Origin of the sequence: Streptomyces sp. NPDC002032, assembly GCF_042890765.1 — a bacterium.
GTDB lineage: Bacteria > Actinomycetota > Actinomycetes > Streptomycetales > Streptomycetaceae > Streptomyces.
In genome coordinates, this window is record NZ_JBIASM010000026.1 from 1 (window position 1) to 57,170 (window position 57,170).

Consider the following 57,170-nt stretch of genomic DNA (forward strand, 5'->3'; position numbering starts at 1 on the left):
ACGCTCCGGCGCGGGGTGAGCGTGATGACGTTGACGTCCATCACCGCCGCCACCGCGTCACGCGTCCCGATGGTCTCCTCGAAGTGGTAACCCGTGTCCAGGAACACCACGTCGACACCCGGGAAGGCGCGGGAGGCGAGGTGGGCGACCACCGCGTCCTCCATCGAAGAGGTCACACAGAACTTCTTGCCGAAGGTCTCGGCCGCCCAGGTGAGGATCTCCAGTGCGGAGGCGTCCTCCAGGTCGCGGCCCGCCCGCTCGGCCAGGTCCTTCAGCTCGCTGGTTGCCTGATCGGTGGTCATATCCGTTCCCCTCCGGCGCTGTCGGACTGAACTCCCCGGGACAGCAGCCCCAGGTACTTCAGCTGGAAGGCCCGGTTGCAGGCACGGCATTCCCAGGCGCCGTGACCGGTTTCGTTGGGGAACAGGTCCTCGTCGCCGCAATAGGGGCAGTAGAAGGGTGCGGCGCGCTCGCTCATGACAGGTCCTCGTCCTTCGCCCGGGTGACCCAGGCGGCGAACCGCTCGCCGTCCTCGCGCTGCTCCTCGAAGCGCGTGACGACCCGCTCGACGTAGTCCGGCAGACCGGCCGAGGTGACCTTGAGGCCGCGGACCTTGCGGCCGAAGCCGGCCTCCAGGCCGAGGGCGCCGCCCAGGTGGACCTGGTAGCCCTCCACCTGGTTGCCCTCGTCGTCCAGGACCAGCTGGCCCTTGAGACCGATGTCCGCCACCTGGATGCGGGCGCAGGCGTTGGGGCAGCCGTTGATGTTGATGGTCAGCGGCTCGGAGAACTCCGGCAGGCGGCGCTCCAGCTCGTCGATCAGCGCGGCGCCGCGCGCCTTGGTCTCGACGATGGCCAGCTTGCAGAACTCGATGCCGGTGCAGGCCATCGTGCCGCGGCGGAACGGGGACGGCTGGACGCGCAGGTCCAGTGCCTCCAGGGCCGCGACGACCGAGTCGACCTGGTCGGCCTCGATGTCGAGGACGACCATCTTCTGCTCGGCGGTCGTGCGCAGGCGGCCGGAGCCGTGCTGCTCGGCGACGTCGGCGATCTTGGTGAGGGTGGCGCCGTCGACGCGGCCGACGCGGGGCGCGAAGCCGACGTAGAACTTGCCGTCCCGCTGCCGGTGCACGCCGACGTGGTCGCGCCACTGGCCGGTGGGCTGCGCGGGCGCGGGGCCGTCGGTCAGCTTGCGCTGGAGGTACTCGTCCTCCAGGACCTGGCGGAACTTGGCCGGGCCCCAGTCGGCGACGAGGAACTTCAGGCGGGCGCGGTTGCGCAGGCGCCGGTAGCCGTAGTCGCGGAAGATCGAGATGACGCCCTCGTAGACGTCCGGGACCTCGTCCAGGGAGACCCAGGTGCCCAGGCGGACGCCGAGCTTGGGGTTGGTGGAGAGGCCGCCGCCGACCCAGACGTCGAAGCCGGGGCCGTGCTCGGGGTGCTCCACGCCGACGAAGGCGATGTCGTTGATCTCGTGCGCCACGTCGAGCAGCGGAGAGCCGGAGACCGCGGACTTGAACTTGCGGGGCAGGTTCGAGAAGTCCTTGTTGCCGACGATCCGGCGGTAGATCTCCTCGATGGCGGGCGTGCCGTCGATGATCTCGTCCTCGGCGATGCCGGCGACGGGCGAACCGAGGATCACGCGGGGGGTGTCACCGCAGGCCTCGGTGGTGGAGAGGCCGACGGCCTCCAGCCGGCGCCAGATCTCGGGGACGTCCTCGATGCGGATCCAGTGGTACTGCACGTTCTGGCGGTCCGTGAGGTCCGCGGTGCCGCGTGCGAACTCCTGGGAGACCTCGCCGATGACGCGGAGCTGCTCGGTGGTCAGCCGGCCGCCGTCGATGCGGACGCGCAGCATGAAGTACTTGTCGTCCAGCTCCTCCGGCTCCAGGATCGCGGTCTTGCCGCCGTCGATCCCGGGCTTGCGCTGGGTGTAGAGGCCCCACCAGCGCATCCGGCCGCGCAGGTCGTTGGGGTCGATCGAGTCGAAGCCCGCCTTGGAGTAGATCGTCTCGATGCGTGTCCGCACGTTGAGACCGTCGTCGTCCTTCTTGAACTGCTCGTTGCCGTTGAGGGGCGTGTGGTGTCCGACGGCCCACTGGCCCTCGCCGCGGTGACGGCCGGTCTTGCGGCGCGCGGCGGCTGCGGGTGCGGCTGCGGGCGTTTCGGGGGTGGCGGCCATGACGGGTACGTCCTTCTTCAACGGCTCAAGGCAGGGGCAGGGGGAGTGGCGGCGTGACCCCTGGCATGCTGGCGACTCTGAGCAGGTGTGGCTGATTGCCGCCCTTTGACCGGGTTTGCCGGTGCCTGGGGGCGGTTTCGGCCTTCAGGGGACTGCGGGGTGACCACCGCGTCCGCGGCTGCGGGGACGACGGCGGTGTGCGGCGGTGGCTGGTTCCGTCAGCGCGCCGGACAGATGGCGCTGGACAGGCGGCCGAGGTCGACGTGCCGCCGACTCACCAAGGCAATTCCAGCTCCATTCATGGCGGAAGCGTGTCATGTGCCGATTGGAGGAGTCCACTACTGTCCACGATGCGGACGAAGTCGTCCCGAATCTTGGGATCGCGTGACGCGGGTCACCCGGAACGCGGCTTTCGCGCAGGTGGGAGCCCGGTCCGGCAGGGCCGGCCGGAAGCCCCGAGAGGGGCGGATTCCGGCCGGTCGGGGACTGCGCGCCGGACCAGGGGCTGGGCGGGGGCGTTGGGGCAGGGGCAGGGGGTGGAGCTGGGGGTTATGCGCCGGGCCAGGGGCCGGGGGTGGGGGTGTCCTGCTTCTCTTCCGTCTCCGTCTTGAAGACCTCGAAGCCGCGTCGCAGGTAGTTGTCCATCGCCGTCGGCCCGTCCTGGCTGCACGTGTGGACCCAGACCCGGCGGGTCGGCTCGCGGTCCGGCCAGCGGTCCGCGAGGTCCCAGGCGCGCTCGGTGCCGACCGTCAGCAGGTGCCCGCCGATCCGGCGGCCCCGGAAGTCCGGCAGCAGGCCGAAGTACATGATCTCCACCACTCCGTCGGGCTGCGGGTCCAGCTCGATGTACCCGGCCGGAGTGCCCCGGTCGTACGCCACCCAGGTCTCCACGCCCGGCCGCCCCAGCTGCTCCACCCACTGGGCGCGGGTCAGCGACAGCCGGTCCGTCCAGTGGATGTCCCCGCCCACCGAGGCGTACAGGAACCGGCTGAACTCCGGTGAGGGGACCTCGGCGCGCTCCACGCGGATGCCGGGGCCGGGGACGGCCGCCGGGACGAGGTCCTTCGGGGAGGTCATTTCGAGGGACCAGGTGGTGAGGGTGATGGTGCTCATGCGGTTCAGGGAATCACACGCCCCGCACGCCCCCGCCGGCCAGGCGGGCCCGGACCACCGCCGGGGCGGTCGAGTGCGGGAGCAGCAGGGCCGGGTCCTCGGGGCGGATCAGCTCCACCTCCACGTCCTCCGCGAACCGGTACGGCCGGTGGGTCAGCACTCCGGCGAGGTGCCGGCGGACCCGGGACATCTCGGCGCGGACCGTCACGGTACGGGTCGGGTCCCCGAAGAGATCCGCGGCCAGCTCGGCGGCGCTGCGCCCGCTCCGGGTCTGCGCCAGCAGGAACAGCAGCTCCGCGTGGCGCGGGCTGAGCTCCTGGGACCAGCTGCCCGCGGCCCCGTAGACGCTCGCCGACCAGGACCGGGGCCGGCTCAGGTCCAGCACGACCCGGCTGACCGCGGGCGGGGCCGAGGCGGAGGCGTCCACCAGCCGCAGCAGCCAGCCGCCGGGCAGCGGCTCCGCCACGCAGTCCCCGAGCTGCGGGACCCACAGCCGCCCGGGACCGAGCCCCTTCGGCAGCGGCATCCGGTCGGCGGGGGCCAGCCCCGTGACGGCCGCCGTCCAGCCGTGCGGGTCCACCGCCACGGCCCGCCCGGGCAGCCGGGCCAGCAGCGGGGCCGCGACCGCCCGCAGCCGCTCCAGGGACTCCAGGTGGCGCACCCGCAGCTCGCGTTCGGCGAGGCGGGCCACCGAGGTGACCCAGGCCAGGGTCGCCGGGTGCATCGTGGCCAGCGGCCCGCTTACGTCGACCACGCCCAGCAGCTGCCCGTCCCGCGGATCGCGCACCGGCGCCCCCGCACAGGTCCAGTCGTGGTGGCTGGAGACGAAGTGCTCGGCCGAGAACACCTGCACCGGCCGCCGCGTCACCAGCGCCGTGCCCACCCCGTTGGTGCCGACCACCGCCTCGTCCCAGTCGGCCCCCACCGCGAAACCCAGCCGGTCCGCCTTCCGCAGGATCGAGCTGTGCCCCTCCCGCCACAGCAGCCGCCCGTCGGCATCGGCGACGACCATGATGTGCAGGGCCTCGTCCAGGGCGGGCAGCAGCCCCTCGCGCAGGACGGGCAGCACCTCCCGCAGCGGGGACACCTGCCGGCGCTCCTCGGTCTCCGCCGCGGACAGCAGCCGGGAGCGGGCGTCCCGGTCGGGGTGCACCCCGCCGGCCAGCATCCGCCGCCAGGACTCGGCGATCTCCGGGCGCGGGGCGGCCGGGGGCCGGTCTCCGGCCAGGGCCGCCGCCCGCACCCCCTTGAGCAGACGCGCCGCCTCCCGCGCGTCCATGGCCGAGATGCGCGCCACGTCGACCGCGCTGCCTGCGGTGTTGGCCACCGGAACCTCCCCGTGCTGAACAGGACGTACTGCCCAGGCCCCCCGCGCCGGCACCCGTGCACCTTCCCCGGGCACGTGCGGCGGGTACCTGCCCGACCGAAGGGTCGCAGGGTTGCAACGGTATGCAACCCTCGCCAACCCCCGGTCACCCGACCGAAACTATCGGCACGCCGCCGAGCGGCGTGACAGCTCCTTCCTCGGGGCTTCTCGGATCGCGGGGTGGCGCCGAGTCGGCGCGGCGCCACCCCCCGGTCCCACCTTCACGGGCCCGGATCCCGGCGCCGGGCGGTTCGGGACGCGGTGGTTTGGGGACCACGGCGGCCCAGGGGGACCGCTCTAGCCCGCGATCCGCGCCCGTGCCACCACCGATGCCAGATCCAGGCTGTGCGGCAGCGTGCCGAAGGCCGCGCCCCAGTCCCCGCCGAGCCGCGACGCGCAGAACGCGTCGGCCACCTCCGGCGGCGCCCACCGCACGAGCAGCGAGCCCTGGAGCACCAGCGCCATCCGCTCCACGACCCGCCGGGCCCGGGCCTGGATCCCTTCGAGGTCGGCCAGGTCGGTCAGCAGGTCCTTGATCGCCGCGTCCAGCCGGTGGTCGGCGCCCCGGGCCAGCCCGACCTCCTGGAGGAACGCATTCAGGGCCTGCGGCTCCCGCTGGAGGGCGCGCAGCACGTCCAGGGCCTGTACGTTGCCCGAGCCCTCCCAGATGGAGTTGACCGGGGACTCGCGCAGCAGGCGGGGCAGCCCGGACTCCTCGACGTAGCCGTTGCCGCCCAGGCACTCCAGGGCCTCGGCGACCATCGGCGTACAGCGCTTGGTCACCCAGTACTTGGCGGTGGGCACCGCGAGGCGCAGGAAGGCCCGCTCCCGCTCCGAGGCGGGCCCTTCAGAGCGGTCGGCGGCGTCCTGGGCGGCCGCGAGGCGCAGGGTCAGGGCGGTCGCCGCCTCCGACTCCAGGGCGAGGTCGGCGAGCACGTTGCGCATCAGCGGCTGGTCGATGAGCGGTGCTCCGAAAGCAGAGCGGTGCTCCGTGTGGTGGAGGGCCTGCGTGAGCGCCTGGCGCATCAGCGAGGCCGAACCGATCACGCAGTCCATCCGGGTCGCCGCGACCATCTCGATGATGGTCCGCACCCCGCGGCCCTCCTCGCCCACCCGCCGGGCCCACGTCGTCCCGTCGAACTCGATCTCGGCCGACGCGTTCGACTTGTTGCCCAGCTTGTCCTTCAGCCGCTGGATCGCGAACGCGTTGCGCGCCCCGTCCTCCAGCACCCGCGGCACCAGGAAGCAGGTCAGCCCGCCGGGCGCCTGCGCCAGCACGAGGAAGGCGTCCGACATGGGCGCCGAGCAGAACCACTTGTGCCCCGTCAGCGCGTACTCGCCGTCGGCGGCCAGCGGCGCCGCCACCGTGGTGTTCGCCCGGACGTCGCTGCCGCCCTGCTTCTCCGTCATCCCCATCCCGAAGAGCACCCCGCCCTTGCGCCCCGGCGGCCGCAGCCCCTCCTCGTACACGTGCGAGGTCAGCAGGGGCTCCCAGTGCGCGGCCAGCTCCGGATCGGTCCGCAGCGCCGGTACGGCGGCGTGCGTCATCGAGACCGGGCAGCCGTGCCCCGACTCGGCCTGCGACCACAGGAAGAATCCCGCCGCGCGCCGCAGGTGCCCCGCCGGGCGCCCCCAGGCGTCGGTGAGCCCGGAGGTCACCGCGTGCCCCAGCAGACGGTGCCACGCCGGATGGAACTCGACCTCGTCGATCCGGTTCCCGTACCGGTCGTGCGTGCGCAGGACCGGCGGGTTCTCGTTCGCCTGCCGGCCCCACTCCTGGGCCTGCGCGGAGCCCGCTGCCCGGCCCAGTGCGGTGAGCTCCTCCCTTATGCCGTCGCGGAGTTCGGGGGACGCGTCGGCGAGGTGGCGCTCGACGCCCTCCGTGAGGGCCCGGTCGCCGAGGTAGACCTCGTGACCCACGAGCGGCGGGGCCTGATTGCTTACTGTGTGGGTGGTGGCTGCCATGCGGATACCGTAAGGACGTGCAGCCAGCAAAAGAAACACCCGAGCGGATCCCAGGACGGCTCCACCGGGCCCGCGCCCTCTACCGCAACGTCTCCAAGCGCGAGATGGCCTGGCTGCTGCTCAAAGACACCGTCAACTCGTGCATCGAGTACCGCATCCTCGGGCTCGCGGCCGAGGCGGCCTTCTTCACCCTGCTCTCCCTGCCGCCGCTCTTCCTCGGCCTGCTGGGCCTCCTCGGCTACGTGGACGGCTGGACGGACACCCAGTCCGTGCAGAGCATCGAGGAGAACATCCTGCGCGCGGTCGGCACGGTCCTGTCCGACCGGGGCGTCAACGACATCGCCAAACCCATGCTCGACGACGTCACCAGCCGCGGCCGGCCCGACCTGATCTCCCTCGGCTTCGCCTTCGCCCTGTGGTCGGGCTCGCGCGCCGTCAACGTCTTCATCGACACCATCACCGTGATGTACGGCCTCGACGGACAGCGGGGCATCGTCAAGACCCGGCTGCTCGCCTTCCTCCTCTACGTGGTCGCCCTGCTGATCGGCGCGATCGTGCTGCCGCTGATGGTCGTCGGCCCCGACGCGGTGGTCCGGCTCGTGCCCTGGAGCACCGAGGTGATCGCGGTGATGTACTGGCCCACGGTCACCCTGCTCTCCATCGCCTTCCTGACCACCCTGTACCACGTGTCCGTCCCCGTCCGCTCGCCGTGGATCGAGGACGTGCCGGGTGCGCTGGTGGCCCTCGCGATGTGGGTCCTCGGCTCGTTCCTGCTGCGGATCTACCTCACCAACACCGTGGAGGGGCCGACGATCTACGGCTCCCTCGCCGCGCCCGTCGCGATCCTGCTGTGGATCGGCATCTCGGCCTTCGCCGTGCTCGTCGGCGCGGCCGTCAACGCCGCCATCGACCGGGTCTGGCCGTCGGTGGCCACGGCCGCGGCGCGCGAGGCGAACGAACGCGTCCGCGAGGCCGAGGCCGCCCGGCTGGTGGCCCGGGCCGCCGCCTGGCGGGCGCTGGCCGAGGGCGAGTCCGAGGACGACGAGGACGCCGGGATGCCGTCGGAGTTCCCCGAGCGCTGGTCGAAGTTCCTGCCCCCGGAGGACTACACGTCCCGGCTGCGCAAGCACTGAGCCCGCGGCCCGAAACGCACGGCGGAAAGCGGCCGGAACAAATCGGTGGCGGGGGCCCGGGACGGCCCGCTACGGTTCCCGAGTCGAGATCACAGAGGAATCAGGAGGTGAGGACATTGATGACTGTCACGGAGACGGGCACGGCCCGCATTCAGGAGCTCATCATCGTTGCCACCCCCGTGGCCTCCGGCTGACACCCACTTCCGCGCGCGCCGCCGTGCGCGCGCCGCCGGGGCCACCCTCCGAAGGGTCCCCCTTGTCTTTCTCCTCTCCCTCCTCCCCGCCGCACGCCCTGGCCTCCTTCGGCTGGGACGAAGCATGGGCCGCGGAGTTCGCCCCGTACGCCGACCGGGGACTCCTCCCGGGCCGCGTCGTCCGGGTGGACCGCGGGCAGTGCGACGTCATGACCGCGGACGGCCTGGTCCGCGCCGACACCGCCTTCGTCACCCCGCACGACCCCCTCCGCGTCATCTGCACCGGCGACTGGGCCGCCGTCGACGCCGGCGGAAACCCCCGCTACGCCAGGGCGTACCTGCCGCGCCGGACCGCCTTCGTACGGTCCACCTCCTCCCAGCGCTCGGAGGGGCAGATCCTGGCCGCCAACGTCGACCACGCGATCATCGCGGTCTCGCTCGCCGTCGAGCTCGACCTCGGCCGCATCGAGCGGTTCCTCGCGCTGGCCTGGGAGTCGGGGGCGCTGCCCCTCGTCGTCCTGACCAAGGCCGACCTGGTCGCGGACCCGGCCGTACTGGCCCACCTGGTCCAGGACGTGGAGACCACCGCGCCCGGCGTCCAGGTGCTCACCGTCTCCTCCCACACGGGGGAGGGCACCGACGTGCTCGCCGCGGTCGTCGGCGGCGGAACGAGCGTGCTGCTCGGAATCTCCGGCGCCGGAAAGTCCACGCTGGCGAACGCGCTGCTCGGGTCGGACGTCATGGACGTCCAGGAGACCCGCGACACCGACGGCAAGGGCCGTCACACCACCACCACCCGTAACCTCCTGGCCCTGCCCGGCGGGGGAGTCCTGATCGACACCCCCGGACTGCGCGGGGTCGGCCTCTTCGACGCGGAGGCGGGGGTCGGCCAGGTCTTCTCGGAGATCGAGGAGTACGCGGCCCGCTGCCGCTTCCACGACTGCGCGCACGAGGCGGAGCCGGGCTGCGCGGTGCTGGCGGCGGTCGAAGCGGGCACCCTCCCGGACCGCCGCCTGGAGAGCTACCGCAAGCTGCTGCGGGAGAACCAGCGGATCGTGGCCAAGACGGACGCGCGGCTGCGCGCGGAGATCCGCCGCGACTGGCGCGTCAAGTCGGCCCAGGGCCGGGCGAACTACGAGGCCAAACGAGGCGGCCGCCCCTAGCCCGGCCCCCACCACCCCGCGACCCGGCGGGGTGGTGGGGCACCGCGCCCCGGAACGACGGGGGCCGGGCCCACGGCGGGACGGAACAACACGACGCCGTGCCCGCGCCCACGGCGGGACGGAACAACACGACGGCGGGGCCGGGCCCACGGCGGGACGGAACAGCACACTGGCGGGGTCGGGGACGGGGTGGGGTGTCGTCCGGGATGTAAAACGTGATTTGTTGGCGCGCGGTGCCGGCTGCCAGGACCGACCCGGACAGGGCGCCATAAATCATGCCTATCCCGGACGGCACCCCACCCCGTCCCCGACCCCGCCCCCCGACCCCGCCCCCCGACGCCGTCCCGTCCCCGTCCCCTACGGCCCCGACAGCACGACCCCCAGCCACGCCGCCGCCACCGTCAGGCAGGCGAGGAGTTCGACCAGGACGCTCGTGCCCACGGCCCGCATCACCGTGCGGACCGAGGACCACGCCTCGCCGTGCGTGCCCAGCCGGCGGCGTTCGCACAGGTAGACGCCGCCCACGAACCCCGGCACCGCCCCGAGGACCGGCAGCAGCACGAAGCCCAGCACCGCGCCCCCGCCCGCGTACACCGCCATCCGCCGGCCCGCCCCGATCCCGCGCAGCCGCCGCGGCGGCAACAGCCACTTCACCACCTGCACCACCAGCAGCAGCCCTGTCGCCGCGACCAGCAGCACCCACGCCGGGCCCGACCGCTGGTGCAGCGCCCACCACAGCACCCCCGCCCAGACCAGCCACGTCCCCGGCACGCCCGGAACCAGCACCCCGACCACCCCGAGCAGCAGCACCAGCCCCACCAGGAGCAGCTGAGGCAGATCCATCTGCCCAGCGTGACCGACCGGGGACTATCGGGCCACCCAGCCCCGCTCGTACGCGTGCCAGCCGAGCTGGAGCCGGGTCGTCACCCCGGACAGTTCCATCAGCCCCTTCACCCGCCGCTGCACCGTCCGCAGCCCCAGCTCCAGGTGCTTGGCCACGCTCGCGTCCGTCATCCCCGCCAGCAGCAGGGAGAGGATCTCCAGGTCGATGGTGTCCGGGCCGCCGTCCCCCTCCTCGGCGTAGCCCGTCGAGCCCAGCCGCAGCGGCAGGGACTCCCGCCACACCGCCTCGAACAGGCCGCGCAGCGACTCCAGCAGGCCCGAGGCGTGCACGACGAGCGCCGCCGGTTCCGCCCCGCGGGCCGTGAGGGGGACCATCGCCAGGGACCGGTCGGCGATCACCAGCTTGGTGGGGACCTCGGCCGTCACCCGGACGCCTTCCCCCCGCGCCAGCGCCGTCGAGGCCTCCCGGATCCCGCTCGGCCGGGTGAGGACCTCCCGTTCGATCACCACCCGGTAGGCGACCCCGCGCACCGCCGCCCGTTCCTCGGCCTCGTTCTCCATCCCGGTGACCACCTGCGGCCGGCCGGTGACCAGCGCGCAGACCTCCTCCGTGGCGCCGAGCTGGAGCTGGTGGAAGCGGTGCGCGACCGCGCTGGCCCCCGTCACCACCTCCACCAGGTCGTGCACGGCCGGCTCGGCGGCCTCCGCCCGGTACTCCTGCGCCAGCAGCGCCGCCGCCAGCTCCGCCTGCTCCAGCTCGTGCCGCTGCTGGGTGAGCAGGGCCCCCAGCGCGACCCCGGGCGGGGCGGCGACCCAGCGCCCGGGCCGGGCCGAGGACTGCGCCGCGAGCCCGTGCCGCTCCAGGTGCCGCAGGGCCCGTTCCGTCTGCGGCACCGGCAGCGTGAGCCGGTGCGCGAGGTCCGGTACCTCCGCCGCCCCCAAAGCCACCAGCGCGCGGTACGCCGACTCCTGACCCTCGTCCAGGCCTATCGCACCCAGCAACCCGTCCACCCCATTCTCGACGCCGTTCCTGGCGGGAAGCGGCCACGGCGCAAACCCGCCTCGGACATCATCTCCGCACCCCCCGCCGCTCTGCCAAGGTGACGCCACCGCAGCACCAACATCCGCCGGTCATGGACCAGTTGCGGGGCCGTCATGCCCTGTAAACGGACCATTGGCCGGAATTCACCTGGGGAGAGCGATGCGCCCGATATCGCGCACGGCACTCGGGGCGGCCACAGCGGCCGCCCTCGCCGTCACGGCCGTCGGCCCGTCCGCGGCACAGCCGGCCGACGGAGCACCGGGCAAGAGACCACTGGTCGGCAGCGCGGAGGCCGGCCGGCAGCCGGCCGCGCCCGTCACCGTCACCCTCGTCACCGGCGACCGGATCCTGGTCTCCACCGACGCCTCCGGCCGCACCACCGCCACCGCGATGCCCCGAGGGAACGGCGCGCAGCCCGTCGTACAGACCCGCCAGAGCGGCCAGGACCTCTACGTCTATCCCGAGAGCGCGGCCGGGGCGCTCGCCGCCGGCACCGTGGACCCGCAGCTCTTCAACGTCACCGGCCTCATCCGCCAGGGCTACGACGACGCCCACGCCGGGAAGCTCCCGCTCATCGCGGTCTACGACGGCTCGGTGAACGTCGCCCGCAGCACCCCGCCCGCCCCGCGCGGCGCCGAACGCTCCCTCGTCCTCGGCTCCATCGGCGCCGTCGCCCTGACCGCCGACAAGGAGAAGGCCGCCGACTTCTGGGCCGACGCCTTCGCGGGCAGCCGCTCGCGGGCCGCGGGCGGGCTGAAGAAGCTGTGGCTCGACGGCAAGGTCCGGGCCAACCTGGAACGCTCCACCAAGCAGGTGAACGCCCCCGCCGCCTGGGCCGCCGGCTTCGACGGCGCCGGCACCAAGGTCGCCGTCCTCGACACCGGCACCGACCTCGACCACCCCGACCTCAAGGGCCGCGTCGACGCCTCGAAGAACTTCACCGACTCCGACACCGACGCCGACCGCCAGGGCCACGGCACCCACACCATCTCCACCGTCGGGGGCTCGGGCGCCGCGAGCGGCGGCGCCAAGAAGGGCGTCGCCCCCGGCACCAGGCTGCTCAGCGGCAAGGTCCTCAACGACCAGGGCTACGGCCTCGACTCGTGGATCATCGCCGGTATGGAATGGGCCGTCGAGTCCAAGGCCGACGTCGTGTCCATGAGCCTCGGGGACCCCTCCCGGACCGCCTGTGACGACCCGCTGGCCGCCGCCGCCGAACGACTCTCCCAGCAGGGACCGCTGTTCGTCGTCGCCGCCGGCAACTCCGGGCCGGGCAACAACACCGTCTCCTCGCCCGGCTGCGCGCCCAGCGTGCTGACCGTCGGCGCCGTCGACCGCGACGACACCACCGCCGTCTTCTCCAGCCGCGGCCCCGCCGGACCCCAGCACACCCTCAAGCCCGAGATCGCCGCCCCCGGCGTCGGCATCTCCGCCGCGAACATGGGCGGCCGCGGGGTGTACGCGTACCAGTCCATGTCCGGCACCTCGATGGCCACCCCGCACGTCGCCGGGGCCGCCGCCGTCGTCAAGCAGCGCCACCCCGACTGGACCGGGCAGCAGGTCAAGGCCGCCCTCGTCGGCTCCGCGAACAGCGCCGTCCCCGGCGACGTACGGGAGACCGGCGCGGGCCGCCTCGACGTCAAGGCCGCCGTCGACACCACCGTCACCGGGGCCCCGGCCGTCCAGGGCGGCGCGTACCACTGGCCGCAGGACCGCAGCGACCGCACCCGCGCCGAAGTCCCGTACACCAACACCGGGTCCGGGCCCGTCACGCTGAAGCTGTCCCTCGGCAAGGTCACCGGCAACGACGGCTCCGCCGTGCGCGGCCGGACCGCCCGCCTGGAGCGCGACACGGTCACCGTCCCCGCCGGGGCCACCGTCAAGGTGCCCCTCGCCCTCGATCCGGCCGCGAAGCTGGAACGGGCGCAGTACGGGGACGTCACGGGCCGGGTCATCGCCACCGCCGACGGCGTGCGCGTCTCCACGCCGTTCTCGCTGTACGTCGAGCCCGAGACCGTCACCCTGCGCGTCAAGCTGATCGACCGCGCGGGCAAGCCCGCCGCCGGACCCTCCTCCCTCGACGTCATCGGCACCGACGACGCCTCCGGGGAACGCCGCTTCAACGACGGCTCCGTCGACCAGGTCTACCGGGTGCGCCCCGGCGCGTACTTCCTCTCCGCCTTCGTCGGCACCCCCGACGCCGGTGAGGGCGCGACGATGACGGACTCCCTGACCTACCTCGGCCGCCCGCAGACCGAGGTGAAGAAGGACACCACCGTCGTCCTCGACGCCCGCGCGGCCGGACGCCTGACCATCGCCGCCGACCAGCCGGTCGAGGCCCGCAGCACCACCCTCGCCTTCGCCCGCAGCTGGGGCGGCGTCTGGCTGCACGCCGGCACGGCCATGGGCGGCCGCACCATCCGCGGCTACTACGCCGACGTGGCGGGCCGGGCCGAGGACGGCTCGTTCGAGTTCGGCAGCTACTGGCGGGCGGGCGCGCCCGTGCTCTCCGAGCTGAAGACGAAGGGCGGCCCCGCGCTGCACCCCGTCACCGCCTCCACCGGCAGCGACAACCTCGACGGCCACGGCAGTGCCCCGCTCGTCGACGCGGGCACCGGCACCCCGCGGGAACTGGCCGCGGCCGGGGCCAAGGGGGCGGTCGTCCTGGTCAGGACCGAGGACGGCGGCCTGAACACCGTCGCCGAGGACGCCAAAGCGGCCGGCGCCACCGCCGTGCTCGGCTACCGCGAGGCCCCCGGCCGCTGGGTGCCCTCCACCGGCTTCGCGGGCGGCGCGCTGCCCGTCCTGGGCGTGGAGTCCGCCGAGGGCAAGGCCCTGCTGGGCCGCCTCGCCGCCGGGAAGGTCACCCTGGAATGGAAGGGCGCCGCGAAGAGCCCGTACGCGTACTCCCTCGCCTTCCCCGAGCAGGGGCAGGTCCGGGGCGGCCACGCGTACCGGGTGCGCGACCGCGACCTCGGGCAGGTCGAAGCCTCGTACCACTCCATGGGCGTGGCCGCCGACTTCGTCGACCTGGCCGGCGCCTACCGGCCCATCGGCAGCGCCGTCTCCTTCGGGTCGATCGAGACGGTCGCCGTGCCGGGCAGGCGGACCGAGTACTACACGGCGGGGGACACCGCCTGGGACCAGACGCTCTCCAGCAGCTTCCCCTGGGGCGAGTTCATGACGGGCGCGCAGCGGACCTACGCCAAGGGCGCCCGGACCACGGCCGTCTGGTACGACGGGGTGACCGGACCGGTGGCCCCGCGCGACGCCGCGGGCAAGGAGACGCTGGCGGCCGAACGCCAGGGCAACCTGATGGGCTTCGCCCCCGCGATGTGGGGGGACGGTTCGCACTCCGCGCAGCCGGGGTCCTTCGGTGACATCGGCGGGCTCCAGCTCAAGCGGGACGGCGAGGTCATCGGCGAGAGCGGGTACCCGTCCGGGGTGTTCGAGGTCCCGGCGGGGGAGGGCCGCTACGAGCTGGTCCAGAGCATCGCGAAGATCGGGGCCCCGGCCCGCACCTGGCAGCGGTCCAGCGCGGTGCGGACGCAGTGGGGCTTCACCTCGAAGCTCGACGCCTCGGCGTACTCGCAGGGCCTGCCCCTCCTCTTTCCCCGCTACGAGGCCCCGTTGGACGGCCTGAAGACGGTGGCGGCGGCGGACGGGCAGCGGATCGGGCTGAGCGCCACCGGGCACGCCGGGTACGCGCCGGGCGCGCTCACGGCCGCGAAGCTGTCGTACTCGTACGACGGGGAGCACTGGACGCAGGCCGCGGTGAACCGCGCCGGCGGCCGGTGGACCGCCGTCGTCAACCACGCCGGAGCCTCCGGCAAGCCGGTTTCGCTGAAGGTCGAACTGACCGACGCGAACGGCGCCACGGTCACCCAGACGGTCGAGCGGGCGTACGAAGTCCGCTAGTCCGTACGGGTTATGCGGAAGGGGTCCACCGGGCGGCGGCCCGGTGGGCCCTTTTCGCGCGTTCCGGGTTTTCCGGGGCCCGGTGGGGCCGACAATGTGGGCATGAGTCAGCAGGGCGCGCAGGACTGGTGGCAGAAGCTCTACGAGGACCCGGACGCGGTCCCCGAACCTGACCCGGGAGACACCCTGGACCAACGCTTCCGCTCGGCCTCCCTCCTGACCACCACCCCGGGCGCCCCGGCCCCGCCGCAGCCGGCTCCGCGGGCCCCCGAGGGTTCCGGTTCGGCTCCGCCGGAGCCGGAGCCGGAGCCGGCTCCGGCGCCGAGGGGCGTGGGCGGCTCCGGGGCGCCGGGGGCTGCCCCACCCGGCTTCGTCCCGCACGCCCGCGTGGCCCCTGAGGGGCCTCCGCCGCCTCCCGGCGGAGCCGGTACGCCCCCGGCCTCCGGCTCCGCAGCGGATGAGGGCCGGTACCCCGCCCCACCGCCCGGGCCGCCCGCCGACCCGCGCTCGGGGGCCCGGCCGTCCCACCCCGGGCGCGCCGAGCCCGGGCCGCCCGCCGTGGCGGGGGCCGACGGGGTGGGTCCGGGGGCTTCCGGATCCGTCCCGCCCGCCCCCGGTGTGCCGACGGGCGCCGGCCGGCCTCCCACCCCGGGGGCGGAACCCGCCCCACCCGCGCGGAACACCCCTGTCCCTCCGCCCCAGCCGCCCCCGCACATCCCCCCGGCACCACCGGGCGCGGCTGTGCCCCCGACTCCTCCGGCCCCGCCCGGTGCGGCCGTTCCCCCGGCTCCTTCCGTCCCGCCCGGCGTGGGTGTTCCTCCGGGGCCGACCGGGGTGTCCGAGGGGGCCGTTCCGCCGGTTCCGTCCGGGCCGCCGGGCGCCGGGGGCGGGGCCGTGGATCCGCGGCTGGCCGGGGTGACCGGGTACGCGCGGGGTGACGTGGCCGTGCCGCCGGTCGAGGAGGCCCGGTGGGGGACTGCCCCGCCCGACGGCCCCCCGGCCCCGCACGACCCGCGGCCCGCGGTCCGCCACCTCGGCGACCGGGCCCCCACCTACGCCCCCGAGCCCACCGCGCTGCCCCCCGCCGATCCGGCCGCGCTGGACTTCCTGACCCCCGACACCGTCCTGGAGGGCGCCCGCTACGGCGGCTACACCCTGCGCGCCGCCTCCCTGCGCGGGGACTCCGCCCGGTTCCGGGGCGAGGCCCGCCGGGACTTCCTGCTCACCGCCCGCTTCGGCGGCGCCGACGACGGCCTGCTCCTCGTGGTGCTGGCCGGCGGCGACCGGTCCGCCCCCGGCGCCCGGGAAGCCGCCGCAGAGCTGGGCCATTCCGTCGCCGCGGCCGTCGGCCGCAGCCGGGAGCGGCTGGCCGACGACATCCGGACGGGCCGCCGCGAGGCCCTGCTCTCCGGGCTCCAGCGTCTCACCGACCGGGGCTACGGCCGCCTGCGGGCCCGCGCCACCGAGCTCGGGCTCGCCGAGGAGGCGTACACCGCCGGGCTGCGCGGACTGCTGCTGCCCCTGGACCCCGCCTGCGCCAACCGGGTGTGCTTCGGGGCGGGCGCGGGCGGCCTCTTCCGGCTGCGCGCGGGCCGCTGGCAGGACCTGGAGCCCGACGAGGCCGGCGTCGGCGGGTTCCGCTTCCGGGCCTCCGTCGCCCGGCCGGGCGATACCCTGCTGCTCTGTTCCGGCGGCCTCGCCGAGCCGATGCGCGAGGAGGCCCTGCTCCCGGACGAGCTGGCCGCCCGCTGGTCGCAGGGCGGCCCGCCGGGCCTCGCCGCTTTCCTCGCGGACACCCAGCTCCGCCTCAAGGGCTACGCCGACGACCGCACGGCGGCCGCGGTCTGGGAGGCGTAACGGCACGGTACGTGCGTGGATGGTGTCCGGGGACGGAGCACCGAGCAGCGGAAGGGGCGACCCCCCATGGCCAAGCAGAACGTCGCGGAGCAGTTCGTCGACATCCTCGTGCGCGCCGGAGTGCGGCGCATGTACGGGGTCGTGGGCGACAGCCTGAACCCGGTCGTCGACGCGATCCGCCGTACCGACGGCATCGACTGGATCCAGGTCCGCCACGAGGAGACGGCCGCCTTCGCGGCGGGCGCCGAGGCCCAGATCACCGGGCGCCTCGCCGCCTGCGCGGGTTCCTGCGGCCCCGGCAACCTGCACCTGATCAACGGCCTGTACGACGCCCAGCGCTCGATGGCCCCCGTCCTCGCGCTCGCCTCCCACATCCCCTCCAGCGAGATCGGCCTGGCCTACTTCCAGGAGACGCACCCCGACTCGCTGTTCCGCGAGTGCAGCCACTACAGCGAGCTCATCTCCAACCCGAAGCAGATGCCCCGGCTGCTGCAGAGCGCCGTCCAGCACGCCATCGGCCGCAGCGGGGTCAGCGTCGTCGCCCTGCCCGGGGACATCGCCTCGCTGCCCGCCCCGGAGAAGGCGGTGGAGCACGCCCTGGTCACCTCCCGGCCCACCGTGCGGCCCGGCGACGGGGAGATCGACAAACTGGTCCGGCTCGTCGACGAGGCCGAGCGGGTCACCCTCTTCTGCGGCAGCGGCACCGCCGGCGCGCACGCGGAGGTGATGGAGTTCGCGGGCCGCGTCAAGGCGCCCGTCGGGCACGCCCTGCGCGGCAAGGAGTGGATCCAGTACGACAATCCGTACGACGTCGGGATGAGCGGGCTGCTCGGCTACGGAGCGGCCTACGAGGCCACCCACGAGTGCGACCTGCTGATCCTGCTCGGCACCGATTTCCCCTACAACGCCTTCCTGCCCGACGACGTGAAGATCGTCCAGGTGGACATCCGCCCCGAACACCTCGGCCGCCGCTCCCAGTTGGACCTCGCGGTCTGGGGCGACGTGCGCGAGACCCTGCGCGCCCTCAACACGCGGGTGCGGGCGAAGACGGACCGCCGCTTCCTGGACCGGATGCTGAAGAAGCACGCCGACGCCCTGGAGGGGGTGGTGAAGGCGTACACCCGCAAGGTGGAGAAGCACACGCCGATCCACCCCGAATACGTGGCGTCCGTGCTGGACGAACTCGCCGACGAAGACGCAATCTTCACCATCGATACGGGCATGTGCAACGTCTGGGCCGCGCGCTATCTTTCCCCGAACGGCAAGCGGCGCATCATCGGCTCCTTCAGCCACGGCTCCATGGCCAACGCCCTCCCGCAGGCCATCGGTGCGCAGTTCACCGACCGGAGCCGTCAAGTGGTGTCGATGTCGGGTGACGGCGGCTTCTCCATGCTGATGGGAGATTTCCTCACCCTGGTGCAGTACGACCTGCCCGTCAAAGTGGTCCTCTTCAACAACTCATCGCTCGGAATGGTCGAGTTGGAAATGCTGGTTTCCGGCCTTCCGTCGTACGGAACGACGAACCGGAACCCGGACTTCGCCGCCATTGCCCGCGCGGCGGGCGCCTACGGGGTCCGGGTCGAGAAGCCCAAGCAGCTCACAGCGGCTTTGAAGGACGCTTTCCGGCATGACGGACCCGCTCTGGTGGACGTGGTGACCGACCCCAACGCCCTGTCCATTCCGCCGAAGATCAGTGCCGACATGGTGACCGGTTTCGCACTATCCGCCAGCAAGATCGTGCTGGACGGCGGGGTGGGCCGGATGATCCAGATGGCTCGATCCAACCTCCGCAACGTGCCCCGCCCCTGAGCGCGCAGGAGTGCGGACTTCCCCGGGGGGCATGCATCCCGTAGGCCTGTTCGAGCACGAGGGAACGCGGGAGGGGCATCGCCGTGCGGGTGGGGGCGAATACCGGGAAGCCGTGGAGAAGAGGGAATCCGGTGCAGCGCGAGCCGTCCGCCGGGGACGGGACCGTGAGGGCGGGCGCGTCGGAGATCAGGCGGAGCGTGCGCCGGACCGACCTGAAGGCGGTGGGCGAGGTCCGCCGGGCACTGCGCGAGCTGCTGCGCCACCGCTGCCGGGCCGATGCCGCCGACGTGGCCGAGCTGTTGGTCACCGAGCTGGTCACCAACGCCCTGGTCCATACCGACCAGGGCGCGGAAGTGTCCGTGCGGCTGGCCGCCACCCGCTTACGGGTGGAAGTCCGCGACTACCACGCCCGCCGCCCCACCCCGTACGTAACGTCCGCCGACGACGGTACGCACGGCCGGGGGCTGGTCCTGGTGCAGGCACTGGCCGACGCCTGGGGCGTGGACCCGCTGGCGCTCGGCCGGGGCAAGGTGGTCTGGTTCGAACTGGAGGCGGCGGGACCGGCCTGAATCCGGACGTGCGACAGCGGGGCGCCCGGCGCCCCGCTGCGGCAGGTGTGCGGTCCGGTCTCAGCCGAACTGCTGTTCGAGGTCCTTCAGTTTGCGCTCCAGTGAGTCGAGGCGGGGGATGGTCTGGGTGTCGTCCTCGGCGGTGAGGTCCACCGTCCTGGGGCCGGCCGGGTCAGGTGATTCGCTTCCGTTCGTGTTCACGGCTTGCAGGGAGGGCCTTCGGCGCAGGGGCAGCTGTTCCGCTTCCGGTATGGCCGGCTCCGCGCCGACCGGCGCGGAGCCCGGGCCGGGGGCCAGCCCCGGTGCGTCGACCTGACGCGCCCGGGGCCGCCCGAACGCCCTGTTCTGCCGGCCCAGCGCCTTGATGTGCGCGCGGTCCAGGCGGTGTTGCTCCCGCCTGCGGTGCCGGTCGTTCTCCTTCTCCTTCTTGTCCTCGCGCACCTCGTCCACGGCCTCGTCGAGGGTGCGTACGCCCTCCAGCAGCATCAGCGACCAGGCGCCGAAGGTCTCCCGGGGGGCCCGCAGCCAGCGGACCATCCGGATCTGCGGCAACGGCCGCGGGATCAGGCCCTGTTCGCGCAGCGCCGCCCGGCGGGTCTGCTTGAGGGCGCGGTCGAAGAGCACGGCCGCCGAGAGCGACATCCCGGAGAAGAACTGCGGGGCCCCGTCGTGCCCGATGCCACGCGGGGCGTGCACCCAGTTGAACCAGGCCGCCGCGCCCGCGAACAGCCAGACGAGCATGCGCGAGCCGAGCGCCGCGTCGCCGTGACTGGCCTCGCGGACGGCGAGCACCGAGCAGAACATGGCCGCGCCGTCGAGGCCGAACGGGACCAGGTACTCCCAGCCTCCGGAGAGGTTCAGGTTCTGCCGGCCGAAGCCGACCAGGCCGTGGAAGGAGAGCGCGGCGGCCACCGCCGCGCAGCAGAAGAGCAGGACGTACGAAGCGGTTCCGTAGACGGCCTCCTTGCGCCGCCTGCGTTCCTCGCTGCGTTCCCAGCTGTCGTCGGCCGCGGCCTTCTCGCTCTCCCGCTTGCCACGGGCCAGCACCGCCACTGCCGCAAGTACGCCCAGGATCAGCAGGCTGCCGGGCAGCAGCCAGTCCAGCGATATGTCGGTCAGTCTCATGCGGTGTCCCTTGCCTCGCGTATGCGGCTTTCCGGGCGCCATAGTGGCGCAGCCGGTCAGGTGTGCACGCGGGTTTCCGGGCAAGTGGACGCCATCGGGGGGCGCGGCCCGTCGGATAGGGTGTTGTCGCTCGAACTGGCGCCCGTATCAACGGGGTTGAGTTCGAATCGACTTCACCCCTGCGGGTGGGTTCAGGCTGCGGCGGCCGCCGCCGTGAGCCGGGCGACCCGGTCCGTGTCGCAGGTGCGTGGGCAGGTCGTGCAGGTGTCCTGCGGCCGGATCGTGTAGAAGAAGCAGCAGCCGGCCCGGTCACGGGTCGTCAGCTCCGCAGTGGCGGGCCCGTCGAGGGTGCGGAATCCCGCACCGCCGGTGTACGGGGCGGTCGTGCCCGGCAGTAGCAGGTCCAGCTCGCGCACGGCCCGCCGCTCCTCGCCGAGCAGGCTCCCGAGGTACCAGAGGCCCTCGACGACCTCGTCGGTGGCCAGGGCCCACCGGGCCCGCGGGCCGCGCCGCAGCCGCGGGCCGAAACCTTCCAGCAGCGGTCCGAGGTGCTGGGCCACCGCAGCCCGCACCTCCTCGCGCAGCGCCTCCTCGCCGGGGACGACCCGCGCCCCGGGGAGGGAGGCCGCCGGGTCGTCCGGCAGGCAGGCGAACTCGGTGACGCGTACGGCCATCCGGCCCGAGGTCCGCTGGAAGGACACCGCGTCCACCGGCAGGCGGGGCACCCGGCGCGCCAGGAACCAGGGGACGGTGATCAGCAGGCAGGCGGGCCAGGCGTACCGGTGCAGGCCGAAGCCGGCCAGCACGTCGGGCCGCGCCGCACGGCCGTAGTCGCGCAGCACCTGCGCCTCGTCCCAGGCGAGGTGGGCGTCCAGGGCCGCGCCGCCCGCCGCGAGCTCGTCCGCGCCGACCCAGCCCGCACCGCGGGGGCGGGGGTCGTCCGCGCGGAGCTCTTCGATCCGCAGTCCGGGGTAGGCGGCCGTCAGGCGCCCGTACGCCGCCGCCACCGGAGAGCCGGCCGGGGCGGGTGCGCGCGGGGGCGGGACGGCGAGAGTGTCGAGAGCCGGGCCGGTCATGGCGGACCACCGCATCCGTAGATCAATGAAAGGTAAGCCTTACCTTATCCAGATCATCGCCGTTCCGTCACCCTCACCCCCTCACCCCCTCGTCTCCACGGGACCGTCCGGAGCGTCACCTATCCTCGGTACCGGTCGAGACCTGGAGGAGGACCGAGTGTACGAAGCGGCCCACACCCCGGTGTCCGAGCAGCCGCAGGCCGAAACGGCCCCGGCGAAGCCGCTGATACCGGCACAGAAGGTGCTGCGCCATTCGGTGCGCGGACAGGTGCTGGACGCGCTGCGCGCCGCCCTCGTCGACGGGGACCTGGTTCCCGGGGAGATCTACTCCGGTCCGGCCCTGGGCGAGCGGTTCGGGGTCTCCGCGACCCCCGTGCGCGAGGCCATGCAGCAGCTCGCGCTGGAAGGCGCGGTGGAGTGCCTGCCCAACCGGGGCTTCCGGGTGCTCTCCCGCACCCCCCGGGCGCTGGCCGAGCTGGCCGAGGTACGGGCGCTGATCGAGGTGCCGGTGATGCTCCGGCTGGCCCGCACCGTCCCCGCCGCCACCTGGGAGGCCCTGCGGCCGGCGGCCCGGGCCACCGCCGAAGCGGCCGCCGCCGGGGATCTGCCCCGCTACGCGGACGCCGACCGGGCCTTCCACCGCGAGGTGCTCCGCCTGGCCGGCAACGGCCAGCTGGTGCGGACCGCGGAGGAGCTCCACCGGCGCGCCCAGTGGCCCCTGCCGGGCGCCCCCCGCGCGCGCCGCGCCGACCTCGTCGCCGACGCGGCCGAGCACGCGGCCCTCCTGGAGGCCCTGATCGCCCGGGACCTCCCGGTGGTGGAATCCCTCGTACGCGCACACTTCGCGGGCGCCTGAGCCCGCGGCCCCGCCCCGGCGGCGTTACGCGGGAGCCGGGGCGAGCTGGTCGGCCAGCCAGGTGGGGATGCCGCCCAGCAGGTGGAACAGGCGCCGGGCCTCCGCCCGCAGCCGGGTGGCCTCCGGCTCGGGCTCGGCCTCCGCCAGCGCCGCCAGCGCGGGCGCCGTGCCCACCAGGAAGCCCAGGTCCTCCCGGATGCGCAGCGACTCCGCGAAGCCCTTGCGGGCCTCCGCCACCTCGCCGTCGCGCAGGGCCAGGGCGGCCAGGTGCCGCCAGGTGAACGACAGCAGCAGGACGTCCCCGTGCGCCTCCGCCCCGGCGTGGGCCCGGTGGTACGCCGGGCGGGCCGCCTGCGGGGCGTCCGCCAGGTGCTCGGCGACCAGGCCCCGGCGGAAGTCCAGCAGCGGCCGGGCCCGCGATCCGGGCGCCAGCAGGGCGGCCGCCCTGCCGAGCGCCGAGCGGGCCTCGTCGGCGCGGTCCCGTACGCCCAGCACGGTGGAGGCGTAGGCCAGCTGGCCGCGCTCGCAGGCGGCCGCGCCCCGCTCGTCGTCGTCGCGGGCCACGGCCTCGGCCACCCGCAAGGCGTCCTCCGCCTCGGCCCAGCCCTGGCCGGTGAACAGACACCGTTCCACCAGCAGCGCGGTGCGCTGCACCGCCGCGGCGGCGGTGTGCGCGTGGGGTGTCAGCAGGGCCGCCGCGTCGGTCCAACAGCCGCGCGAGCGCAGTCGCCATATCGCCCGCTGGAGGGGGTCGTCGCCCCCTGTAGATCCCGCACCGGACATGGCGGTATCCGCCACATTGCCCTCCCCGAAGCAACCAAGCAGCACGTCGTTGAGCCCTGGGGCGAAATGAGAGCACGGATCGGGCGCATCGGCCAAGGGGTCGGGTGAACTCTTTCACAAAGTCCGGACGGCTCGTCAGCCGTCCCCGGCCGGCCCCTCGCGGGGGCCGTGCCTGGTGGGAGGGCCGGGGTCAGCTCATGCGCAGGGCCAGGAAGAAATCGAGCTTGTCCTCCAGCCGGGACAGGTCGCGTCCCGTCAACTGCTCGATTCGCCCGACCCGGTAGCGCAGCGTGTTGACGTGGAGGTGCAGCCGGGTCGCGCAGCGGGTCCAGGAGCCGTCGCAGTCGAGGAACGCCTCCAGGGTCGGGATGAGCTCCGCGCGGTGGCGGCGGTCGTAGTCCCGCAGCGGGTCCAGCAGCCGGGCGGTGAAGGCGCGGCGCACGTCGTCCGGGACGAACGGCAGCAGCAGCACGTGCGAGGCGAGCTCGTGGTGGCCCGCGGCGCAGACCCGGCCCGGCCGGGCCGCGGCGACCCGGCGGGCGTGCCGGGCCTCCTCCAGCGCCCCGCGCAGCCCCTCGGCCGAATGCACGGCCGCGCTGACGCCGAGGGTCAGCCGGCCGTCGTCGGCCAGGCCGGCCGCCAGGGGCTCGCGTACGGCCGCCAGGAGGGCGTCGGCGTGCAGGGCGGCGTCGGGGCCCTTCTCCTCCCCGGGGTCGCCCGGGAGGGCGGGCAGCGGCACGAGGGCGATGGCCTCGTCCCCCGCGTGGGCGACCGCGATCCGGTCGGACGGCTCGGGCCCGCTCATCGAGGGGTCGACCAGGATCTCCTCCAGCAGCGACTGGGCCACCGGGCCGCCGGGGATGTCCCCGCCGTCCCAGTCCACCCGGGCCACCACGACCTGCCAGTGCGGAGCCGTGCCCAGCCCGGGGAGCAGCACCGGCGCGGCCACCCGCAGGCGGGCGGCGATCTCGGCCGGCGGGGCACCCGTCTGGACCAGTTCGAGGACCTCCTGGGCGAGCCGGCGGCGCACCGTGCGGGCGGCGTCGCGGCGCTCCCGTTCGACGGCGATCAGCTGGGTGACGCCCTGGAGCAGGTCCAGCCGCTCGGCGGGCCAGTCGCCCGCGTCGGCCTCGACGGCCAGCAGCCAGTCCGACAGCACGCTCTCGCGCACGTCCCGCACGGCGGGGCCCGGCCCGCGGCCGTGTCCTCTGACCGGGAACAGGGAGTAGGTAATACCCTGGATGGACATCCGGTGCGGGCCCCTGCGGCCGGTCCGGACCGCCGCGAGGTGTTCGCTCGCCAGCGCCGCGCACACGCCCGGAGCCAGCGGTTCCCCCGCTCCGGCGATCTGCCGCCCGGTGGGGGAGAGCACCCAGGCCCGCAGATCGAGGTCCGTGGTGAGCAGATCGAGCACCACATCGGGTCCGCCCCCCGCGGGACCGGATGTCATCAGGCGCCGGTGCCGGTCGACGACGGCCGCGAGATCGCCCGCCCGCTCCCCGGAAACCTGCCGCACCACGTACTCCGTGATGGTGGCGAATGCAACGTCCTCGTTCACCGCGAACAGCGGGAGGCGGTTGCGCACGCAGGCCGATACCAGATCGTCGGGGATGTCGCCGAGCTCGGCCTCGCCCGCCGCCAGGCCCGCGACGCCCGCGCTCGCGAGGATTCGTACGAACGGCTCGGAGTCGGCTGAATTTCTTCGCCAGGCAAGGCCGGTGAGGACGAGTTCGCCCCCGGAGAGGTATCGGCTGGGATCGCGCAGGTCGGTCGTCATGACCCCGCGGACCGTCCGGTCGAGTTCGTCCTCCCCGCCCAGCAGCCGCAGCCCCAGTGCCTCGGTTTCCAGCAGTGCGCGCAGCCGCATGATGTCGCCGCCGATCTGTCTCGAATGTTGCCGTTGGAAATCGGGCAGGTCGTCGCATCCTGCCTTTCATACGAATCTACAAGACGAGGGAGGCCCTCAGCCAACTCCTTCATGGTTTCGGTGACTGCACCCGGGGGACGCGTGGCTTGTGTACTGGCTCCACACCGCGTTAACAGCACGTGAACGACCAGTCGAGGGCCATTGGGCCTCCTGGCTTGAAGTGAACGGCCCGATTAAGAAGAAGAGAGCCGCACATGGACTTCCTTCGCCCCGCCAGCTGGGAGGAGGCGCTCGCCGCTAAGGCCGAGTTCCCCACAGCTGTGCCGATTGCGGGTGGCACCGACGTGATGGTCGAGATCAACTTCGACCACCGTCGGCCGGAGTACCTCCTGGACCTGAACCGCATCGGTCTGCTGCGGGAGTGGGAGGTCGGCGAGGACGTCGTCCGCCTGGGCGCCTCCGTGCCGTACACGCAGATCATGGAGAACCTCCGCTCGGAGCTTCCGGGACTCGCGCTCGCCTCGCACACGGTCGCGTCCCCGCAGATCCGCAACCGCGGCGGCGTCGGCGGCAACCTCGGTTGCGCCTCGCCGGCCGGTGACTCCCACCCCGCCCTGCTCGCCGCCGGCGCCGAGGTCGAGGTGGAGTCCGTACGCGGCTCCCGCCTGATCCCGATCGACGAGTTCTACACCGGCGTCAAGCGCAACGCGCTGGCCGCCGACGAGCTCATCAAGACCGTCCACGTCAAGAAGGCGGACGGCCCCCAGCAGTACTCCAAGGTCGGCTCCCGCAACGCGATGGTCATCGCGGTGTGCGCCTTCGGCCTGGCACTGCACCCGCAGACCCGCACGGTCCGCACCGGCATCGGCTCGGCCGCGCCGACCCCGATCCGCGCCAAGGCCGCCGAGGAGTTCCTGAACGCCGCGCTCGAAGAGGGCGGTTTCTGGGAGTCCGGCAAGGTCATCACCCCGTCGATCGCCAAGCAGTTCGGTGACCTCGCCTCCGGCGCGGCCAACCCGATCGACGACGTCCGCGGCACGGCGAAGTACCGCCGTCACGCGGTCGGCATCATGGCTCGCCGCCAGCTCGTCTGGACCTGGGAGCAGTACCGCGGTACCGGCAACGGCCGCTCGCTTGAAGGGGCTGCGTAATCATGCGCGTCAATTTCACTGTCAACGGCCGCCAGCAGGAAGCGGACGACGTCTGGGAGGGCGAGTCCCTCCTCTACGTCCTGCGCGAGCGCCTGGGCCTGCCGGGTTCGAAGAACGCCTGTGAGCAGGGCGAGTGCGGTTCCTGCACCGTCCGTCTCGACGGGGTGCCGGTCTGTTCCTGCCTGGTCGCGGCCGGTCAGGTCGAGGGCCGCGACGTCGTGACCGTCGAGGGCCTGGCCGAATTCTCCAAGCAGCGCGAGGAGCACGGCCACGGCGGTGCCTGCGGCACCGGCGGCGGTTGCGCGAGCAAGGGCGTGTCCCTGGACGCGGCCAAGCAGTGGCAGGCCAAGCCCGCCGACTCCCAGACCGGTGAGGGCGCCCAGCTCTCCACCATCCAGCAGGCGTTCATCGACGCCGGCGCCGTGCAGTGCGGTTTCTGCACCCCGGGTCTGCTCATCCAGGCGGACGCCCTCCTGGAGGAGAAGTCCGACCCGTCCGACCAGGACATCCGTGAGGCCCTCTCCGGCAACCTCTGCCGCTGCACGGGCTACGAGAAGATCCTCGACGCGGTCCGCCTGGCGGCCGCCCGTCAGTCTGAGGCGGTCTGACCATGGCTCAGAACACCCGCACCGCGCCCGCCGGTACGCCGACGAACGTCACCCAGAAGCACAACAAGGGCGGCATCGGCGAGTCCATCCTGCGTCCGGACGGCACCCTCAAGGTCACCGGTGAGTTCGCGTACTCCTCGGACATGTGGCACGAGGACATGCTCTGGGGCCAGACCCTGCGCAGCACCGTCGCCCACGCCGAGATCGTCTCCATCGACATCTCCGAGGCGCTCGCCATGCCCGGCGTGTACTCGGTGCTGACGTACGACGACCTGCCGGCCGAGATGAAGAACTACGGTCTGGAGATCCAGGACACCCCCGTCCTGGCGAACGGCCGGGTGCGCCACCACGGTGAGCCGGTCGCCCTCGTGGCCGCCGACCACCCGGAGACCGCCCGCCGCGCGGCCGCCAAGATCAAGATCGACTACCGCGAGCTGCCGCTCGTCACGGACGAGGCCTCGGCGCTCGCCGAGGACGCGCCGCTGATCCACGAGGGCCGCGACGACCACCACATCGGTCACGTCCCGCACCCGAACATCGTGCACCGCCAGCCGATCATCCGCGGCAACGTGGAGGAGGCCCGCAAGCGGGCCGACGTGATCGTCAAGGGCGAGTACACCTTCGGCATGCAGGACCAGGCCTTCCTCGGCCCGGAGTCCGGCCTGGCCGTACCGTCCGAGGACGGCGGCGTCGAGCTGTACGTCGCCACCCAGTGGCTGCACTCGGACCTCCAGCAGATCGCCCCGGTCCTCGGCCTGCCGCCGGAGAAGGTCCGCATGACGCTCTCGGGCGTCGGCGGTGCCTTCGGCGGCCGCGAGGACATCTCGATGCAGATCCACGCCTGCCTGCTGGCCCTGGCCACGAACAAGCCGGTCAAGATCGTCTACAACCGCTTCGAGTCCTTCTTCGGCCACGTGCACCGCCACCCGGCGAAGCTCTACTACGAGCACGGCGCCACCAAGGACGGCAAGCTCACGCACATGAAGTGCAAGATCGTCCTGGACGGCGGCGCGTACGCGTCCGCTTCCCCGGCGGTCGTGGGCAACGCCTCCTCCCTCTCGGTGGGCCCGTACGTCCTGGAGGACGTGGACATCGAGGCCATCGCGCTCTACACGAACAACCCGCCGTGTGGCGCGATGCGCGGCTTCGGCGCCGTCCAGGCCTGCTTCGCGTACGAGGCCCAGATGGACAAGCTCGCGGCGAAGCTGGGCATGGACCCGGTCGAGTTCCGCCAGCTGAACGCCATGGAGCAGGGCACGGTCATGCCGACCGGCCAGGTCGTGGACGCCCCGGCGCCCGTCGCCGAGCTGCTGCGCCGGGTCAAGGCCCGTCCGCTGCCGCCCGAGCGCCAGTGGGAGACCGCCGGCGAGGGCGCGGACGTCCGCGCGCTGCCCGGCGGCCTCTCCAACACCACGCACGGCGAGGGCGTCGTCCGCGGCGTCGGCTACGCGGTCGGCATCAAGAACGTCGGCTTCTCCGAGGGCTTCGACGACTACTCGACCGCCCGCGTGCGCCTGGAGGTCATCAACGGCGAGCCGGTCGCGATGGTCCACACGGCCATGGCGGAGGTCGGCCAGGGCGGCATCACCGTCCACACGCAGATCGCCCGTACCGAGCTGGGCGTCACGCAGGTGACCATCCACCCGGCCGACACGCAGGTCGGCTCCGCCGGTTCCACGTCCGCCTCGCGGCAGACGTACATGACCGGTGGCGCGGTGAAGAACACCTGTGAGGCCGTCCGCGAGGCGCTCCTGGAGATCGGCCGCCGCAAGAACGGCTCGTACCACCCCGCGTGGGCGACCGCCGAGCTGCTGCTCGAAGGCGGCAAGATCGTCACCGACGGCGGCGAGGTCCTCGCGGACATCGCCGACATCCTCGGGGACGAGGCCATCGACCTGGAGCTGGAGTTCCGGCACGCGGCGACCGAGCCCTTCGACCTGGTCACCGGCCAGGGCAACGGCCACGTCCAGTACACCTTCGCCGCGCACCGCGCGGTGGTCGAGGTGGACACCGAGCTGGGCCTGGTCAAGGTCGTCGAGCTGGCGACCGCCCAGGACGTCGGCAAGGCGCTGAACATGCTCTCCGTGGTCGGCCAGATCCAGGGTGGTACCACCCAGGGCCTGGGCGTCGCGATCATGGAAGAGATCATCGTGGACCCGAAGACCGCGAAGGTGCGCAACCCCTCCTTCACGGACTACCTGATCCCGACCATCCTCGACACCCCGACCATCCCGGTCGACGTCCTGGAGCTCGCCGACCCGAAGGCCCCGTACGGCCTGCGCGGCATGGGCGAGGCCCCGACCCTCTCGTCGACCCCGGCCGTCATCGCGGCCATCCGGGCGGCGACCGGTCTGGAGATCAACAAGACGCCGATCCGTCCGGAAGCCCTCACCGGCACCCTCTAGGACGGCGTGGTCCGGGGGCCGGGAGGCCCCCGGACACCCCCGGATTTCCGGGCGGTGCGGCACGGGAACGTCACACTTCCAGTCGCACCGCCCGGAGCACGCAGTACCGCACCGCTCGCGGTCCTCGTCACCTGGCAGTACCCCTGCTGAAAACCCCCACGTAGTACCACGGTCACCACCGCGCTACCCGCAGTACACGCAGTGCACATTTGCGTCGCCTCGGGCCGTCACCCCGGGTCGTGCAGCCAAACGGAATTTCCCAAATCCCGCGTCTCCAATCTTCATGCGGGTGCCCCTTTGAACCTTGGGAGTTAGGCACCATGACCCAGTCATCAGTAGAGCCCAAGACCAGTGCGGAGGATGCCGGCGACGGCTCTCCGAAGCCCGCCGGGCGCTCTTGGCTCGACACGTACTTCCACATCACGCACAGAGGCTCCAACATCGGCAACGAGGTCCGTGGCGGTATCACGACCTTCATGGCGATGGCGTACATCCTCCTGCTCAACCCGCTCCTCCTCTCCGGCAAGGACGTCGCCGGAGACACCATGAGCCAGAAGGCGCTGATCACCGCCACGGCCTTCGCCGCGGCCCTGACCACCCTTCTCATGGGCTTCGTCGGCAAGGTCCCGCTGGCCCTGGCCGCCGGCCTGTCCGTCTCCGGCGTCCTGTCCTCGCAGGTGGCCCCGCAGATGACGTGGCCGCAGGCCATGGGCATGTGCGTGATGTACGGCGTCGTGATCTGTCTCCTGGTCGTCACCGGCCTCCGAGAGATGATCATGAACGCGATCCCCCTCGCGCTCAAGCACGCCATCACCATGGGCATCGGCCTCTTCGTCGCCCTGATCGGCCTGGTCAAGGCGGGCTTCGTCGGCAAGGGCTCCGAGTTCGGTCCCCCGGTCCAGCTCGGCTCCGTCGGCGAGCTCGCCGGCTGGCCCGTCCTGATCTTCTGCGTCACCCTGCTGACCATCTTCATGCTCCAGGCCCGCAAGGTCCCGGGCGCGATCCTGATCGGCATCGTCGGCGGCACCGTCCTCGCGGCCATCCTGAACGCCGTCGCGGACATCGACCCGAAGGCCTGGAAGAGCGGCCCGCCGGAGCTCTCCGGCTCGGCCATCTCGATGCCCGACTTCTCGCTCTTCGGCAAGGTCTCCTTCGGCGGCTGGGGTGACGTCGGCGTCATGACGATCGGCATGATCGTCTTCACGCTGGTGCTCGCCGGCTTCTTCGACGCGATGGCCACCATCATCGGCGTCGGCACCGAGGCCAAGCTGGCCGACGACAAGGGCCGCATGCCGGGCCTGTCCAAGGCGCTCTTCATCGACGGCGCCGGTGGCGCCATCGGTGGCATCGCGGGCGGCTCCGGCCAGACCGTGTTCGTCGAGTCCGCGACCGGCGTCGGTGAGGGTGCCCGCACGGGTCTCGCCTCCGTCGTCACCGGCCTCTTCTTCGCCGCCTGCCTGTTCTTCACCCCGATCACGCAGATCGTGCCCAGCGAGGTCGCCTCCGCGGCCCTGGTGGTCATCGGCGCGATGATGATGCAGAACGCCCGCCACGTGGACTGGGCCGACAGCGCGACCGCCATCCCGGTCTTCCTGACCGTGGTGATCATGCCCTTCACGTACTCCATCACCCCCGGCGTCGCCGCCGGTGTGATCTCGTTCGTGGCGATCAAGGTCGCGCAGGGCAAGGCCCGCGAGGTCGGGGCCTTCATGTGGGTCCTGACCGGCATCTTCCTGGTGTTCTTCGCCCTCCACCCGATCGAGGCGTGGCTGGGCGTGAAGTAGGCCGGGCGGTGATCCGTACCTGACCCTCCGCGCATCCGATACTGGAATCGAAACCTCTCCGAGGAGGCCCGCACATGCTGGACATCGCCGAAGAACTCAACCGGTGGGTCGAGCAGGGACGTGACTTCGCCGTCGCCACGGTCGTGGCGGTCGGCGGGAGCGCGCCCCGGCAGCCGGGGGCGGCACTCGCCGTCGACGGCGAGGGCACGGCCATCGGGTCGGTCTCCGGCGGATGCGTGGAGGGCGCGGTGTACGAGCTGTGCCGCCAGGCGCTCGAAGACGGCGAAACCGTCCGGGAGCGCTTCGGATACAGCGACGACGACGCCTTCGCCGTGGGCCTGACCTGCGGCGGGATCATCGACATCCTGGTCACCCCGGTGCCGGTGGGCTCCGCCCAGCGGGAGTTGCTGGCCGGCGCCCTGGCCGCCGCCGCGCACGGGGAGACGGCCGCCGTGGCGCGGATCGCCCTCGGCCCCGAGGAGCTGATGGGCCGCGCGCTGGTCGTCCGCGGCGACGGCTCCTTCGAAGGCGGCTTCGGCGCTCACCCCGAGCTGGACCGCACCATCGCCGAGGAGGCCCGCGCCATGCTCGACGCCGGGCGGACCGGCGTGCTGGAGATGGGCGCCGACGGCAGGCTCTGCGGAGAGCCGCTCAAGGTGCTCGTCGAGTCCAGCGTCCCGCCCCCGCGGATGATCGTCTTCGGTGCCATCGACTTCGCCTCCGCCCTCGTGCGGATCGGCAAGTTCCTCGGCTACCAGGTCACGCTGTGTGACGCCCGGCCCGTTTTCGCCACGAAGAACCGTTTCCCCGAGGCGGACGAGATCGTGGTGGACTGGCCCCACCGCTACCTGGAGACCGAGGCCGGAGCCGGCCGGGTCGACGCCCGGACCGTCCTGTGCGTCCTGACCCACGACGCCAAGTTCGACGTACCGCTGCTCGAACTGGCCCTCAGGCTTCCCGTCGCCTACGTCGGCGCCATGGGCTCCCGCCGCACCCACGAGGACCGCAACAAGCGGCTCCGCGAGGTGGGCGTCAGCGAGCTCGAACTGGCCCGCCTGCGCTCCCCGATCGGCCTGGACCTCGGCGCCCGCTCCCCGGAGGAGACCGCGCTGTCCATCGCCGCCGAGATCGTCGCGAACCGGCGGGGCGGCACCGGCGCCGCCCTGACCGGCGCGCACATACCGATCCACCACGACCCCTCCCACACGGTGGTCACCCGGATCGGTTCCGTCGCCTGAAGGTGAAGGGCTGACGCGGCACGCACTGACGCGGCACACGCTTGCGCGGCACACATCGAAGGGCGCGACCCCGTGGGGGTTGTGTCCTTTCGTTGTTCCGTTTATTTTACCCGCCGGTAACAGTGTCTGCCCGTAACGGAGTTGACCGGATGGCTGCGACTCTCGTACGTACCCGCCGTGCCCTGGCGGCCATGGCCGCACTGGTCACCGCCGCCCTGGTCGCCGGCCCCGCGCCCGCGGCGGGTGCCGAGGCCGCCGGCCCGGACCTGCGCGAGGTGCTGTTCGTCGGGAACAACTGGGACGGCACCGCCGACGTCCTCGCCTCGACCGGGGACCTCGTCAGGATCGGCCGGATCGACGTGATCCCCGACAAGGAGGAGCGGCTGCGGGAGATCTACCTCAACCCCGTGAAGCTCGCCTTCTTCCTGGGGGTGCGCAACACCGCCGGTGAAGGTCACGACCAGTTCGTGGACGACATGTACACCACCCCGGACGGATCCGCGGTCGTCGTCTCCCGCCCCAGCTTCGCCGACGTCGTCTCGATCGACGTCCGCTCGGGCCGCATCAACTGGCGCTTCCCGGTGGCCGGTTATCGCGCCGACCACATGGCGGTCTCCCCCGACGGCCGGCAGGTCGCCGTCTCCGCCTCCACCGCCAACACCGTGCACGTCCTGGACATCGCCACCGGCCGCCAGACCGGCTCCTTCACCACCGGCGACAAGCCCCACGAGAACACCTTCAGCCGCGACGGCCGCTTCCTGTGGAACAGCTCGATCGGAGACGTGACCAGTGCCCTCGACGCGCCCTGGCTGGACTGGACGAAGGGCGACCGGAAGATCACCGTCGTCGACGCGAAGACCTTCCGCACCGTCCGCGTCATCGACATGCGCGAACGCCTCGACGCCTTCGGCCGCCACGACCTCTCCGACGCCGTCCGTCCGATGTCCTTCAGCCCCGACGAGTCCAAGCTCTACTTCCAGGTGTCCTTCTTCAACGGAGTCGTCGAGTACGACGTGGCCGCCGACCGGATCACGAGGATCAAGGAACTCCCCGCCGGCCCCGCGACCAGCACCGACCGCACCACCTGGGTCAACGACTCCCGCCACCACGGCCTGTCCATGAGCCCCGACGGCACGAAGCTCTGCGTCGCCGGGACCATGGACGACTACGCGACCGTCGTGGACCGCTCCACCCTCGCCCAGGGGCCGCTCGTCGCGGCCGACAAGCCCTACTGGGCCACGGTCGACGGCGACGGCACCGCCTGCGTGATCTCCGAGAGCGGCGCCGACCGGGTCACCGCCATCGACTTCGCCACCGGCGCCAAGCGGGTCTCCGTCCCCGTCGGCGACCACCCCCAGCGGGTCCGGCTCGGCCACGTCCCGGCCGGCTGGACCGGCCCCGCGTCCTCCTGAGCGGGTACATCCGGCCCATATGGGGTGACCGGTCCGCGATGACCGATCAGTCTCCGATCGTGGTGGACATCCGCGAGGTACCCGAGGCACGTGTACGCCACCACCGTCTGGTGAGCCGCTGCGCCCGGCTCGGCGCCTCGACTCCGCCCGCCCGCTCGCCCTGCGCATCGCCCCTGATCCGCGCCCGCTGCGGCTGGGCGGCCCGGCCGAGGCGCTCGCACTGGACGCGGCCCTGCGGACCGGACCCCTCACACCGGGGGCGAGTTCTGAGCCCCCGGGGCGGCCGGGGACATCAGGCGAGCCGGCCGGGGCGGATCAGGCGGGTCAGGCAGGTCAGGCGGGCAGGCGGATACGCGCTGCCGCCATGCCGAACCCGGAACCCAGGACTGCGGTGGACAGGCCGTCGGCCGGCCGGTGCAGGTCCTCCTCGCGGTAGCGGCGGCACTTGCGGTGCCAGTTGAGGATCCCCGCCAGCCAGTCCTTCAGCTCCCCGACGTACGCGTCGAGCCCGGCGCGGGCCCCGGCGTCCAGCTCCCAGTCGTCGTACAGCAGCGGCAGCTGGTTCGCGACGATGTGCTCGAACTCCTCGGTGCGCCGCGTCATCAGGTCGTGGACGATGTGCAGGGCCTGCGGGTAGCCGATGTCGAAGAAGGTGCGGGTGACGAGCACGTAGTTGTGCACCTCGCCCTCGACCTCCACCTCCTTCTGGTACGAGAACACGTCGTTGATCATGCAGGCCGTGTCGGCCGCCGCGTTCTCCAGCGACCGGATGGTCCCCGAGCGGTAGATCGCCTCGGGGATGCCGCGCCCGCCCAGGCCGAGCCGGCACAGGTACATCGTCAGGTGCGAGCCGAAGGTGTGGCGGCGCATCTCGGCGTAGTCGACCGGGTCGGGGACGCGGTTCTGGATCTGGTTCTCCACCTCCCACACCCAGCTCTCCAGCATGTTCACCAGCGTCGCCCGGAACTCGGCGCGGTCCCCGGGGGCCATGGTGCGCGTGGTGCGCACCCACAGGTCGGCGAGTGAACGTTCCATCGCCGTGAGCGGCGCGGGCTGTTCCGCGTGGTCGACCGGGACCATCGACAGGAGCCGGGCGGTGGTCGCCTTGGCGGCCGCGAGGTCCTTGGACCGGCCGAAGACCACCGGGTAGTAGTCGTCCCCGTACGTTCCCCAGGTCAGCCAGCACGCGTTCAGCAGCAGCGCCTCGGGCGTGGCGTCCGGGTCGATGCCGGCGGAGCAGAGCGCGAAGTCGTAGCCGCGCAGCTTCTCTTCGTTCCAGATCGCGGAGCCGGGGTCGCCGGGCTGTGGGCCGGTCAGGCCCATGCGGCGCGCCCAGTCGACCGAGCCCTCGCGGGCGTACGGGAGGTGAGGGCTGAGGGTGAGCGGGAACGGCAGGTGGATCCCGGGGATGACGGACGGGCCGGTGCGTTCGAACGGCACGTGCGTGAAGGAGCGCCGGCGCAGCTCCAGGGAGCGCCGGTTGAACAGGGACCCGAGGTCGAGCGCGGCGGTGCCGGGGCCCGACGGGAGGAAGGGCAGGGCGAGCGGGGTGGCGGGCCTGGCCCCCTCGTTCATGTAGCGGCTGGAGACCATGTGCCAGGCGTGGCCGCCGGACTGCCAGTCCTGGAGCCCCTTGGTGTAGGCGAGGACGGCCGCGATCGCGGCGGGGTTCATGGCGTGGTCGGCGAACAGCTGGGGGAGCTCGGCGAGCGCGGTCTGCTCGAACTGCTGGAGGCGGGAGGTGAGCAGGTCGTTGGAGGCCTCCGCGGCCTCCTGGGGGGAGCAGCCGAGGAAGGTCTCCAACACCAGGATGGCATTGGAGAGTTCGCCCTCGTCGGCGACCTCGCGCTGGTAGGAGAAGATGTCGTTCCTGATGTGCACGGCGTCGGAGAACGCGTCGCGCAGCACGCCGAGCGGCCGCGTGTGCGCGACGCGCGCCGGGACCTCAGCGGACACGTACTCGATCAGCCCGGCCGACCAGGGCGCGCCGCCGACCTTGCGGCGCATCTCGATGTATTCGAGCGGGTTCGCCACCCGCCCGATGTTGATGTTGGCGAGCTCCCACATCGACTCCTTGAGGAGGTTCTCCGTCGAGAGGGAGAACCGTTCCCGCCAGTCCATCGACATGGCCGGCACGGTCCGCGCCCACAGGTCGGCGAGCCCCGCCTCCACGGGGTTGGTGGCCTCGGGGAACCCGTCGGCGAGGTCCATCGGCATGAAGGCGGCGAGCCGGTCGAGGTAGGCCTTGGCGCCGGCGCGGTCCTGGGAGCGCTTGTACATCTCCAGGAAGTGGTCGTCGAAGAAGAACACCCACACGTACCAGTCGGTGACCAGGTTCAGCGCGTCGGCGTCGCAGTCGGGGTGGGTGTGGGCGCAGAGCAGGGCGTAGTCGTGCGCGTCGAGGTCCTTCTCCTCCCAGACGCCGGAACCCTCCAGCATCCCGAAGTCGCGCGCCCACCGCTTGGTGTGGACCCGCGCCTCCTCCAGGTGGGGGTTCAGTCGTGCCGGATGGGGCACGTAGAAGTCCGGCAGTTGGAACGGCTGCGTCACGGCGGGGCCGGCCTTTCGTCAAGGGTGCGGCGGCCGGTGTGCCCGGCCCCCGCACGAGATCAGCAGTGCGCTACCCGTGGTGCCGGTGGGATAAGGGGGAGTTCACTTCATCAGGTGACGCGGAGCGCGTTCCACGACGCGGCAGCCCTACGGCGGGATAGGAGGGACTGCCGGGACCCCCGGGACCCCCGGGACCGTCGAGCCACCGGGGCCACCGGTTCCCGCGGCCCCGAGCGCCCTCACAGCACCTCCGCGAACTCCCGGAACTCCGCCGTGCCCCAGCGCACCACCCAGACGGCGCTGCCCGCCGGGGTCTCCACCGAGCGCCGCTTGAGATCGGCCAGGTCCACGGCGGCAGGCCACCGCGTACCGGACTCCGACCAGTGGACGCCGCCGAGGTCGACGCCCTTGAGGTCGGCGGCGCGCAGGTCGGCGTCGGTGAAGTCGTGCAGGAACGCCAGCGCCGCGTCCTTGTCGAGCGGCGGTGGATCCCGGCGCAGGACCCGGGCGACGGCCCGGCCGACCTGCTCGGCGCGGATGGTGACGAGTACGTCGGCCAGGTCCCGGGCCACCGCGTCGGTGTGCGGGCCGTCGAGGTCCGGGACGACGCCGGAGAGCTGCCCGGAGAGCTGCTCGGCCAGGTCACGCGCGCGGTCCAGGACCTGGTTGAGGTCGCGGCAGCGGGCGCGCGCGGTGTCGAGTCCGCGGGCCCGGGCGAGGTTGAGGTCGCCGGCGATGGCGACGTCGTCGGAGAGGGAGGTCCGCCCGTCCGCCCGGACCCAGAAGAGGCCGAGGCCTTCGACGAGCCGGGCCGACCGCAGGGCGCGGGCGAGGCCTTCGGCCAGGTCGGGGTCGATGGTGAGGTCGATGTCGTAGTCGAAATCGCGGGCCCGGGAGATGTCGAGGACGAGGTCCCGGGCGAGGTCGAGGGCCCGTTCGAGCATGACCTGGCCGTCGTAGGGGTTGCGGGCGAGGTCGACGGCCCGGTCGAGGGCGCGCGCCGCCGCCGTGACCTCGGGGTTGCAGCGCAGGACGAGGCGGTCCGCCGGGCTCACCGAGTGGAGGAACTCCTGCGCCGCGCTCCGGCCGCGCGGACCCGGGGTCCGGCCGGCGGACGGGGCCGGGTCGGCCGGCAGGATGGCGGCCAGACCCGACTCCGTGTCGAGGACCTCCTCCAGCTCGTCCTCGGCGTCGTCGTGCCGGGACTGGACGAGCGCCTCGCGCAGGCCGGCCTCCACGTCCAGGGCTTCGCCCAGCGCGTCGGCCAGGGCGCGGCCGTGGTCGTCGAGCCACCGGTCCACGGCTTCGTCGCCGGGGTGCCCGGCTCCGTGACGGCGGGTCACAGCTCCTCCTCCCGCGTCCGCAGGTACGCGGCCGCGGCCAGGCGGGCCTTGCGCAGGTTGGCGCGTACGGTCTCGTTCGGCAGGCCCAACTGGTCGGCGATGTCCCCCGGGGTGAAACCGGCCAGCGTCCACGCCAGTACCTGCCGTTGCCGGGGCGGCAGGCTCCGCAGCAGGGGCACGACCCGGTGCCGGGCCTCCCATTCGGCGATGGCGTCCGGGCGGGCCAGGAGGGACGTCGGTTCGGGCACCTCTTCGACGGGGTCCTCCGCCACGTCGGACAGCCGGCGCAGGAGGGCGCGCGAGGCGACCGTGTAGGCCCAGGCTCTGGGTTCGTACAGGTCGCTCCAGCGGCGGTAGGCGTTGGTCATCGTCTCCTGGGCTATGTCGGCGGCGGCGTGCACACCGGCGCCCTGGTTGATGAGGAAGGCCACCAGGGGGCGGACGGTGGCGCGGTAGAAGGCGGAGAACTCCGCGTCCGCCGCCTGCCGCAGGCGGCGGCGTTCCGCCAGGGCCGCGGGCCCGTCGGCGGGCGGGACGGTCGCGGGCAGCTCGGTACGGTCCAGGGGGTCGTGGTCGTTCACGAGGTCCGGTCCTTCGTGCGCGCCGGAGCCGGGGTGATCGTCACGCGCAGGCGCTTACCGGGGCCGTGCTGGTCGTCGAGGTCCAGGCGGGCCCCCGGGGCCAGGGCCCGGGCCGCGCCGAGGAGGAAGCGGTGCCGGGCCTGTTCGCGGCGCGTCCGCCAGCGCAGCCTCAGCCACAGGGCCAGCAGGGTGCGCGAAGCCGCGATGACGAGCGATCCGATGGCGATGACCGTGGACGTGGTGTCCATCGGTGTCCCCTTCCCCTGGGAGCGGCGGTCCGGTGCGGACCCTCACGGAGTAAGAGCCCGGACGGCCCTTGATCGTGAACTCCCGGAGACGGCGGATGCCCCCGCCCCCGGAAAAAGGGGGCGGGGGCATCCGCGGTGGGACGCGGCGACGGTTACTCGGAGTCGCCCTCCAGGTTGCCTTCCGTGTCCAGGTAGACCTGGCGCAGGGATTCGAGGATCTGGGGGTCCGGCTTCTCCCACATGCCGCGGGACTCGGCTTCCAGGAGGCGTTCCGCGATGCCGTGCAGGGCCCAGGGGTTGGCCTGCTCCAGGAAGGCGCGGTTGGCCGGGTCCAGGACGTACGTCTCCGTCAGCTTGTCGTACATCCAGTCCGCGACCACGCCCGTCGTCGCGTCGTAGCCGAAGAGGTAGTCGACCGTCGCCGCCAGCTCGAAGGCGCCCTTGTAGCCGTGGCGGCGCATCGCCTCGATCCACTTCGGGTTGACCACGCGGGCCCGGAAGACGCGGGACGTCTCCTCGACCAGGGTGCGGGTCTTGACCGTCTCGGGGCGGGTCGAGTCGCCGATGTAGGCCTCGGGGGCCGTGCCGCGCAGGGCGCGGACCGTGGCCACCATGCCGCCGTGGTACTGGAAGTAGTCGTCGGAGTCGGCGATGTCGTGCTCGCGGGTGTCGGTGTTCTTCGCCGCCACCGTGATGCGCTTGTACGCCGTCTCCATCTCGGTGCGGGCCGGGCGGCCCTCCAGGCCGCGGCCGTAGGCGTAGCCGCCCCACACCGTGTAGACCTCCGCCAGGTCGGCGTCGGTGCGCCAGTCGCGGGAGTCGATCAGCTGGAGGATGCCCGCGCCGTACGTGCCCGGGCGCGAGCCGAAGATACGGGTCGTCGCGCGGCGCTCGTCGCCGTGCTCGGCCAGGTCCGCCTGGGCATGGGCGCGTACGTGGTTCTGCGCGGCGGGCTCGTCCAGCGACGCCGCCAGCCGGACCGCGTCGTCCAGGAGGCCGATGACGTGCGGGAAGGCATCGCGGAAGAAGCCCGAGATGCGGAGCGTCACATCGATGCGGGGGCGGCCGAGTTCGGCGGGCGGGATCGCCTCGATGCCCGTGACGCGGCGCGAGGCCTCGTCCCAGACCGGGCGGACGCCCAGCAGCGCGAGGGCCTCGGCCACGTCGTCGCCGGAGGTGCGCATCGCGCTCGTGCCCCACAGGGACAGGCCCACCGAGGCGGGCCACTCGCCGCCGTTGTCGGTGCGGTAGCGGGTCAGGAGGGAGTCCGCCAGGGCCTGGCCCGTCTCCCACGCCAGGCGGGAGGGGACGGCCTTGGGGTCGACCGAGTAGAAGTTGCGGCCGGTCGGCAGGACGTTGACCAGGCCGCGGAGCGGGGAGCCGGACGGGCCGGCCGGCACGAACGAGCCGTCCAGGGCGCTGACCACGTGGGCGATCTCGTCCGTCGTGCCCGCCAGCCGCGGGACGACCTCGCGGGCGGCGAAGGCCAGGACGTCCGCGACCTGCGCCGGGTGGCCCGCCGCGACCGTGGCGACCGCCGCCGGGGACCAGTCCGCGTCCTCCATCGCCCCGACCAGGGCGCGGGCCGTCGCCTCGACCTCGTCGGCCGCGGTGCGGGTGGCGGCGGACTCGTCCAGGCCGAGGGCCTCGCGCAGGCCCGGCAGGGCCGTCGTACCGCCCCAGATCTGGCGGGCGCGCAGGATCGCGAGGACCAGGTTGACGCGGGCCTCGCCGGTCGGGGCGCCGCCGAGGACGTGCAGGCCGTCGCGGATCTGCGCGTCCTTGACCTCGCACAGCCAGCCGTCGACGTGGAGCAGGAAGTCGTCGAAGCCGTCGTCGTCCGGGCGCTCTTCGAGCCCGAGGTCGTGGTCGAGCTTCGCTGCCTGGATCAGCGTCCAGATCTGCGCGCGGATCGCCGGGAGCTTCGACGGGTCCATCGCGCTGATCTGCGCGTACTCGTCCAGGTGCTGTTCCAGGCGGGCGATGTCCCCGTACGACTCGGCGCGCGCCATCGGCGGCACGAGGTGGTCGACCAGGGTGGCGTGCACGCGGCGCTTGGCCTGGGTGCCCTCGCCGGGGTCGTTGACGAGGAAGGGGTAGATCAGGGGGAGGTCGCCGAGGGCGGCGTCCGGGGCGCAGGAGGCGGAGAGGCCGGCGTTCTTGCCCGGCAGCCATTCGAGGTTGCCGTGCTTGCCCAGGTGGATCATCGCGTCGGCGCCGAAGCCGCCGTCCTCCGCGCGCGCCTGGATCCAGCGGTACGCGGCCAGGTAGTGGTGCGAGGGCGGCAGGTCCGGATCGTGGTAGATCGCGATCGGGTTCTCGCCGAAGCCGCGCGGCGGCTGGATGAGGATCAGGAGGTTCCCGCGGCGCAGCGCCGCCAGCACGATGTCGCCCTCGGGGTTCGAGGAGCGGTCCACGAACATGTTGCCGGGGGCCTCGCCCCAGTGCTCCTCGACGCTGCCGCGCAGTTCGGCGGGGAGTTCGGCGAACCAGCGGCGGTAGTCGGCCGCCGGGATGCGGACCGGGTTGCGGGCCAGCTGCTCCTCCGTCAGCCAGTCCTGGTCGTGGCCGCCGGCCTCGATCAGGGCGCGGATCAGCTCGTCGCCGTCGCCCGAGACCAGGCCGGGGATGCCGTCCGCCGGGCCGAAGTCGTAGCCGCCCGCGATGAGCGTGCGCAGCAGTTCCACGGCGCTGGCCGGGGTGTCGAGGCCGACCGCGTTGCCGATGCGGGAGTGCTTGGTGGGGTACGCGGACAGGACCAGCGCGATCTTCTTGTCGCGGCGGTCGATGTGGCGCAGCCGGGCGTGGCGCACCGCGATGCCGGCGACGCGGGCGGCCCGCTCGGGGTCGGCGACGTAGGCGGGCAGGCCGTCCTCGTCGATCTCCTTGAAGGAGAACGGCACCGTGATCAGGCGGCCGTCGAACTCCGGGACCGCGACCTGGGTGGCGGCGTCGAGGGGGGAGAGTCCCTCGTCGTTCTCCTCCCAGGTCTCGCGCGAGCCGGTCAGGCACAGCGCCTGGAGGATCGGCACGCCGAGCGAGGCGAGGGCGCCCGCGTCCCAGGACTCGTCGTCCCCGCCGGCGGAGGCGGTGGCCGGGCGGGTGCCGCCGGCGGCCAGGACGGTGGTGACGACCGCGTCGACCCCCGCCAGCTCGGCCAGCAGTTCCGGCTCCGGCGTGCGCAGGGAGGAGACGTAGAGGGGGAGGGGCCTGCCGCCCTTGGCCTCGACGGCGTCGCAGAGGGCGTGCACGAAGGCGGTGTTGCCGCTCATCTGGTGCGCGCGGTAGTAGAGCAGCGCGACGCGCGGGCCGTCGCCGTCCGCCGCGGAGGCCGGGCGGTCCAGGTGGCCCCAGGTGGCGGAGGCGGCCGGGGGCTCGAAGCCGTGGCCGGTGAGCAGCACGGTGTCCGAGAGGAAGCGGGCCAGCTGGCCGAGGTTGGCGGGGCCGCCGTGCGCGAGGTAGCCGTGCGCCTCGGCGGCGATGCCGATGGGGACGGTGGAGGCCTCCATCAGCTGGGCGTCCGGGGCCTGTTCGCCGGTCAGGACGACGACCGGGCGGGTCTGGCCGGCGGCCAGCAGCAGGTCGAGGCCCTCCTGCCAGGCGCGGAGGCCGCCGAGGAGGCGTACGACGACCAGGTCGACGCCGTCGAGGAGACCGGGGAGGTCGTCGAGGGGGAGGCGGGAGGGGTTCGCGAACCGGTACGGGACGGGGCCGTCCGCCGTGTTCGCGGCGCGAGCGCTGAGCAGATCGGTGTCGGACGTCGACAGCAGCAGGATCATGCGGCGGCAGGCCTTCCTCGGGGTTTCCGCGCCCCGGGCAGTGAGGACGACGGGAGTTCCTGACTCACCCCGCCGATCGCTCCGCGGGGTTCACAGTGGCGGGACCGCGCCGGAATCGCACCGGGCTTCCTCCCATGTCGCCGTCCTCGGCGATGACGGGCCGAGTGGCCCGTCGGAAGGTCATCCTAGGCGGCGTCGTCCCTGGCCGGGAGTGGGGGTGGCCGGAGACGGTGCTGGTCCGGGCCGTTGGTGGTTCGGACGGGGGGCGCTCTGGTGCGGTGTCCCTGGCCGGGAGCGGGGCGGGGGGCGGGGCGGGGCGGTCCGGGCCGGTGGTGGTTCGGGGCTGCGGTGGTTCGGGCCGGTGGTGGGGCGTACGCGGGGTGGGACCCGTCGGTGGTGGTTCGGAGCTGAGTGGCCGGGTGGTGGGCGTCCGGGCGGGGGTGGTCCGGGTCGGGGGGCGTCGGGACTCTGCCCCCGGGGCCGGGCGGCAAACGCCGGTGGGGGCGGGGTCCGCCCCGCGCGAGGGGGCGTCCGGGGGCGGCCGTCGCTCCGGTGGCGGGGGCCGGGGAGGGTGGCGTCGGACACAGGCCGGGGGTGGGCAAACGTGGGTATGCTCGCGGCCATGCCCCAGCCCCCTTCCGCCGTGTCGCGGGACGAACCCGTCATACGGGAACGCGGTGACGCCTGCCCCGGCGCCCTGCGCCTGCACGCGGCGGACGACGGGTACCTGGCGCGCGTGCGGATCCCCGGCGGGCTCCTCGACGGCGCCGCCGCACTGCTGCTGGCCGATGCCGCGGACCGGCTCGGCGACGGCCACATCGACCTCACCTCCCGCGGCAACGCGCAGCTGCGCGGACTCGGCGCGGGCTGCGGCGGGGAGCTGGCCGCGGTGCTGGAGCGGGCCGGGCTGCTCCCCGCCCCCTCCCACGAGCGGGTCCGCAACATCGTCGTCTCCCCGCTGACCGGCCTCGACGGATCCGGCCGGCCGGACGTGTCGGGCTGGGTCGCGGAGCTGGACGGGCTGCTGTGCGCGGATCCGGCCGCGGCCGGGCTCTCGGGACGCTTCCTGTTCGCCCTCGACGACGGCCGCGGGGACGTGGCCGCCCTCGCCGGGGACGTCGTCGTGGTCGCCCGCCCCGACGGCGGGGCCCTGGTGTCGACGGCCGGCGCGCGCCAGGGGGTCCGCGTCGCCGCGCACGACGCCCCCCGGGCCGCCCTCCTCGCCGCCCGCCACTTCCTGGACGCCGCCCGGGCCGCCGGCACCCGGGCCTGGCGGGTGAGCGAACTGCCCCCCGAACACGCCCTGGATCCGGCCGGGTTGCAGGACTGCCTGGCGGCCCGCGGCATCGTCGGCCGGATCGAGGGCGCGCCCGTGCCCCCGCCCGGGGACGGCCCCGAACCCGGACGCGTAACCGGCGCGGACGGGCGCGCCGCGCTGTCCGTGCTCGCGCCGCTCGGACGCCTCGACAGCGCGCAGTGGCGGACCCTGGCCGGGCTGAGCGGCCGGCTGCGGCTGACGCCCTGGCGCGGGGTCGTCGTCCCCGGGCTGACCGGGCAGGCGGCCGCCCGGGCGCTGGGGGTTCTCGCCGACGCCGGGCTCGTCACCGACCCGGCGGATCCCTGGCGGTCCGTCACCGCCTGTACGGGAACGCCCGGTTGTGCCAAGTCGCGGGCCGACGTACGCGCCGACGCACGGGCCCTGGTACGCCGTACGCCCGGACCGCTGCCCGTGCACTGGTCCGGATGCGAGCGCCGCTGCGGACACCCGCGCGCCGCCGCCTGGGTGGACCTCGTCGCCACCCCGCAGGGGTACGAGGTCTCCGCGCCCGGGCGCCCCACCGCAACGGCCCGGCACCCAGATCTGGCGGAGGTCCTCACGGCCGCCCGCAGCACCATCCAGTGAAGAAATGAGCGAGTACACCGTGTTCGAGTACGAGAAGGACGGCGCCGCGATCTACCGGCAGTCCTTTGCCACGATCCGCGCCGAGGCGGACCTCTCCGGGCTGCCCGCCTCCGTCGCCCAGGTCGCGGTGCGCATGATTCACGCCTGCGGGATGACCGACCTGCCCGGGGACCTCGGTTACACCCCGGACGTCGTGCTGCGGGCGCGAGCCGCACTCGCCGCGGGGGCGCCGGTCCTGTGTGACGTGCAGATGGTCGCCAGCGGGGTCACCCGCAAGCGGCTGCCCGCGGCCAACGAGGTGATCTGCACGCTCTCCGACCCGGCCGTGCCGGAACTCGCCGCGAAGATGGGCACCACGCGCAGCGCCGCCGCCCTCGAAGTCTGGCGCGACCGGGGCCTGCTGGAGGGGGCCGTGATCGCCGTCGGCAACGCGCCCACCGCGCTGTTCCGGCTGCTGGAGATGATCGAGGAGGGCGCCCCCCGCCCGGCCGCCGTGATCGGCGTGCCCGTCGGTTTCATCGGCGCCGCCGAGTCCAAGGACGCGCTCGCCGCGCACCCCTCGGGCCTGGACCACCTGATCGTGCGCGGCCGGCGCGGTGGCAGCGCCATCGCGGCCGCCGCCGTCAACGCGATCGCGAGCGAGGAAGAATGAGCAAGCTGTACGGCGTCGGGCTCGGGCCCGGCGACCCCTCCCTGATGACCCTGCGGGCCGTCGAGGCCATCGCCGGAGCAGATGTGGTCGCCTACCACAGCGCCCGGCACGGCCGTTCCATCGCCCGCTCGATCGCCGCCAAGCACCTGCGCTCCGACCACATCGAGGAACCGCTGGTCTACCCGGTCACCACCGAGACCACCGACCATCCCGGCGGCTACCAGGGGGCGATGGACGAGTTCTACGAGGCCGCCGCCGCCCGCCTCGCCGCCCACCTGGACGCCGGGCGCACCGTGGCCGTGCTCGCGGAGGGCGATCCGCTCTTCTACAGCTCGTACATGCACATGCACAAGCGGCTCGCGGACCGGTACCCGACCGAGGTCATCCCCGGCGTCACCTCGGTGAGCGCCGCCGCCGCCCGGCTCGGCACCCCGCTCGTCGAGGGCGAGGAGGTGCTGACGATCCTGCCCGGCACCCTCTCCGAGGAGGAGCTCACCGCCCGGCTCGCCGCCACCGACTCGGCCGTCGTCATGAAGCTCGGCCGCACCTTCCCCGCCGTACGGCGCGCGATGGAGGCCAGCGGCCGGCTGCCCGAGGCCCGTTACGTGGAGCGCGCCACGATGGAGGGCGAGCGCACCGGCGTCCTCGCGGACACCGACCCGGACAGCGTGCCGTACTTCGCCGTCGCGGTGGTGCCCAGCCGGATCGGCAACCCGGGCAGCGTGCCCTCCGGCCCCGGGGAGGTCGCGGTCGTCGGCACCGGGCCCGCCGGGCCGCTGTGGCTGACCGCCGAGACCCGGCGGGCGCTGGCCGACGCGGAGGTGCTGGTCGGGTACACCACGTACCTGGACCGGGTGCCCGTGCGGCCCGGGCAGGTGCGGCACGGCTCCGACAACAAGGTGGAGTCCGAGCGGGCCGAGTTCGCCCTCGACCTCGCCCGGCGCGGCAAGCGGGTGGCCGTGGTCTCCGGCGGTGACCCCGGGGTCTTCGCCATGGCCACCGCGGTTCTGGAGGTCGCCGGGCAGCCGGAGTACGCGGACGTGCCCGTACGGGTCCTGCCGGGGGTGACGGCGGCCAACGCGGCGGCCGCCGCCGCCGGGGCCCCGCTGGGCCACGACTACGCCACCATCTCGCTGTCCGACCGGCTCAAGCCGTGGGAGGTCATCGCGGAGCGGCTGCGGGCGGCGGCCGCCGCCGACCTGGTGCTCGCCCTCTACAACCCGGGCTCGCGCAGCCGGACCTGGCAGGTGGCGCAGGCCAAGGAGCTGCTGCTCACGCTGCGTTCGCCGCAGACCCCCGTGGTCGTCGCCCGGGACGTGGGCGGCCCCCGTCAGTCGGTGCGGATCGTCACCCTGGACGCGCTGGAGCCCGAAGAGGTCGACATGCGCACGATCCTGCTGGTCGGCTCCTCGCAGACCCGGGTCACCGAGCGCCCCGACGGGTCGAGGGTGACGTGGACCCCGCGCCGCTACCCCTGAGCCGCCGCCCGTGACGGGCAGCCGCCGCCCGTGACCGGCAGCCCGCCGCCGGTGACCGGCAGCTGACGTCCCCGGCCCGCCCAGGGCCGCGGGGCGTCAGCCCGCGCAGCCCGTCAGGACGTCGGCGCAGCCCTGCACCTCCTGGGGCTCCAGGGTGAGCAGCTGCCACGAGACCACGCCGGCCGGGGGAGAGTCGTCCTGCGGGGCGGGCTCGATGTGCGCGGTCACCGGCGCCCCGGCCGGCAGGTTGAGCCGGGTGACCTCCCCGGCGGTGCACGACACGCCGAACGTACGGTCCCCGGCGCCGCCGTCCCGCGACAGGACGAGGGTGACGCGGGGGCTCTCCTCGCTGTCGCAGGCGATGTCGAAGCGGTACGGGCGCTCCCCGCCGGTCTCCAGTTCCTTCGCCAGCCCGGCGGCGAGGAAGGCGGTCCCGCGCATCGTCACCCTGCCGTTCCCCGTGCCCTTGCCCAGGACCTCGTCGGCCCGCTGGAGCGCGTCGTCGGGCTCCCACCCTCTGGGGGCCGCTTTCTCGCCGCATCCGGTGACGAGCGCCGCGCAGGCCAGGATCAGGACGAGGGAGTGACGTATCCGCATTCCCTCAGCCTAGAGGGTGTGGTGCACGGGCGGGACCGGCCGGACGGCCGGTGCGCGGGGGGCGCGCGCGGACGGCCGGAACACGAGGGTCAGGGCCTGTGGTCCGGGCCGGCGAGCCAGCGCAGGGCGGCCTCCACCGACGGGGCCTCGGCCACCCCGGCCGGTACCGCGGGACGGCGTACGACCAGGACCGGGACGCCGGCCTCCCGCGCGGCGGCGAGCTTGGGGGCCGTCGCGGAGCCGCCGCTGTCCTTGGTGACCAGGACGTCGATGCGGTGCCGGGCCAGCAGCTCACGCTCGGCGGGGAGGCTGAACGGGCCCCGCTCCAGGAGCACTTCCAGCCGCGGCGGCACCGGCCCGGCCGGGGGGTCCACCGAACGCACCAGGAACCAGGGCTCGGTGAGGTGCGCGAAGGTGTGCAGGCCCATCCGGCCCGTGGTCAGGAAGACCCGGTCCGCACCCCGCCGGGCCAGCAGCCCGGCCGCGTCCTCCAGGGACTCCGCGAAGGTCCAGGCGTCCCCCGGGCCCGGGCTCCAGCCGGGACGGCGCAGCGCCAGCAGCGGCACGCCCGTCAGCGCCCCGGCCCCGGCGGCGTTGAAGCTCATCCGCTCCGCGAACGGGTGCGTGGCGTCCACGACGTGGGTGACGCCGTGCCCGGTGATCCAGGCGGCCAGCCCGGCGGTCCCGCCGAAGCCGCCGATCCGGGTCTCGCCCGGCGGCAGTACGGGAGCCGCGACCCGGCCCGCAAGCGAGGTCGTCACCCGGGACGAGGGTTCGTGCTCCAGCGCCTGCGCCAGCCGGCGGGCCTCCGTGGTGCCGCCCAGGATCAGGACGTGCGTCCGGGCCGGATCAGCAGACATGCCGGTCGCGTTCGGGGGAGTACAGGTGGCTGTCGCGGAACTGCTCCGCGCCCAGGGTCCGGCCCACCATGATCACGGCGGTGCGCACCAGCCCCGCCTCCTTCACCTGCGGGGCGATGTCGGCGAGGGTGCCGCGCAGGATCAGCTCGTCGGGGCGGCTGGCCATTGCGACCACCGCCACCGGGCACTCGGCGCCGTAGTGCGGCAGCAGTTCGTCCACGACCCGCTCGACGTAACGGGTGGCCAGGTGCAGCACGAGCAGCGCCCCGCTGCGGCCGAGCGTGGCCAGGTCCTCGCCGGGCGGCATCGGCGTCGCCTGCTGGGCGATCCGGGTCAGGATCACCGTCTGGCCGACGGTCGGGACGGTCAGCTCCCGCTTGAGGGCGGCCGCCGCCGCGGCGAAGGCCGGTACGCCCGGGACCACCTCGTAGGGGATGCCGGCCGCGTCGAGGCGGCGCATCTGCTCGGCCACCGCGCTGAACACCGAGGGGTCCCCCGAGTGCAGCCGGGCCACGTCCTGACCCGCCTCGTGGGCCCGGATGATCTCGGCGACGATCTCGTCCAGGTTCAGCCCGGCGGTGTCGACCAGCCGGGCGCCGGGCGGACACTGCTCCAGGAGCTCGCGGGGGACCAGGCTGCCCGCGTACAGGCAGACGGGGGCGGCGGCCAGGGTCCGGGCACCGCGCACCGTGATCAGGTCGGCGGCGCCGGGGCCCGCTCCGATGAAGTACACGGTCATGTCTGATCCTTCTCCTTGGTTACCGACCATTGGGTGACGGGCATCGCCTGCCGCCAGCCCGTGAAGCCGCCGACCGCCGCGGCGTGCGAGACGGCCAGCTTGACCAGTTCGCCGCCGAGCCGGCGGTAGCGCTCCGCGAGGACCGCTTCCGATTCCAGGGTCACGGTGTTGACGACCAGCCGGCCGCCGGGGGACAGGGCCGCCCAGGCGGCGTCGAGCAGGCCAGGCGCGGTGAGGCCGCCGCCGATGAACACCGCGTCGGGCGCCGGGAGGCCGTCCAGGGCGGTCGGCGCCGCCCCGACGACCACGCGCAGGCCGGGGACGCCGAGCGCGGCCGCGTTGCGGGTGATGCGGGTGGCGCGCTCCGGGACCCGCTCCACCGTCACCGCGCGGCAGGCGGGGTGCGTACGCATCCACTCGATGGCGATCGAGCCGGAACCGCCGCCGATGTCCCAGAGCAGCTCGCCGGGGGCCGGGGCCAGGGCGCACAGGGTCGCGGCGCGGACGTGGCGCTTGGTGAGCTGGCCGTCGTGTTCGTAGGCGGCGTCGGGCAGGCCGGGCGTCGCGCCGAGCCGGGGCGCCGGATGGGACGGGTCGCGGCGGCAGTCGACGGCGACCACGTTGAGGGGATCGCCCGGCGGGTGCTCCCACCGCTCGGCCGTGCCCTCGTACGCGTCCTCGTCCTCGGAGCCGAGCCGCTCCAGCACCCGCATCCGGCTCGGGCCGAAGCCGCGGCCGCACAGCAGGGCGGCGATCTCGGCCGGGCTGCCCGCGCCGGAGCTCAGCACCAGCACGCGCCTGCCCTCGTGCAGGGCTGCGGCGACGCGGGCCACGGGGCGGCCGACCACCGTCACCACCTCGGTGTCCTCCACCGGCCAGCCGAGGCGGGCGCAGGCGTAGGAGACGGAGGAGGGGTGCGGGTGGACCCGCAGGGCCCCGGCGCCGAGTTCCTCGCACAGCGCCCGGCCGATCCCGTAGAACATCGGGTCCCCGCTGGCCAGGACGGCGATGCGGCGTCCGGCGTGCTCGGCCATCAGCCGGGGCACGGCCGGGCGCAGCGGGCTCGGCCAGGACACGCGCAGTCCGGGGCACGGGCCGGCCGGCAGCAGGTCCAGCTGGCGGGGCCCGCCGATCAGCACCTCGGCCGAGGCCAGCGCGGAGCGCGCGCCGGCGGTGAGCCCGGCCCAGCCGTCGGCGCCGACGCCGACCACCGTCACGGGGGTGGGGGGGAGTGCGGGGCTCACGGCGGGGCTACCTCGGGGGACGGGAGAAGGGATACGCACGGGACGGCTCCGCAGCTTACCGCCGCCCCGCACGGTCCCGGGGGGCCGGGTGACCTGCGCGGAAACCCCCGGCGGCGGCGCCGGCACCGGGGGGCGCGGGCCGGGTCCGGGGAGGCGGGGCGGGCGCGCGGCCCGGGGCCCGGGAGGGTTCGGCCGCCGGGTGGGGCGGGGGCCGCGGCGGGGCCGCTGTCCGGGGGGTGAGTAGGGTGGCGGCGAGTGCCCGAGCCCGACCTGTCAGAGCCCGCCCCCAGAGCCCGACCTGTCAGAGCCCGCACCCGTCAGAGCCCGCACCTCCGCGCCGAGGGAGTCGCCGTGACCGGCTGGAACGCCACGCACATCCCGGACCAGGGCGGCCGGACCGCCGTCGTGACCGGGGCCAACAGCGGCATCGGGTACGTCACCGCCCGTGAGCTGGCCCGTCACGGCGCGGCCGTGACCCTGGCCTGCCGCAGCGCCGCGCGCGGCCGGGCCGCCGTCGTCCGGCTGCGCTCCGAAGTGCCGGGCGCCGAGGTGGAGTTCGCTCCGCTGGACCTGGCCGACCTGGCCTCCGTAAGGGAGTTCGCGCGGGCCTACGGGCAACGGCACGCCCACCTGGACCTCCTCGTCAACAACGCCGGGGTGATGGCGCTGCCGTACGGGCGGACCGCCGACGGGTTCGAGACGCAGTTCGGCGTGAACCACCTCGGGCACTTCGCCCTGACCGGCCTGCTGCTGCCGCGGCTGCGGGCGGCCGCCCCCGGGGCCCGGATCGTCAACGTCTCCAGCGGGTTCCACGTCCTGGGCGACGTACGCCCCGAGGACCTCGACCCCGATCCGGCACACCGCGCGGACGGCTACCGCCGCTGGACCGCCTACGGCCGCTCCAAGACCGCCAACCTGCTGTTCACCCACGAACTGGCCCGCCGCTTCACCGCCGCGGCGGCCACGGTCACCGCCGCCGCCGCGCACCCCGGCTACGCCTCCACCAACCTGCACGCCGGGGCCGCCGCCCAGGAGGGCCGTACGTTCGGCTCCCGCGCCCTGGCCCTCGGCAACGCGGTCCTCGCGCAGTCCGCCGCCTCGGGCGCCCTGCCCACCCTCTACGCGGCCACCGCGCCCGGCGTCACCCAGGACGGCTTCTACGGTCCCCGCCTCGGCTGGCGCGGCGCCCCGGCCCCGTCGTGGCGGGCGAAGCGCACCCTCGACGACGCCGCGTCCGAGCGCCTCTGGACCGCCTCGGAGAAACTCACGGGCGTCTCGTACGCCTCCCTCCCGCGCTGACGGCACCCGGGCCAACGTGGCGCCTGCGCCGACGACTTCGGGATTCTGGAGCCGCAGTCCCAGGAAAGCCCCTTGCCCGGGCCGCCCCCTCCCGTCCCGCGCGGGCGTGCCTCCGTCCGCCCCCGCCGTGCCTCCGTCCGCCCCGGACGCGGGGTGACCTCCGGGGCCCGGGGCGCCGGACACTCGTCGGCATGGACGACACTCCGGACAACCACTCAGAAGGCCGCGACCACGCGGTGGTCCTCGGAGCGGGGCTCGCGGGACTGCTGACGGCACGGGTGCTCGCGGAGCGGTTCGCGCGGGTCACCGTCGTCGAACGGGACGAACTGTCCGAGGACGGGCCGCGGTTCAGGCCCGGCGTACCGCAGTCCCGGCACGCGCACGTGCTGTGGGCGCGGGGCGTGGACGTGATGGAGGGCCTGCTGCCCGGGATCACCGCCGAACTGACGGCGGGCGGCTGCGCCCTGCTGGAGTCGCCCCGCGACTTCCTGTGGCTGAGCCCGGCCGACTGGTTCGGGCCGCTGCCCGGGACCCGGGTGCTGCTCGGCAGCCGGGAAGTCATCGACTGGACGCTGCGCCGGGCCGTCCTGCGCGACGGGCGGATCCGGTTGCTGGCCGGCCGGGCTGCCGCCGGCCTGGTCGCCGGGGCCGACGGCCGCTCGGTGGCCGGGGTGACCCTGCGCGAGGACGGTCCGCTGCCGGCCCGGCTCGTCGTCGACGCCACCGGACGCACCTCCAGGACCCCGGCCTGGCTGGCCGCCCTCGGCTACCCCGCCCCGGCCCTCACCCGCTACGACTCCCACCTCGGTTACTCCAGCCGCACCTACCGCACCCCCGCGGACCCGGCGCGCCCCTGGCGCGGCATGTACGTCCAGGGCCGCCCCGACAGTCCGCGCGGGGGCGTGCTGGTGCCGGTCGACGGGGACCGCTGGCTGGTCACCCTCATCGGCAACGGGGAACACGCCCCGCCCACCAAGGACCCGGACTTCCTGGAGTTCGCGCGCGGTCTGCGCAGCCCCGCCCTGTACGACGCGATCCGCGAGGCCGAGCCGCTGTCCGACCCCACCGGTTTCCGGGGCACCGCCAACGAACGGCGCCACTACGAACGCGCGGACCGCTGGCCCGAGGGCCTCCTCGTGGTGGGGGACGCGGCCTGCCGGTTCAACCCCGTGTACGGGCACGGCATGACGGTCGCCGCGCTCGGCGCGCAGGCCCTGCACGAGGCCCTCGCCGGGCTGGACACCGAGGGGATCCCGGCCGCCTGCCGGGCCCTCCAGCGGCGCACCGCCCCGGCGGCCTCCGTCGCCTGGCAGATCGCGACCAGCGAAGACCTGCGCTACCCCGGCACCGAGGGGCCGCCGCCCGACCGGGCGACCAGGATCCTCCAGCGGTACATGTCCCGGGTGATGGTGGGTGCCAACACCGACGCCGCGCTCTGCGCCCCGTTCTTCGGGGTGCTCTCCCTGACCGCCCCGCCCACGACCCTGCTCAGCCCGGGCACCGTGCTCCGGGTCCTGTCCAAGTGGCGGCTGCCCACCAGCCCCGAGGCCCCGGCCTACCCGCCCCACCACCGCTCTCCCTAGCGCCGTGACGTCGCCGCCCGGGCCCGGCGCGACCGGGTCCGGGCGGCGACGTCGGGCGCGGTGCCCAGTCCGTCTCTTTCGTCCTAGTCGTCGGGGAAGGGGATGGGCAGCGGGTCGGGAATGATCCCGATCAGTACGACCGAGCCGTTCTGCTGGGCGGCGACGCCGATCGCCGAACCCTCCGCGTAGAGGGCGGCGAGCAGCGGGACGAACATCGCATCGAGCTCGGGGAAGTCCTCGACGGCGTCGCCGAGGACCTTTTCGAGGGCCGATGCCGCGCTCGTGACCATGGTGACGGCATAGGGATTCAGATGGATCTTGTATCCGAGGTCCAGGAATCCGTAGAGCTCGCACCAGATTTCCGGGCCGCTGTCGGGGGACAGCGGGTTGCGCGCGCGCAGGTCGGCCAGAACGGCCTCGTCCACGGCCACGGGGGGCAGGGCCCTCGCCTCCAGGGCCCGGCGCACCGATGCCTCCAGGTCGAGCTCCGATTCCAGGTCCTTGGCCTGCGCCTGCCTGCGGGCGAAGACCTCCTGGATCTGCTGCACCCTCGCCTGGATCTGGTCCTTACCGGGTGTGCCAACGCTTTCGGTCATGATCCTCCTTGACCTACCTCGTGCGGCGTGCCGATCGGCGTCACCCATTGAGCCGGACGGGCGCCCGGCCGTCCATTGCAAAATCCGGCCATATTATCCGACGTCATATTTTGCCGGTCATTCCGGTGTCGTTCACCGGGTCAGGGGGCGTCCCCGGCGGCGCGCTCGTACAGGGCGCGGACGTCGTCGCCGAAGTAACTGCTGTACGAGGTCAGCTCGTCGCCGCCGCCGTCCCGGCCGCCGATCACCCCGATCAGGGTGTGCCCGCCGGTCAGGACGGGGCCGCCGCTGGTGCCGTTGGGTACGTCCGCGCAGTCCAGCCGCAGCTGCGTGGGTCCGTCGGCCACCGCGGTGTTGGAGCAGGCCAGCGGCTGCTCGGTGTCGTTGGGGTAGCCCACGAGCCGGGCGGGGGCGGGCAGCGCGGGCCGGAAGCCGATGGTCTGCGCCCCCGTGACGTCCTCCAGCCGCTGCCCGGGGTGCCCGGGGCGGCGCACCCGCAGGAACGCCACGTCGTGGTCGGGGTCCGAGGACTCGGTCCAGCGGGGGTCCACGTACACGCGGGTCGGCACCCACACGCCGTAGGGGGCCGTGCCGTCCTGGTAGCCCGGGACGAAGGCGAGGTTGGTGCGGAAGCCGCCCGCGTACACGCAGTGCGCGGCGGTGACGACGAGGTCGCCGCCGGGGGAGCCGACCACGGCGGCCGAGCAGTGGTGGTCGGAGTCCCAGTCCGGGCCGGGGGAGAACAGCGCCCCGATCGCCGGCTCGGCGGGCACGGTCCGGGCCTCCAGCGGGTCCGAGGGCCGCCAGGGGGCGGCGGCGGGGGCGCCCTCCGTGAGGATCCGGGCCTCCTCGCGGCCCCCGGACGGCTCGGTGAGCCGCTCCAGAGCGGCCCGGGCCGCCTCGTCGGCGAGCCCCTCGTCCTGGACGTACCGGCCGCGCGCCGGGTCCCCCTCGGCGACGGGGCCCAGCAGGGCGCCCAGCTCCGCCCGGAAGGACAGGCCCACGGCGACGAGGCCGCAGCAGACTCCGGCCAGGACGCAGAGCCGCAGCGCCCTGCCTCTCACCGTGACGGCCATGTACTGCCCCCGCTCCTGAAGGTCATCCGAGCTCGTCCGATCTCATCCGCCGTTCCGTCCGACGGGTGCATAGGGGGCGGAAGTTCCCGAATCGGAGCGTGGTGGTCCGCACACTGCGCCGACCGCCATCTGCCGTCCTTCCGCCCGTCACCCAACTCCCCTACGCTCCAGCCGACTTGGGCCGGAAGGTCATACAGGCGGACGGGAGCCGAAAAGATGAGCATACGGAAGCGGACGGCGGGCGCGGTGCTGGCCTCCCTCGTGACCCTGGGCCTCGCCCTGGGCACGGCCCCGGCGGGCGCCACGGGCGCCGGGGGAGCGACGGCAGCCGGGCGGGCCGCCGCGGACCTCCCGTACGCGGGCTCGACGGGCGTCGGCGTGCACAACGCCTACGAGAAGGCGAAGTACCCCTACTTCGCGGACGCCCTCGACTCCGGCGCCGCGATGCTGGAGCTGGACGTGTGGACCAACTTCTTCGGCAGCTCCTGGCGGGTCTCCCACGACAACCCCTTCGGCAACAACAGCAACTGCGAGAACGCCACCAGCCCGGCCCAGCTGCGCACCAAGTCCCGAGACCAGAACCTCGCGGGCTGCCTCTCCGACATCCGCAGCTGGCACGACGCCCACCCCGGGCACCGGCCCGTCGTCCTCAAGCTCGAACTGAAGGACGGCTTCGCCGCCAACCTGGGCCGCGGCCCCGCCGACCTCGACGCGCTGCTCTCCTCGAAGCTCGGCGATGCCCTGTACCGCCCGGCCCAGCTCGCCGCCGGCCACCCCGACCTGGACACGGCCGCCCGCGCCGGAGCCTGGCCGGCCCGCTCGGCGATGGCCGGGAAGTTCCTCGTCGAGCTGATCCCCGGCACGGTGGAGGAGGGCAACTCCGCCGACAAGCTGTGGACGGACCGCGAGTACGCGGAGTACCTGCGCTCGCTGGCCGGTTCGGGCCGGCTCGCCCAGGCCGCCGCCTTCCCGGCCGTCCACCGCGCCGAGCCGGGCGACCCCCGGGGCCGGTACGCGGATGCCACGCTCCGCCCCTGGTTCGTGGTCTTCGACGGCGACGCGAGCGCCTACGCCTCGGGCTCCATCGACACGGCCTGGTACGACCGCAACCACTACCTGCTGATCGCCACCGACGCCCACAACGTCGCCCCGGCGATCGACGCGGTCCGCCCCACCGAAGCCGAGGCCCGGGCCCGGGTGGCCCTGATGGCCGGCCACCACGCCTCGATCGCCTCCGCCGACTGGTACCCGCTGCCCCAGGTCCTCTCCGCCGTCCTCCCGCGCGGCTGAACGCCGGTACCCCCGGTCGGATGTCCGGCCGGGGGTGCGGCCGCACGTACGGGGGCCGGGGCACGGCGACCGGCCCCCGACGCGTCCCAGGCGGCCGCTAGCGGCCGAGCGGGGCGTCCGGGAGGCGGAGGGCGAGCGCCGCCCGGTGTCCCTCCGGTACCCGCACGTCCGACAGTGACCACCCCGCCAGCCGGGCGGGTACCGGGCCCGAGCCCACGTAGTCCGCCGCCGGATCCTCCGACAGGCCCACCCCCAGCCCCTTCAGATACGCCTCCTTGCGGGTCCACACCCGGGTGAAGGCGGACGACCGCTCCCCGGCGGGCAGCAGGGCCAGCTCCGCCGCCTCCCGCGGGTGCAGGACGTCGGCGGTCTCGGCGATCGCCTCCGGCCGCACCAGCTCCTCCACGTCCACCCCCACCGGGGTGTCGGCGAAGGCCAGCAGGCTGATGCCGGTGCAGTGCGACAGCGAGAAGTGCAGGGCCCCGCCCGGGAGCACGGGCCGCCCGTGCGGTTCGTCGCAGTGCGCGCAGGGCGCCCGCTCCACGGTGACCTCGCGCGGGGCCAGCCCCAGGTACGCGCCGAGCAGCCGGCGCAGCGCGACGTGCGCGCAGACGTAGCTGTCCCGGTCGGCCGCGAGCGCGAACTCGGCGGCCCGGAGCAGCTCCTGGGAGTCCAGGGTGCCGGGCGCGTGGCGGGCCGCGTGCGCCCGGTAGGCGCTCGTGTCCACCAGCCACAGCTGCGGGTCCGCGGCCGCCAGCACGGCCCGCGCGGGCCCGGGGTCCGTGAGCGTCCGGGGCAGGAGCAGCCCGCCGGCGGGGGCCACCCCCGCCGGGGCGCTCATGCCGCGGCCGCGACGGGCAGCTCCGTCACGGCCGGCTCCTCGGTGTGCGCCGGGTGGCGCAGGGCCAGCACGGCGGCGACCGGAGACACGAAGGCGATGGCCCCGCAGACCAGCCAGGTGGTCTGCACCCCGAGGGCCAGCGACAGCGAACTGAACACGGCGATCGAGATAGGCGCCGTACCGATCCCGGCGAGCGAGAGCGTCGACATCGCGGCGCCCATCCGCTCCTCGGGGGCGGACTGCTGGTACAGGGTCACGATGGCCGGGCCGTTGAGCCCCGACAGCAGACCGACCCCGGCCGCGACGGCGGTGAGCGACACCACGGTCGGCATCAGCGCCATCACCAGGATCCCCGCGGCGAGCCCCGCCCCGGTCACGACGAGCCGGACGAACATCGGGATGCGGTGCGCGAGCGCCGCGCCGACCGCGCTGGAGCCGAGCGCGCCCACGCTGAACGCCGCCAGGACGACGCCCACCGCGCTCACGCCCCAGCCGCGCTCGGAGACCAGCAGCGGCAGGGCCACCTCGGCGGGCCAGCTGAAGGCCATGTCCAGGCAGAGGGCGGCGACGAACATCCAGCGCAGCCGGGGGTGTCGGGCCAGCAGCCGGAAGCCGTCACCGGACCGCTTGACGAGGGACACCCCGGGCTCGGGCCGCGGCCGTACGAAACCGTGGGTCACGTGCAGCAGGCAGCCGAACCAGATCGCCCCCGTGACCGCGCCGACGAGCAGGGCCACCCACAGCTCGCCGACGGTGATCAGGAACGCCCCGGCCGGGGCGCCCAGGATCGGCGCGACGCGCAGCACCATCGCGTACAGGGAGTTGGCGCGGGCCAGCTGCTCCCCCCGGGCGAACATCGGCAGCAGCACGCCCGAGGCGGGGCCGGCCAGTCCCAGCAGCACCCCCTCGATCAGGGCGATCACCACCAGCGGCCACAACTGCTGGGCGGTGGCGGTGAGTACGGCGCCGACGGCGAGCAGGGCGACGCGCGCGGCGGTGGTGCGCAGCAGGACGAACCGGGGGCCGAGGGTGTCGGCCACCGCCCCGCCGAAG

45 protein-coding genes and 1 riboswitch (1 of these 46 running past the window's edge) are annotated in these 57,170 nt (G+C 73.8%); of the genes, 19 read left to right on the plus strand and 26 right to left on the minus strand.

The features are described from left to right. The 7 genes from ACFYYT_RS34220 to ACFYYT_RS34250 all read right to left on the minus strand — a co-directional run. The coding region (locus tag ACFYYT_RS34220) for a phosphoadenosine phosphosulfate reductase family protein (protein ID WP_388610440.1) at positions 1 to 302 on the minus strand (302 nt) is incomplete at its 3' end. Further along, positions 299 to 478, minus strand: coding sequence for a hypothetical protein (locus ACFYYT_RS34225; RefSeq protein WP_351824761.1), 180 nt, complete (start codon positions 476 to 478; stop codon positions 299 to 301). The genes ACFYYT_RS34225 and ACFYYT_RS34220, both read right to left, overlap by 4 nt. Beyond that, positions 475 to 2,181, minus strand: a complete 1,707-nt coding sequence (locus tag ACFYYT_RS34230; RefSeq protein WP_351824758.1) for a nitrite/sulfite reductase — start codon at positions 2,179 to 2,181, stop codon at positions 475 to 477. The genes ACFYYT_RS34225 and ACFYYT_RS34230 overlap by 4 nt, the downstream gene beginning before the upstream one ends. 218 nt (positions 2,182 to 2,399) lie before the next feature. Continuing rightward, positions 2,400 to 2,483 (minus strand): putative leader peptide, encoded by an 84-nt coding sequence (locus tag ACFYYT_RS34235; protein ID WP_351824778.1) that lies wholly within the window; start codon positions 2,481 to 2,483, stop codon positions 2,400 to 2,402. 247 nt (positions 2,484 to 2,730) lie between these two features. Then, complete coding sequence (locus tag ACFYYT_RS34240) at positions 2,731 to 3,294, minus strand: GNAT family N-acetyltransferase (protein WP_351824755.1); 564 nt, start codon at positions 3,292 to 3,294, stop codon at positions 2,731 to 2,733. A 13-nt stretch (positions 3,295 to 3,307) separates the two neighbouring features. Then, entirely contained in the window at positions 3,308 to 4,573 is a 1,266-nt protein-coding gene (locus tag ACFYYT_RS34245) for a GAF domain-containing protein (protein ID WP_351824775.1), read from the minus strand. Between the two features lie 384 nt (positions 4,574 to 4,957). Continuing rightward, positions 4,958 to 6,625, minus strand: coding sequence for an acyl-CoA dehydrogenase family protein (locus ACFYYT_RS34250; protein WP_351824752.1), 1,668 nt, complete (start codon positions 6,623 to 6,625; stop codon positions 4,958 to 4,960). A 17-nt stretch (positions 6,626 to 6,642) separates the two neighbouring features. Between ACFYYT_RS34250 and ACFYYT_RS34255 the strand changes: the two genes are divergently transcribed. Together ACFYYT_RS34255 and rsgA are read left to right on the plus strand one after the other, a co-directional pair. Further along, the gene (locus ACFYYT_RS34255) at positions 6,643 to 7,758 is read left to right on the plus strand and encodes a YihY/virulence factor BrkB family protein (RefSeq protein WP_351824749.1); all 1,116 of its coding nucleotides are present in this window, start codon (positions 6,643 to 6,645) and stop codon (positions 7,756 to 7,758) included. Between the two features lie 256 nt (positions 7,759 to 8,014). Continuing rightward, complete coding sequence (gene rsgA, locus ACFYYT_RS34260) at positions 8,015 to 9,115, plus strand: ribosome small subunit-dependent GTPase A (protein WP_351824746.1); 1,101 nt, start codon at positions 8,015 to 8,017, stop codon at positions 9,113 to 9,115. 357 nt (positions 9,116 to 9,472) lie between these two features. Here rsgA and ACFYYT_RS34265 read toward each other — a convergent pair whose 3' ends face one another. Together ACFYYT_RS34265 and ACFYYT_RS34270 are read right to left on the minus strand one after the other, a co-directional pair. Continuing rightward, the gene (locus ACFYYT_RS34265) at positions 9,473 to 9,958 is read right to left on the minus strand and encodes a DUF456 domain-containing protein (protein ID WP_351824743.1); all 486 of its coding nucleotides are present in this window, start codon (positions 9,956 to 9,958) and stop codon (positions 9,473 to 9,475) included. A 24-nt stretch (positions 9,959 to 9,982) separates the two neighbouring features. Beyond that, positions 9,983 to 10,960: a helix-turn-helix domain-containing protein gene (locus ACFYYT_RS34270; protein WP_351824772.1), complete on the minus strand. Its 978-nt coding sequence runs from the start codon at positions 10,958 to 10,960 to the stop codon at positions 9,983 to 9,985. 199 nt (positions 10,961 to 11,159) lie between these two features. Here ACFYYT_RS34270 and ACFYYT_RS34275 point away from each other — a divergent pair, with 199 nt between their 5' ends. From ACFYYT_RS34275 to ACFYYT_RS34290, 4 genes are all read left to right on the plus strand, one after another. Continuing rightward, positions 11,160 to 14,918 carry a S8 family serine peptidase gene (locus ACFYYT_RS34275; RefSeq protein ID WP_351824741.1) on the plus strand — a complete coding sequence of 1,253 codons (3,759 nt, stop codon included), beginning with the start codon at positions 11,160 to 11,162 and terminating at the stop codon, positions 14,916 to 14,918. Between the two features lie 894 nt (positions 14,919 to 15,812). Further along, positions 15,813 to 16,775: a protein phosphatase 2C domain-containing protein gene (locus ACFYYT_RS34280; RefSeq protein WP_351824738.1), complete on the plus strand. Its 963-nt coding sequence runs from the start codon at positions 15,813 to 15,815 to the stop codon at positions 16,773 to 16,775. 66 nt (positions 16,776 to 16,841) lie between these two features. Then, complete coding sequence (locus ACFYYT_RS34285) at positions 16,842 to 18,584, plus strand: pyruvate dehydrogenase (protein WP_351824735.1); 1,743 nt, start codon at positions 16,842 to 16,844, stop codon at positions 18,582 to 18,584. Between the two features lie 131 nt (positions 18,585 to 18,715). After that, positions 18,716 to 19,153: an ATP-binding protein gene (locus ACFYYT_RS34290; protein ID WP_388610449.1), complete on the plus strand. Its 438-nt coding sequence runs from the start codon at positions 18,716 to 18,718 to the stop codon at positions 19,151 to 19,153. A gap of 60 nt (positions 19,154 to 19,213) precedes the next feature. Here ACFYYT_RS34290 and ACFYYT_RS34295 read toward each other — a convergent pair whose 3' ends face one another. Together ACFYYT_RS34295 and ACFYYT_RS34300 are read right to left on the minus strand one after the other, a co-directional pair. After that, the gene (locus ACFYYT_RS34295; protein ID WP_351824730.1) at positions 19,214 to 20,278 is read right to left on the minus strand and encodes a DUF2637 domain-containing protein; all 1,065 of its coding nucleotides are present in this window, start codon (positions 20,276 to 20,278) and stop codon (positions 19,214 to 19,216) included. A gap of 191 nt (positions 20,279 to 20,469) precedes the next feature. Further along, entirely contained in the window at positions 20,470 to 21,354 is an 885-nt protein-coding gene (locus ACFYYT_RS34300) for a (2Fe-2S)-binding protein (protein ID WP_351824727.1), read from the minus strand. A 157-nt stretch (positions 21,355 to 21,511) separates the two neighbouring features. Here ACFYYT_RS34300 and ACFYYT_RS34305 point away from each other — a divergent pair, with 157 nt between their 5' ends. Further along, entirely contained in the window at positions 21,512 to 22,210 is a 699-nt protein-coding gene (locus tag ACFYYT_RS34305; protein WP_388610453.1) for a GntR family transcriptional regulator, read from the plus strand. Positions 22,211 to 22,234: 24 nt separating this feature from the next. Here the strand turns inward: ACFYYT_RS34305 and ACFYYT_RS34310 are convergent, their stop codons facing one another. Together ACFYYT_RS34310 and ACFYYT_RS34315 are read right to left on the minus strand one after the other, a co-directional pair. Beyond that, entirely contained in the window at positions 22,235 to 22,993 is a 759-nt protein-coding gene (locus tag ACFYYT_RS34310) for a hypothetical protein (RefSeq protein ID WP_351824766.1), read from the minus strand. Positions 22,994 to 23,183: 190 nt separating this feature from the next. Further along, complete coding sequence (locus ACFYYT_RS34315) at positions 23,184 to 24,860, minus strand: PucR family transcriptional regulator ligand-binding domain-containing protein (RefSeq protein ID WP_351824724.1); 1,677 nt, start codon at positions 24,858 to 24,860, stop codon at positions 23,184 to 23,186. Between the two features lie 254 nt (positions 24,861 to 25,114). Between ACFYYT_RS34315 and ACFYYT_RS34320 the strand changes: the two genes are divergently transcribed. The 6 genes from ACFYYT_RS34320 to ACFYYT_RS34345 all read left to right on the plus strand — a co-directional run bounded on the left by ACFYYT_RS34320 (position 25,115) and on the right by ACFYYT_RS34345 (position 33,458). Next, positions 25,115 to 26,011 carry a xanthine dehydrogenase family protein subunit M gene (locus ACFYYT_RS34320; protein ID WP_351824721.1) on the plus strand — a complete coding sequence of 299 codons (897 nt, stop codon included), beginning with the start codon at positions 25,115 to 25,117 and terminating at the stop codon, positions 26,009 to 26,011. A gap of 2 nt (positions 26,012 to 26,013) precedes the next feature. After that, positions 26,014 to 26,619 carry a (2Fe-2S)-binding protein gene (locus tag ACFYYT_RS34325; RefSeq protein WP_351824718.1) on the plus strand — a complete coding sequence of 202 codons (606 nt, stop codon included), beginning with the start codon at positions 26,014 to 26,016 and terminating at the stop codon, positions 26,617 to 26,619. 2 nt (positions 26,620 to 26,621) lie between these two features. Then, positions 26,622 to 29,024, plus strand: a complete 2,403-nt coding sequence (locus ACFYYT_RS34330; RefSeq protein ID WP_351824715.1) for a molybdopterin cofactor-binding domain-containing protein — start codon at positions 26,622 to 26,624, stop codon at positions 29,022 to 29,024. 320 nt (positions 29,025 to 29,344) lie between these two features. Beyond that, a complete protein-coding gene (locus ACFYYT_RS34335; protein ID WP_351824712.1) occupies positions 29,345 to 30,808 on the plus strand; it encodes an NCS2 family permease in 1,464 nt (487 codons plus the stop codon). 74 nt (positions 30,809 to 30,882) lie between these two features. After that, positions 30,883 to 32,046: an XdhC/CoxI family protein gene (locus tag ACFYYT_RS34340; protein ID WP_351824709.1), complete on the plus strand. Its 1,164-nt coding sequence runs from the start codon at positions 30,883 to 30,885 to the stop codon at positions 32,044 to 32,046. Between the two features lie 149 nt (positions 32,047 to 32,195). Further along, complete coding sequence (locus tag ACFYYT_RS34345; RefSeq protein ID WP_351824706.1) at positions 32,196 to 33,458, plus strand: YncE family protein; 1,263 nt, start codon at positions 32,196 to 32,198, stop codon at positions 33,456 to 33,458. Positions 33,459 to 33,791: 333 nt separating this feature from the next. Here the strand turns inward: ACFYYT_RS34345 and ACFYYT_RS34350 are convergent, their stop codons facing one another. The 5 genes from ACFYYT_RS34350 to cobN form a co-directional block, all read right to left on the minus strand. Next, on the minus strand, positions 33,792 to 36,008 hold the full coding sequence (locus ACFYYT_RS34350; RefSeq protein WP_351824703.1) for a germacradienol/geosmin synthase: 2,217 nt from the start codon (positions 36,006 to 36,008) through the stop codon (positions 33,792 to 33,794). 239 nt (positions 36,009 to 36,247) lie between these two features. Continuing rightward, positions 36,248 to 37,351 carry a hypothetical protein gene (locus tag ACFYYT_RS34355; protein ID WP_351824701.1) on the minus strand — a complete coding sequence of 368 codons (1,104 nt, stop codon included), beginning with the start codon at positions 37,349 to 37,351 and terminating at the stop codon, positions 36,248 to 36,250. After that, on the minus strand, positions 37,348 to 37,932 hold the full coding sequence (locus ACFYYT_RS34360; protein WP_351824698.1) for a sigma-70 family RNA polymerase sigma factor: 585 nt from the start codon (positions 37,930 to 37,932) through the stop codon (positions 37,348 to 37,350). Before ACFYYT_RS34360 ends, ACFYYT_RS34355 begins: the two co-directional genes overlap by 4 nt. Further along, complete coding sequence (locus ACFYYT_RS34365; RefSeq protein WP_351824695.1) at positions 37,929 to 38,180, minus strand: hypothetical protein; 252 nt, start codon at positions 38,178 to 38,180, stop codon at positions 37,929 to 37,931. Before ACFYYT_RS34365 ends, ACFYYT_RS34360 begins: the two co-directional genes overlap by 4 nt. A 152-nt stretch (positions 38,181 to 38,332) precedes the next feature. Continuing rightward, positions 38,333 to 41,959, minus strand: a complete 3,627-nt coding sequence (gene cobN / locus ACFYYT_RS34370; RefSeq protein WP_351824692.1) for a cobaltochelatase subunit CobN — start codon at positions 41,957 to 41,959, stop codon at positions 38,333 to 38,335. Between the two features lie 33 nt (positions 41,960 to 41,992). Continuing rightward, positions 41,993 to 42,148: riboswitch (cobalamin riboswitch) on the minus strand. Between the two features lie 433 nt (positions 42,149 to 42,581). Between cobN and cobG the strand changes: the two genes are divergently transcribed. Genes cobG through ACFYYT_RS34385 form a run of 3 tightly spaced genes read left to right on the plus strand, consistent with a single transcriptional unit; the run spans position 42,582 to position 45,992 of the window. Continuing rightward, positions 42,582 to 43,862 carry a precorrin-3B synthase gene (gene cobG, locus ACFYYT_RS34375; protein WP_351824689.1) on the plus strand — a complete coding sequence of 427 codons (1,281 nt, stop codon included), beginning with the start codon at positions 42,582 to 42,584 and terminating at the stop codon, positions 43,860 to 43,862. A gap of 4 nt (positions 43,863 to 43,866) precedes the next feature. Further along, positions 43,867 to 44,514 carry a precorrin-8X methylmutase gene (locus ACFYYT_RS34380; protein WP_351824686.1) on the plus strand — a complete coding sequence of 216 codons (648 nt, stop codon included), beginning with the start codon at positions 43,867 to 43,869 and terminating at the stop codon, positions 44,512 to 44,514. Then, positions 44,511 to 45,992 carry a precorrin-2 C(20)-methyltransferase gene (locus ACFYYT_RS34385; protein ID WP_351824683.1) on the plus strand — a complete coding sequence of 494 codons (1,482 nt, stop codon included), beginning with the start codon at positions 44,511 to 44,513 and terminating at the stop codon, positions 45,990 to 45,992. The genes ACFYYT_RS34380 and ACFYYT_RS34385 overlap by 4 nt, the downstream gene beginning before the upstream one ends. A 96-nt stretch (positions 45,993 to 46,088) precedes the next feature. On the opposite strand, the gene ACFYYT_RS34390 is transcribed toward ACFYYT_RS34385, so the two are convergent. The 4 genes from ACFYYT_RS34390 to cbiE form a co-directional block, all read right to left on the minus strand. Beyond that, positions 46,089 to 46,589 carry a hypothetical protein gene (locus tag ACFYYT_RS34390; protein ID WP_351824680.1) on the minus strand — a complete coding sequence of 167 codons (501 nt, stop codon included), beginning with the start codon at positions 46,587 to 46,589 and terminating at the stop codon, positions 46,089 to 46,091. Between the two features lie 89 nt (positions 46,590 to 46,678). Further along, the gene (locus tag ACFYYT_RS34395) at positions 46,679 to 47,449 is read right to left on the minus strand and encodes a cobalt-precorrin-6A reductase (protein ID WP_351824677.1); all 771 of its coding nucleotides are present in this window, start codon (positions 47,447 to 47,449) and stop codon (positions 46,679 to 46,681) included. Then, positions 47,439 to 48,188 (minus strand): precorrin-4 C(11)-methyltransferase, encoded by a 750-nt coding sequence (cobM, locus tag ACFYYT_RS34400; RefSeq protein WP_351824674.1) that lies wholly within the window; start codon positions 48,186 to 48,188, stop codon positions 47,439 to 47,441. Before cobM ends, ACFYYT_RS34395 begins: the two co-directional genes overlap by 11 nt. Beyond that, complete coding sequence (gene cbiE, locus ACFYYT_RS34405) at positions 48,185 to 49,432, minus strand: precorrin-6y C5,15-methyltransferase (decarboxylating) subunit CbiE (protein ID WP_351824671.1); 1,248 nt, start codon at positions 49,430 to 49,432, stop codon at positions 48,185 to 48,187. Before cbiE ends, cobM begins: the two co-directional genes overlap by 4 nt. Before the next feature lie 351 nt (positions 49,433 to 49,783). On the opposite strand from cbiE, the gene ACFYYT_RS34410 reads away from it, so the two are divergent. Continuing rightward, positions 49,784 to 50,731: an oxidoreductase gene (locus ACFYYT_RS34410; RefSeq protein WP_351824668.1), complete on the plus strand. Its 948-nt coding sequence runs from the start codon at positions 49,784 to 49,786 to the stop codon at positions 50,729 to 50,731. 191 nt (positions 50,732 to 50,922) lie between these two features. Further along, entirely contained in the window at positions 50,923 to 52,314 is a 1,392-nt protein-coding gene (locus tag ACFYYT_RS34415) for a hypothetical protein (protein WP_351824665.1), read from the plus strand. Positions 52,315 to 52,397: 83 nt separating this feature from the next. Here ACFYYT_RS34415 and ACFYYT_RS34420 read toward each other — a convergent pair whose 3' ends face one another. Then, positions 52,398 to 52,910 carry a hypothetical protein gene (locus tag ACFYYT_RS34420; protein WP_351824662.1) on the minus strand — a complete coding sequence of 171 codons (513 nt, stop codon included), beginning with the start codon at positions 52,908 to 52,910 and terminating at the stop codon, positions 52,398 to 52,400. A 140-nt stretch (positions 52,911 to 53,050) separates the two neighbouring features. Continuing rightward, on the minus strand, positions 53,051 to 53,986 hold the full coding sequence (locus ACFYYT_RS34425; RefSeq protein ID WP_351824659.1) for a trypsin-like peptidase domain-containing protein: 936 nt from the start codon (positions 53,984 to 53,986) through the stop codon (positions 53,051 to 53,053). Between the two features lie 216 nt (positions 53,987 to 54,202). Here ACFYYT_RS34425 and ACFYYT_RS34430 point away from each other — a divergent pair, with 216 nt between their 5' ends. After that, complete coding sequence (locus tag ACFYYT_RS34430) at positions 54,203 to 55,276, plus strand: phosphatidylinositol-specific phospholipase C domain-containing protein (RefSeq protein ID WP_351824656.1); 1,074 nt, start codon at positions 54,203 to 54,205, stop codon at positions 55,274 to 55,276. Between the two features lie 97 nt (positions 55,277 to 55,373). On the opposite strand, the gene ACFYYT_RS34435 is transcribed toward ACFYYT_RS34430, so the two are convergent. After that, on the minus strand, positions 55,374 to 56,117 hold the full coding sequence (locus ACFYYT_RS34435; RefSeq protein ID WP_351824653.1) for a 4'-phosphopantetheinyl transferase superfamily protein: 744 nt from the start codon (positions 56,115 to 56,117) through the stop codon (positions 55,374 to 55,376). Then, on the minus strand, positions 56,114 to 57,170 hold the 3' portion of the coding sequence (locus ACFYYT_RS34440; protein WP_351824651.1) for an MFS transporter. 197 nt of this gene lie beyond the right edge of the window; 1,057 of the gene's 1,254 nt are visible here — the last part of the coding sequence; its start codon lies off the right edge, out of view — the gene reads right to left on this strand; its stop codon occupies positions 56,114 to 56,116. Before ACFYYT_RS34440 ends, ACFYYT_RS34435 begins: the two co-directional genes overlap by 4 nt.

Bases quoted from the DNA above. Each gene is read 5' to 3' on its own strand.
- ACFYYT_RS34340 (WP_351824709.1), top strand. From the start codon at position 30,883: ATGCTGGACATCGCCGAAGAACTCAACCGGTGGGTCGAGCAGGGACGT.
- ACFYYT_RS34230 (WP_351824758.1), bottom strand. From the start codon at position 2,181: ATGGCCGCCACCCCCGAAACGCCCGCAGCCGCACCCGCAGCCGCCGCG.
- ACFYYT_RS34330 (WP_351824715.1), top strand. From the start codon at position 26,622: ATGGCTCAGAACACCCGCACCGCGCCCGCCGGTACGCCGACGAACGTC.
- ACFYYT_RS34300 (WP_351824727.1), bottom strand. From the start codon at position 21,354: ATGACCGGCCCGGCTCTCGACACTCTCGCCGTCCCGCCCCCGCGCGCA.
- ACFYYT_RS34310 (WP_351824766.1), bottom strand. From the start codon at position 22,993: ATGTCCGGTGCGGGATCTACAGGGGGCGACGACCCCCTCCAGCGGGCG.
- ACFYYT_RS34320 (WP_351824721.1), top strand. From the start codon at position 25,115: ATGGACTTCCTTCGCCCCGCCAGCTGGGAGGAGGCGCTCGCCGCTAAG.
- cobG (WP_351824689.1), top strand. From the start codon at position 42,582: ATGCCCCAGCCCCCTTCCGCCGTGTCGCGGGACGAACCCGTCATACGG.
- ACFYYT_RS34415 (WP_351824665.1), top strand. From the start codon at position 50,923: ATGGACGACACTCCGGACAACCACTCAGAAGGCCGCGACCACGCGGTG.
- ACFYYT_RS34240 (WP_351824755.1), bottom strand. From the start codon at position 3,294: ATGAGCACCATCACCCTCACCACCTGGTCCCTCGAAATGACCTCCCCG.
- ACFYYT_RS34390 (WP_351824680.1), bottom strand. From the start codon at position 46,589: ATGCGGATACGTCACTCCCTCGTCCTGATCCTGGCCTGCGCGGCGCTC.
- ACFYYT_RS34250 (WP_351824752.1), bottom strand. From the start codon at position 6,625: ATGGCAGCCACCACCCACACAGTAAGCAATCAGGCCCCGCCGCTCGTG.
- ACFYYT_RS34380 (WP_351824686.1), top strand. From the start codon at position 43,867: ATGAGCGAGTACACCGTGTTCGAGTACGAGAAGGACGGCGCCGCGATC.
- ACFYYT_RS34295 (WP_351824730.1), bottom strand. From the start codon at position 20,278: ATGAGACTGACCGACATATCGCTGGACTGGCTGCTGCCCGGCAGCCTG.
- ACFYYT_RS34235 (WP_351824778.1), bottom strand. From the start codon at position 2,483: ATGAATGGAGCTGGAATTGCCTTGGTGAGTCGGCGGCACGTCGACCTC.
- ACFYYT_RS34335 (WP_351824712.1), top strand. From the start codon at position 29,345: ATGACCCAGTCATCAGTAGAGCCCAAGACCAGTGCGGAGGATGCCGGC.
- cobN (WP_351824692.1), bottom strand. From the start codon at position 41,959: ATGATCCTGCTGCTGTCGACGTCCGACACCGATCTGCTCAGCGCTCGC.
- ACFYYT_RS34315 (WP_351824724.1), bottom strand. From the start codon at position 24,860: ATGCGGCTGCGCGCACTGCTGGAAACCGAGGCACTGGGGCTGCGGCTG.
- ACFYYT_RS34365 (WP_351824695.1), bottom strand. From the start codon at position 38,180: ATGGACACCACGTCCACGGTCATCGCCATCGGATCGCTCGTCATCGCG.
- ACFYYT_RS34385 (WP_351824683.1), top strand. From the start codon at position 44,511: ATGAGCAAGCTGTACGGCGTCGGGCTCGGGCCCGGCGACCCCTCCCTG.
- ACFYYT_RS34420 (WP_351824662.1), bottom strand. From the start codon at position 52,910: ATGACCGAAAGCGTTGGCACACCCGGTAAGGACCAGATCCAGGCGAGG.
- ACFYYT_RS34425 (WP_351824659.1), bottom strand. From the start codon at position 53,986: ATGGCCGTCACGGTGAGAGGCAGGGCGCTGCGGCTCTGCGTCCTGGCC.
- ACFYYT_RS34275 (WP_351824741.1), top strand. From the start codon at position 11,160: ATGCGCCCGATATCGCGCACGGCACTCGGGGCGGCCACAGCGGCCGCC.
- ACFYYT_RS34265 (WP_351824743.1), bottom strand. From the start codon at position 9,958: ATGGATCTGCCTCAGCTGCTCCTGGTGGGGCTGGTGCTGCTGCTCGGG.
- ACFYYT_RS34345 (WP_351824706.1), top strand. From the start codon at position 32,196: ATGGCTGCGACTCTCGTACGTACCCGCCGTGCCCTGGCGGCCATGGCC.
- ACFYYT_RS34435 (WP_351824653.1), bottom strand. From the start codon at position 56,117: ATGAGCGCCCCGGCGGGGGTGGCCCCCGCCGGCGGGCTGCTCCTGCCC.
- ACFYYT_RS34285 (WP_351824735.1), top strand. From the start codon at position 16,842: ATGGCCAAGCAGAACGTCGCGGAGCAGTTCGTCGACATCCTCGTGCGC.
- ACFYYT_RS34245 (WP_351824775.1), bottom strand. From the start codon at position 4,573: ATGGACGCGCGGGAGGCGGCGCGTCTGCTCAAGGGGGTGCGGGCGGCG.
- ACFYYT_RS34325 (WP_351824718.1), top strand. From the start codon at position 26,014: ATGCGCGTCAATTTCACTGTCAACGGCCGCCAGCAGGAAGCGGACGAC.
- ACFYYT_RS34430 (WP_351824656.1), top strand. From the start codon at position 54,203: ATGAGCATACGGAAGCGGACGGCGGGCGCGGTGCTGGCCTCCCTCGTG.
- cobM (WP_351824674.1), bottom strand. From the start codon at position 48,188: ATGACCGTGTACTTCATCGGAGCGGGCCCCGGCGCCGCCGACCTGATC.
- ACFYYT_RS34395 (WP_351824677.1), bottom strand. From the start codon at position 47,449: ATGTCTGCTGATCCGGCCCGGACGCACGTCCTGATCCTGGGCGGCACC.
- ACFYYT_RS34225 (WP_351824761.1), bottom strand. From the start codon at position 478: ATGAGCGAGCGCGCCGCACCCTTCTACTGCCCCTATTGCGGCGACGAG.